At 61.3% G+C, this 46,545-nt stretch carries 37 protein-coding genes and 1 other RNA gene; 25 read left to right on the plus strand and 13 right to left on the minus strand.

What is annotated here, in order from left to right:
• The first annotated feature begins 30 nt into the window (after positions 1–30).
• Both CAG34_RS25425 and CAG34_RS25430 read left to right on the plus strand, forming a co-directional pair.
• Complete coding sequence (locus tag CAG34_RS25425; RefSeq protein ID WP_085593137.1) at positions 31–288, plus strand: hypothetical protein; 258 nt, start codon at positions 31–33, stop codon at positions 286–288.
• 112 nt (positions 289–400) lie between these two features.
• Positions 401–616, plus strand: a complete 216-nt coding sequence (locus CAG34_RS25430) for a hypothetical protein (protein ID WP_085593139.1) — start codon at positions 401–403, stop codon at positions 614–616.
• A gap of 157 nt (positions 617–773) precedes the next feature.
• Here CAG34_RS25430 and CAG34_RS25435 read toward each other — a convergent pair whose 3' ends face one another.
• On the minus strand, positions 774–1,649 hold the full coding sequence (locus CAG34_RS25435; RefSeq protein ID WP_143516540.1) for a hypothetical protein: 876 nt from the start codon (positions 1,647–1,649) through the stop codon (positions 774–776).
• 870 nt (positions 1,650–2,519) lie between these two features.
• On the opposite strand from CAG34_RS25435, the gene CAG34_RS25440 reads away from it, so the two are divergent.
• Both CAG34_RS25440 and CAG34_RS25445 read left to right on the plus strand, forming a co-directional pair.
• Positions 2,520–3,362 (plus strand): viroplasmin family protein, encoded by an 843-nt coding sequence (locus CAG34_RS25440; RefSeq protein WP_085593143.1) that lies wholly within the window; start codon positions 2,520–2,522, stop codon positions 3,360–3,362.
• A gap of 456 nt (positions 3,363–3,818) precedes the next feature.
• Entirely contained in the window at positions 3,819–4,955 is a 1,137-nt protein-coding gene (locus tag CAG34_RS25445; protein ID WP_085593145.1) for a PD-(D/E)XK nuclease family protein, read from the plus strand.
• A gap of 129 nt (positions 4,956–5,084) precedes the next feature.
• Here CAG34_RS25445 and CAG34_RS25450 read toward each other — a convergent pair whose 3' ends face one another.
• The 6 genes from CAG34_RS25450 to CAG34_RS25475 all read right to left on the minus strand — a co-directional run bounded on the left by CAG34_RS25450 (position 5,085) and on the right by CAG34_RS25475 (position 14,685).
• On the minus strand, positions 5,085–6,170 hold the full coding sequence (locus CAG34_RS25450; protein WP_085593146.1) for a type I restriction endonuclease: 1,086 nt from the start codon (positions 6,168–6,170) through the stop codon (positions 5,085–5,087).
• Between the two features lie 273 nt (positions 6,171–6,443).
• Positions 6,444–6,540: signal recognition particle sRNA small type (gene ffs / locus CAG34_RS25455), an RNA gene on the minus strand.
• Between the two features lie 329 nt (positions 6,541–6,869).
• Entirely contained in the window at positions 6,870–9,200 is a 2,331-nt protein-coding gene (gene ligA, locus CAG34_RS25460; protein WP_085593148.1) for an NAD-dependent DNA ligase LigA, read from the minus strand.
• A gap of 237 nt (positions 9,201–9,437) precedes the next feature.
• The gene (zipA, locus tag CAG34_RS25465; RefSeq protein ID WP_015271153.1) at positions 9,438–10,328 is read right to left on the minus strand and encodes a cell division protein ZipA; all 891 of its coding nucleotides are present in this window, start codon (positions 10,326–10,328) and stop codon (positions 9,438–9,440) included.
• Between the two features lie 205 nt (positions 10,329–10,533).
• Entirely contained in the window at positions 10,534–14,022 is a 3,489-nt protein-coding gene (gene smc / locus CAG34_RS25470) for a chromosome segregation protein SMC (RefSeq protein ID WP_085593150.1), read from the minus strand.
• A gap of 3 nt (positions 14,023–14,025) precedes the next feature.
• On the minus strand, positions 14,026–14,685 hold the full coding sequence (locus CAG34_RS25475) for a GntR family transcriptional regulator (protein ID WP_015271155.1): 660 nt from the start codon (positions 14,683–14,685) through the stop codon (positions 14,026–14,028).
• A 268-nt stretch (positions 14,686–14,953) separates the two neighbouring features.
• Here CAG34_RS25475 and xdhA point away from each other — a divergent pair, with 268 nt between their 5' ends.
• From xdhA to guaD, 4 genes are all read left to right on the plus strand, one after another.
• The gene (xdhA, locus tag CAG34_RS25480) at positions 14,954–16,408 is read left to right on the plus strand and encodes a xanthine dehydrogenase small subunit (RefSeq protein ID WP_085593152.1); all 1,455 of its coding nucleotides are present in this window, start codon (positions 14,954–14,956) and stop codon (positions 16,406–16,408) included.
• Positions 16,401–18,800: a xanthine dehydrogenase molybdopterin binding subunit gene (xdhB, locus tag CAG34_RS25485; protein ID WP_085593154.1), complete on the plus strand. Its 2,400-nt coding sequence runs from the start codon at positions 16,401–16,403 to the stop codon at positions 18,798–18,800. The genes xdhA and xdhB overlap by 8 nt, the downstream gene beginning before the upstream one ends.
• 148 nt (positions 18,801–18,948) lie before the next feature.
• Positions 18,949–19,794 carry a xanthine dehydrogenase accessory protein XdhC gene (xdhC, locus tag CAG34_RS25490; protein WP_025340026.1) on the plus strand — a complete coding sequence of 282 codons (846 nt, stop codon included), beginning with the start codon at positions 18,949–18,951 and terminating at the stop codon, positions 19,792–19,794.
• Between the two features lie 10 nt (positions 19,795–19,804).
• On the plus strand, positions 19,805–21,109 hold the full coding sequence (guaD, locus tag CAG34_RS25495) for a guanine deaminase (protein WP_075045889.1): 1,305 nt from the start codon (positions 19,805–19,807) through the stop codon (positions 21,107–21,109).
• Here guaD and aqpZ read toward each other — a convergent pair.
• Entirely contained in the window at positions 21,106–21,804 is a 699-nt protein-coding gene (gene aqpZ, locus CAG34_RS25500; protein WP_046615033.1) for an aquaporin Z, read from the minus strand. The two genes, guaD and aqpZ, sit on opposite strands and share 4 nt — an antisense overlap.
• A gap of 217 nt (positions 21,805–22,021) precedes the next feature.
• Entirely contained in the window at positions 22,022–22,777 is a 756-nt protein-coding gene (locus tag CAG34_RS25505; protein ID WP_003259493.1) for a GntR family transcriptional regulator, read from the minus strand.
• 282 nt (positions 22,778–23,059) lie between these two features.
• Here CAG34_RS25505 and CAG34_RS25510 point away from each other — a divergent pair, with 282 nt between their 5' ends.
• A complete protein-coding gene (locus CAG34_RS25510; protein WP_013973528.1) occupies positions 23,060–24,409 on the plus strand; it encodes an NCS2 family permease in 1,350 nt (449 codons plus the stop codon).
• Between the two features lie 244 nt (positions 24,410–24,653).
• On the opposite strand, the gene uraH is transcribed toward CAG34_RS25510, so the two are convergent.
• Positions 24,654–25,007: a hydroxyisourate hydrolase gene (uraH, locus tag CAG34_RS25520; RefSeq protein WP_003259496.1), complete on the minus strand. Its 354-nt coding sequence runs from the start codon at positions 25,005–25,007 to the stop codon at positions 24,654–24,656.
• 399 nt (positions 25,008–25,406) lie between these two features.
• Here uraH and puuE point away from each other — a divergent pair, with 399 nt between their 5' ends.
• The 7 genes from puuE to CAG34_RS25555 all read left to right on the plus strand — a co-directional run bounded on the left by puuE (position 25,407) and on the right by CAG34_RS25555 (position 32,418).
• On the plus strand, positions 25,407–26,333 hold the full coding sequence (gene puuE, locus CAG34_RS25525; RefSeq protein WP_025340029.1) for an allantoinase PuuE: 927 nt from the start codon (positions 25,407–25,409) through the stop codon (positions 26,331–26,333).
• Positions 26,333–26,848, plus strand: a complete 516-nt coding sequence (uraD, locus tag CAG34_RS25530) for a 2-oxo-4-hydroxy-4-carboxy-5-ureidoimidazoline decarboxylase (protein WP_025340030.1) — start codon at positions 26,333–26,335, stop codon at positions 26,846–26,848. Before puuE ends, uraD begins: the two co-directional genes overlap by 1 nt.
• A gap of 56 nt (positions 26,849–26,904) precedes the next feature.
• A complete protein-coding gene (locus CAG34_RS25535; RefSeq protein ID WP_003259500.1) occupies positions 26,905–27,408 on the plus strand; it encodes an ureidoglycolate lyase in 504 nt (167 codons plus the stop codon).
• Between the two features lie 59 nt (positions 27,409–27,467).
• On the plus strand, positions 27,468–28,796 hold the full coding sequence (locus tag CAG34_RS25540; RefSeq protein WP_085593156.1) for a urate hydroxylase PuuD: 1,329 nt from the start codon (positions 27,468–27,470) through the stop codon (positions 28,794–28,796).
• A 209-nt stretch (positions 28,797–29,005) separates the two neighbouring features.
• Positions 29,006–30,361 (plus strand): nucleobase:cation symporter-2 family protein, encoded by a 1,356-nt coding sequence (locus CAG34_RS25545; RefSeq protein WP_085593158.1) that lies wholly within the window; start codon positions 29,006–29,008, stop codon positions 30,359–30,361.
• A gap of 136 nt (positions 30,362–30,497) precedes the next feature.
• Positions 30,498–31,283: an outer membrane protein OmpK gene (locus CAG34_RS25550; RefSeq protein ID WP_085593160.1), complete on the plus strand. Its 786-nt coding sequence runs from the start codon at positions 30,498–30,500 to the stop codon at positions 31,281–31,283.
• A gap of 352 nt (positions 31,284–31,635) precedes the next feature.
• Positions 31,636–32,418 carry an outer membrane protein OmpK gene (locus tag CAG34_RS25555; protein ID WP_025340033.1) on the plus strand — a complete coding sequence of 261 codons (783 nt, stop codon included), beginning with the start codon at positions 31,636–31,638 and terminating at the stop codon, positions 32,416–32,418.
• Between the two features lie 589 nt (positions 32,419–33,007).
• On the opposite strand, the gene CAG34_RS25560 is transcribed toward CAG34_RS25555, so the two are convergent.
• The gene (locus CAG34_RS25560; RefSeq protein WP_085593162.1) at positions 33,008–33,922 is read right to left on the minus strand and encodes a DUF808 domain-containing protein; all 915 of its coding nucleotides are present in this window, start codon (positions 33,920–33,922) and stop codon (positions 33,008–33,010) included.
• A gap of 132 nt (positions 33,923–34,054) precedes the next feature.
• Here CAG34_RS25560 and CAG34_RS25565 point away from each other — a divergent pair, with 132 nt between their 5' ends.
• On the plus strand, positions 34,055–34,666 hold the full coding sequence (locus tag CAG34_RS25565; RefSeq protein WP_085593164.1) for a TetR/AcrR family transcriptional regulator: 612 nt from the start codon (positions 34,055–34,057) through the stop codon (positions 34,664–34,666).
• A 134-nt stretch (positions 34,667–34,800) separates the two neighbouring features.
• On the opposite strand, the gene CAG34_RS25570 is transcribed toward CAG34_RS25565, so the two are convergent.
• A complete protein-coding gene (locus CAG34_RS25570; RefSeq protein ID WP_013973539.1) occupies positions 34,801–35,241 on the minus strand; it encodes a heme-binding protein in 441 nt (146 codons plus the stop codon).
• Positions 35,242–35,498: 257 nt separating this feature from the next.
• On the opposite strand from CAG34_RS25570, the gene gcl reads away from it, so the two are divergent.
• The 7 genes from gcl (at position 35,499) to CAG34_RS25605 (ending at position 44,051) form a co-directional block, all read left to right on the plus strand.
• Entirely contained in the window at positions 35,499–37,274 is a 1,776-nt protein-coding gene (gene gcl, locus CAG34_RS25575; protein ID WP_085593166.1) for a glyoxylate carboligase, read from the plus strand.
• A 68-nt stretch (positions 37,275–37,342) separates the two neighbouring features.
• The gene (gene hyi, locus CAG34_RS25580) at positions 37,343–38,125 is read left to right on the plus strand and encodes a hydroxypyruvate isomerase (RefSeq protein WP_085593168.1); all 783 of its coding nucleotides are present in this window, start codon (positions 37,343–37,345) and stop codon (positions 38,123–38,125) included.
• A 171-nt stretch (positions 38,126–38,296) separates the two neighbouring features.
• A complete protein-coding gene (locus CAG34_RS25585; protein ID WP_025340037.1) occupies positions 38,297–39,190 on the plus strand; it encodes a 2-hydroxy-3-oxopropionate reductase in 894 nt (297 codons plus the stop codon).
• A gap of 247 nt (positions 39,191–39,437) precedes the next feature.
• Positions 39,438–40,712 (plus strand): glycerate kinase, encoded by a 1,275-nt coding sequence (locus tag CAG34_RS25590; protein ID WP_085593170.1) that lies wholly within the window; start codon positions 39,438–39,440, stop codon positions 40,710–40,712.
• Positions 40,709–42,124: a pyruvate kinase gene (pyk, locus tag CAG34_RS25595; RefSeq protein ID WP_085593172.1), complete on the plus strand. Its 1,416-nt coding sequence runs from the start codon at positions 40,709–40,711 to the stop codon at positions 42,122–42,124. The genes CAG34_RS25590 and pyk overlap by 4 nt, the downstream gene beginning before the upstream one ends.
• A gap of 187 nt (positions 42,125–42,311) precedes the next feature.
• Positions 42,312–43,184 carry an urea transporter gene (locus CAG34_RS25600; RefSeq protein WP_085593174.1) on the plus strand — a complete coding sequence of 291 codons (873 nt, stop codon included), beginning with the start codon at positions 42,312–42,314 and terminating at the stop codon, positions 43,182–43,184.
• 45 nt (positions 43,185–43,229) lie between these two features.
• Positions 43,230–44,051, plus strand: coding sequence for an ion transporter (locus CAG34_RS25605; RefSeq protein WP_061551041.1), 822 nt, complete (start codon positions 43,230–43,232; stop codon positions 44,049–44,051).
• Between the two features lie 48 nt (positions 44,052–44,099).
• On the opposite strand, the gene CAG34_RS25610 is transcribed toward CAG34_RS25605, so the two are convergent.
• Complete coding sequence (locus tag CAG34_RS25610; protein WP_085593176.1) at positions 44,100–45,047, minus strand: RHS repeat-associated core domain-containing protein; 948 nt, start codon at positions 45,045–45,047, stop codon at positions 44,100–44,102.
• Between the two features lie 361 nt (positions 45,048–45,408).
• On the opposite strand from CAG34_RS25610, the gene CAG34_RS25615 reads away from it, so the two are divergent.
• Positions 45,409–46,410, plus strand: a complete 1,002-nt coding sequence (locus tag CAG34_RS25615; RefSeq protein ID WP_015271174.1) for a sulfate ABC transporter substrate-binding protein — start codon at positions 45,409–45,411, stop codon at positions 46,408–46,410.
• Positions 46,411–46,545 lie beyond the last annotated feature (135 nt).

A 46,545-nucleotide genomic window follows, 5' to 3' on the forward strand; every position in this document is an offset into this window, starting at 1 on the left:
TCGCAAACTCAACGTTAGCCAAGAACCACGATGACCATCCTCTTTCGCCCGCAGGGCGCCTTCGGCTGGTTCAGTTACACCACTTCCCGGGACACGATCTCTCTACTAGCCTCACTACCCTTGTACGGGATGCAGATCACCGCCGCACTGCTACGAGATTTGGTAAACGCAGTGGTCTTGTTCTGGCTGGATATGCGGATTGCGTGCACAGAAGCTCTGATTCCGAGCAATCCAGCGATTGTCGAGGAAGTGGCAAGACTGCAAGCCTTAAGGCCTGCCCTGCTCTGACTAAAACAACACCCAGCTGGAACTATCATTCCTCAAACAGGCGTGAAGCTAAACGTACTCAGCTCCAAGCCAATCAATGCTACGCACACACGCACATTCGAGGTATCGCCGCATGGATGACAAGGCCGCTGCAACCGCTGATGCTCTGGAACTGCTGTTTATGAACCAGACAGCCCTTAGGGCCGCTATCGAGGAACTTAGTACCTGGATACGCCAGCGTGGCTCTGTGAATATCCACGACAATGTGATGATAGCTTTGCAGTCCCTCGATATGAGCGCTAAGAGCATTGACCAAGGGATTGCCCGCCTACGCACAGAGCAAAACTGAGAGAAGGCCACAAACGCAATAAAACCACCGAAGGGCGGCTTTATTATGCCCATGATTCAGGGGAGTCTTAGCGGTACATGCTGAATCCGCTGCACCGCAATCCGAAACAAAGCGTGGCAAGCGAGGGATGAAATATAAGCCCCCTCAACTCTATGACTCATTGCCCTTCATTTGCCGGAACATCCTTCTCATTCACCGCCAACCAAAAAGCATTGAACTGCTCATGATCACCAGCCATTGTTTCGGGAATCAGCACTTTCATTGCACTCGTAAAATCATCAGAGAATTTGAGCTTCGCTAAATAAACATCAGTCTCAGGCAGCTCAATATATCCTTGGGTTTCGAGAGCCATCAATACTGCCGACATAGAACCAGCCAAGAAATCCTTATTTAACCCAGTATGCTTAGCAAGCTTGCTAACAAACTTATCCTCACCTTCCCTAAAGGTATATCCTCTTTTGGCGATCTCATATAGGGACAAGACTGAAATTGCCATAACTATACGATGGGGATTCACCAAAGTACTAGTTTCCGAAGACTCCGAAGTTTCTTCTTGACGCCCCGAACCCACTGAATCATTGCCCCCCTTGACTTCAACCCTGCTATTAGATGCAGAATACATATCAAGACTAGAAGTCAACGTCGTAACGCCCCCTAAAATCTCTTTAGCCGCACTAGTATTCTCTACAACCTTAGTCACCAAATCTTCTACTAAGTGGTTGATACCCTGCGAAGCAGCATGAATAGCCTTACCAGAATCAGCGATATCCTGACCTGCAGCCATCAACCTCTCGACTTGATCCCTGATTTCCACCACACTATTATTCTGCGATATAGACTGAACAAACGAATATATAATAGCTATCAAGCCAAGCATAATAGACACAAGCGTACCAGCAAATGACACATACCCCAATGCGCTTTGACTACCACTATACTGAAGTGAAAGCCAGTGAATTATAAACTGAACTAACACCAGCAAGGCTATAACAAACCACCAATCTCGCGTAGTAAATTTCTGCCTTTCACTCACAAGAATCACCCTTTCACGAAAGCTACAAATTAGAGACGGGCACAGACCATAATAAGGGGTTTTACGTCGACACTTTTAAACTTCAGACCAGAAGCTAGCAATTTGATATTTACCAGCTACCGAAATGGCCAGCAAGGTTCAAAAACGAGTGCAAATACAGTATCCGCCAGAATCGACCTCACCCATCAGCCGCTAAATGACGAATTCGTTGGCATCTGTCCAACAGTGCTATCCACCCCCGATCGTCACCATATCGGAAAGCCGCATCATTTCCGTCGTACGCGCATGGATGGTACTGGTCCGAGCGGCCATTTGCCAGCACATCGCAAAGCATCGAGTGAGGCTCGAAATAAGAGATTGGGGAAAACAGGGGCACGGGATAACATGCTGCTCATGGTGCACCACTCAGGTGAACCTAAACGCTGTCACACTTCGAGATTTTTAGCGAAAAAAGTCCTTTAGAATTAAGGACTTACAGAATTGAGGCGGCCCCACCAGCCACGCTTCGATAAACAATACCCCGCCATGGCTGCTTCCTGCCGAGCCCGACCAGATTAACGGGTAATCGTTGCGGGGACCGATGGGGCCACCATAACGAAACCCGTCAGGCTTGATCTAAAGCCTTGGACGAGTCTTCTTCGGTGTCAGACTTCAGATGACCATGTAGAGAATTGATAGCGGGGCCATTGCAGGCGACCTCAAGTACTGCAAGGTGCTCTGTCTCACCTGTTTGACACCCTTTTGTACCACCTAGAGGACAATGTGCCCCCAACGACGTACGCTCAGATAGAACAACATTAACCCCACTAGCTAGTTTGGTATTAACATGCACCATCTCATCCCGTGCATGCCGAGGATATCCAAGCGAACATGGCTAAGACTGCATCCCGAAAATGGTACGTCGTTTGGGCGGGACGCTGCCCTGGCATCTATCAGGACTGGGCGAGCTGCCAGTCACAGACCGATGGTTTCCCTGGTGCCCGCTTCAAGAGTTTCACGTCGCAGGCGGAGGCTGAGGCAGCGTTCGGGGCGAATCCAGCTGCCAGCACGTCCGCCCGTCCTGCTATTACCCGTGCAACTACAAACCCGACCAAGTCAGTCCTGACCACTCAATCGAAGCTCCAAATTAGAAAAGTAGAGGCTGACGTCGAAATCTTCGTCGATGGCGGGTGCAATCCGAACCCAGGCGAGGCCGGCTCTGGCGCAGCAGTCTACAAGCATGGTGTGCTCTCGAGTCTTTGGTACGGCAGGTACCAACCGGAAGGAACCAACAATACCGCTGAACTGGCTGCGCTTCACTACGGGCTGGTACTGGCCGGCGAGGCAACCAAGAAAGGACTCAGCGCCGCTGTATTCGCCGACTCAAGCTATGCCATCAACTGTATTACCCAGTGGGCAGTAGGCTGGGAGAAAAAGGGCTGGATACGCAAGGATGGTGACATCAAGAACCTAGAGCAGATCCAGGAAATCTACGCCGTCTACCTGCAGATCAAAGACAAGGTCGAGGTCCATCACGTCAATGGGCACATCGGTATAGAGGGTAACGAGCTCGCCGACCGTATGTCTTTGTTGGCCGTTGACGAGCTTGAGACAGGCTGGCGCCCATACCCTGAGCCGATCATCATTGATGAAGTCTTAGCCTTGCGTGCGGATTCGACTAAAGGCTTACGTCACAAACCAAGACCCACTTCAAAGCCAGGCAGCTCCAGTTAGTTTGCCTTGCAGTTCCACTATGAGACTACATGCACACAAAGGACGCAATGGAGAAGTCCGAGCAGCTACCCTAAGACTTCTGAAGCCATCTCGTTACAGTCCCGCCATTGGCGGGGCTTTCTCGTGCCCGTGATCTTCTGATGTTCGCCGCTGAGGATCGGACGTAAATCGGCGGGCGGGTTAAGCACCGGCACAGCCTGACGAGGACATCCCAAACTTTGAGGCTCCTATCCGATATTCCCGCCCTGATTCACTGACGATAGTCTCCAGCGGGTAAAGGTAGCGTAAGAGAAGCGCGGCATTCTGCCTGTTAGGCGGCAACATAATTCGCTTCAAACTCTACCTGAACCATATTACATAATTCATTAATACCAAGAAAGGCAAAAAGCCATTACATAAAAATGTGATTTGTCGGATACTGGGTGCAATCCATAACTGAATGAAGGATTCCACTAAATGGAAGGTTTTTTGCAAACTGTGGCGTTACTGCGAGCAAGATATCAGCGCCCAGCAGGCTTCAACCTCTTTTCCGTACTTCGCAGCTCAAGTGACGAAGTCCGGCTTCACTCACGCTTTCTCGCTTTTTTGCTCGACCCCAAGGCATCCCACAATCAAGGAGCATCCCTGCTGGGGCTGCTACTGGAGCAAATGAGTATCAACAACTTTAATCTGGAGAATGTGACTGTCGAGGTCGAGTACCACAACATCGACATCTTGATCCGCAACCAATGCAAGCAGGCCGTGATCATCGAGAACAAAATCTACGCTGGCGACCAGAACGAGCAGCTATGGCGCTACCACCAACGGATGCAGGCGGAAGGCTACAGCGAGATCTGGAGCACATACCTTACACTTGATGGCTCTGAGCCCAGTAAACAAAGTCGCAAGTCTTTGCCTGTAATTTCGCTCAGCTACGAAGCTGAGATAATCGCTTGGCTAAATGAGTGCATCCCACTGATCGCCCGCGAACCTGGAGTACGGGAAAGCGTTTTCCAGTACATCGAACTTATCCAAAAGCTGACATCCAGTGATCAGGACGAGATTTATATGAGCAAGCTGAAAGAACACATCCTGTTGGGTGAGAACCTCTTCGTGATCGCCGACATTAACCATGCTTACCGGTCAGTACTGACAGACCTCCAGCTTGATATTTGGGAGCGCATGACGGCTTACCAAGCTAGCCAGTACCCGCAGCTCGGCAAGCCTATAAATACGGCAACAAAGGACGCAGTTGCCGCGTATTACAAGAAGGCCAAAAACAGCAAATTCATTGGCCTTGAGTACCAATTAAATTTCATGAATGGATGTGTATACATCGAGCTGGACCACCGACTGTATTGTGGGTATGGGTGTGATGGTGATCAGCACCCAGAAGACAGAGGTCGCCTAATGGCTCTAACCCGAGAAATCGCACCTGAATCACGCAGCTCCGGCTTGTTCTGGAAGTCCCCTAAAATCAGTTTGAACCTACACACCCCTTCCAATGAGGATTTAGCGCTACTTCGGCAACCTGAGGTCAGGGAGTCGATTGCCGTGAATCTGGTCGATGACGCCCACGAACTTTGGCAGCGTGCTTACCAGCAGTTCGCTTAAGCACTCGGCACGAACACTGATACCATTACGTTTGCGATAAAGCGACTACAGACGCAGCCCCGCTAATTGCGGGGCTTTAATTAGCCCGTCGATACTTCAGGATTCTGCTTGCCAGCCGCAGTCTGTAGCCTACTCGTATAACGAGATAGCCCCCTTCAACTGCTCCGCAAATCCGTAGATGTCATCCACAGATGCAATAGGATGACGCGTCTCGTTTTTCTCAGCATCGAAGATACCTATGTACTTCTGGCTGCGATTGAAGTGCAACCGGCAAATCGGTTTACGATTGTTATCGTCCAGCAGAATCCCGAAGTAACTTTGGGTATCACGGTGAACGATCCGCTTTGCATCCACAACCGCCCGCACAATTGCCTTGACGATATGGAAGCCCTCAAGCTCCTCAAGAGTAGTTTGGATACGGTCGTCATCGTCGGATTCCTCAGCAGACTCAGGCGCCGTTGCTGCTTGAACGGCCATCATCGCATAAGACGGCTCGACCGCACCGCTCATAGCCGACTTCAGCCTGTCGTTAATCTGATCTCCTAGGAACTGGATTGCCGCCTTCCTTGTCAAGGTGGTGAATTGCTCTCTCACCTTCTGGGTAATGATCCCATCGTAGACCCGAGTAGCGAAGAACTTCACGAACTCGTCACTAGGCTGACTGAACTGCGAAGCCATCTCTTTCTTGATCTGGCCAACGTACTTCAGTTCTCCAGCAGCACTGATGATCGAGTCAACATCGAACGCAGACTTGGTTAGCTTCTGAAGCTCCGGAAGGGCGTGCTCGTCCAGATCGAGAAGGTCCAGCTCCAAGAACGGTTTCTCATCCATCTTGTTAGGGGCATCGAGGTCGGTGAAGAACCGGTAGACCTGGCCATTGGTAAGGATCGAGATACGGGCGGTGGTGACGTGGAAATACCGGAAGAGCTGACTCGCGTGATTGATATGCAGCGGCTCGCCGATCTTCTTGCACTCGATCAGGATCTGAATCTCGCCATTCTTCATGATGGCGTAGTCGATCTTCTCACCCTTCTTCGTCCCCACGTCGCAGACATACTCTGGCGTAACCTCTGAGGGATCGAAGACGTCGTATCCTAGGACGGAGTTGATGAAGGGCATGACAAAGGCAATCTTGGTCGCCTCTTCTGTCTGGATAGCAGGGCCCTGCTGGCGGATCTTGGCTGATAATGCGTTCAGTCGCTCTACGAATTCCATGTCTCGCTCCTCGCTCAGATGCCACATCCTAGTAGCAGTGCTGCCGTACTGGCAATTACAAATCACAGCGAGTGAAGGGGGAAAATCGCCACATGGGCGGATGATAGGGCGGCGCCGAGATTGGCGTAACCAGAGAGGGTATTGGAGAGGCAAGACGACGAAGCTAGAATGCTCAGTACGGTGCACCACTTCGGTGTACTACGGTACTGGTCCACTTCGAGATTTTGAGAGAAAAAAGTCCTTTAGAATTAAGGACTTGCGTAATGGAGGCGGCCCCACCAGCCACACCCCGGCACTCGATGTTCCCGCTATGGCTGCTCCCTTCCGGGCCTGACCAGGTTAACGGGTAATCAATGCGGGGGGACCGATGGGGCCACCACTACAAGGCTCGCTGAACAGCGAGTGGCGCCATTGTACCGGTCTTGGGGGCAGATACAACCTCTGGAGGAGAAAAAGTCATCATTTCTCAATGACTTGTCCGGGCCGGGGTGGACTGGAGCTGCCAATTCGCGGGTGAACCCGCTCCTACAGGGGTAGCGCTGACAGCAAGACCAGCGCAGGACCTGTGGGAGCGGGCGTGTCGAGGCGTCGAACCGCCGCGAAGCAGGCGCCGCGGTGGATGGCACGGGCTTCGCCCGTGTTCGCGGGCATGCCCGCTCCCACAAGGACCGCGCAAGCCACAGGGGATTGCGCAGGGCGTTAGACAGCGATGCCCTGTTCGCCCAGGAAGGTGACGAAGGCATCTTCATCAAGTACCTTCACGCCCAACTCACTGGCCTTGGCCAGCTTGGACCCCGCCCCCGGCCCCGCCACCACACAGTGGGTCTTGCCGGAAACCGAACCCGCCACCTTCGCCCCCAGGCTTTCCAGCTTTTCCTTGGCGACATCACGGCTCATGCGCTCCAGGGTGCCGGTAAGCACCCAGGTCTGGCCGGCCAGCGGCAAGCCTTCGGCGACTTTCTTCTCGCTGCTCCAGTGCATGCCGAACGCCAGCAACTGTGCCTCGATGTCCCGAGCCAGTTTCTGGTTGGCTTCATCCTTGAAGAACTCGCGCACGGCTTCGGCCTGCTTGGCCGCCAGGGCCTGGCGCAGGTCGATGCCGTCGGCGGCGATGATCTTGTCCAGGCTGTCGAGCTTGGCCACCAGCTTCTCGGCACCGGTCGGGCCAACCGAGGCGATGTCGAGCTTGGCGATCATGCCGGCCAGGGTGGTGCTGGCGGCGAATTCGGCAGCCAGCTCGCCTTCGTCCTGCAGTTGCATGCCGCTGTCGAGCAACTGCTTGATGACCTTGCGGTTGTGCTCGTCCTCGAAGAAGTTGTGGATCTCGTACGCCACCTCCAGGCCGATGTCCGGCAGGTAGGTGAGCACTTGCGGCAGCGCTTGCTGCACGCGCGCCAGGCTGCCCAGCGACCGGGCCAGCACCTTGGCGGTCTCCTCGCCTACGTCCGGGATGCCCAGGGCGTAGATGAAGCGCGCCAGGCCCGGGCGCTTGCTGGCTTCGATGGCATCCAGCAGCTTCTTGCTGGACACTTCGGCAAAACCTTCCAGGCCGACGATCTGGTCGAATTCCAGCTTGTACAGGTCGGCCGGCGAGCCGATCAGGCCTTCGTCCACCAGCTGCTCGACGCTCTTCTCACCCAGGCCGTCGATGTCCATGGCACGGCGTGACACGTAGTGGATGATCGCCTGCTTGAGCTGGGCGCCACAGGCCAGGCGACCGACGCAGCGGTACACCGCCCCCTCGCTGGTGGTTTCCTTGCCCTTGCTACGCTTGACCAGCTGGGTACGCTCGACCTGCGAGCCACATACCGGGCATTCGCTCGGCACCTGCACCGGGCGCGCATCTTCCGGGCGGCGCTCCAGCACTACCTGCATCACCTGCGGAATCACGTCACCGGCGCGGCGGATGATCACCGTGTCGCCAATGCGCAGGCCCAGGCGGGCGATTTCGTCCATGTTGTGCAGGGTGGCGTTGGACACGGTCACACCGGCGACCTTGACCGGTTTCAGGCGTGCCACGGGCGTTACCGCGCCGGTGCGGCCGACCTGGAACTCGACATCCAGCACCTCGGTCAGCTCTTCCATGGCCGGGAACTTGTGGGCAATCGCCCAGCGGGGCTCACGGGCACGGAAGCCCAGTTCGCGCTGGGCGGCCAGGCTGTTGACCTTGAACACCACGCCGTCGATTTCGTAGGGCAGGCTGTTGCGTCGCTCGCCGATGTCGCGGTAGTAGGCCAGGCATTCTTCAATGCCAGCGGCATGCTTGAGTTCGCGGCTGATCGGCAGGCCCCAGGCCTTGAGCTGCTCGAGGATGCCGATGTGGCTGTCGCCGATGCTCGCGGACACCTGGCCGACGCCATAGCAGCAGAATTCCAGCGGGCGGCTGGCGGTGATTTTCGAGTCCAGCTGACGCAGGCTGCCGGCGGCGGCGTTGCGCGGGTTGGCGAAGGTCTTGCCACCGGCTTCGGCCTGGGCGGCGTTGAGCCGGTCGAAACCGGCCTTGCTCATATACACCTCGCCGCGCACCTCCAGTACCGCCGGCCACCCCTCGCCTTGCAGCTTGAGCGGGATGTTGCGCACGGTACGCACGTTGGCACTGATGTCTTCGCCAGTGGTGCCGTCGCCACGGGTGGCGCCCTGTACCAACTGGCCGTCGCGGTACAACAAGCTCACGGCCAGGCCGTCGAGCTTGGGCTCGCAGCTGTAGTCGACCGCACCGGGCTGGTCGAGGCCGTCTACCACGCGGCGGCCGAACTCACGCAGGTCGGCTTCTTCGAAGGCGTTGCCCAGGCTGAGCATGGGCACTTCGTGGCGTACCTGGCTGAACGCGGCCAGGGCTTCGCCACCCACGCGCTGGGTGGGCGAGTCGGGGGTTACCAGGTGCGGGTGTTCGGCTTCAAGCGCCTTGAGCTCGTTGAACAGGCGGTCGTATTCGGCATCGGGCACGCTTGGCTCATCGAGCACGTAGTAGCGGTAGTTGTGCTGGTCGAGCTCGGCACGCAGTTCGTGGATACGGGTTTCGGCGGTCATGGGATTTGTCTTCTCTTGCAAAGCAAAAGAGCAGCCTGGGGGTGGTGCATGGGGCCTGGATTTGTGTTGCCTGCCCCGGCCCTATCGCCGGCAAGCCAGCTCCCACAGGTAAACCACAGGCCTGGAGGGCAGTGATATACCTGTGGGAGCTGGCTTGCCGGCGATAGGGCCAGTGCAGGCAACAGCATTACCCGAACCGACCAGCACGCCCTCAGGCTGCTCTTTCGTCTGGATCTGTCAGCGCTTCTGGGTCAGCGCACGGCGCTCGAACTCGACGATGCGCTGGCGGTAGTGCTCGATGGTCTGGGCGGTCAGCACGCTGCGCTGGTCGTCCTTGAGCTCACCGTTCAGTTCGTGCGCCAGCTTGCGCGCCGCAGCCACCATCACGTCGAAGGCCTGCTTCGGATGACGTGGGCCCGGCAGGCCGAGGAAGAAGCTCACCGCGCGGGTGCTGAAGTGGTCGATGTCGTCCAGGTCGAACACGCCGGGCTTGACGGCGTTGGCCATGGAGAACAGCACCTCGCCGTGACCGGCCATGCTCTCGTGACGGTGGAAGATGTCCATTTCGCCGAAGCGCAGACCGCTTTCCAGAATGTTCTGCAGCAGCGCCGGGCCCTTGAAGCCACCCTCGTCGCGGGAGATGACGCTGATCACCAGTACTTCCTCGGCCGGCGGCAGCTCCTTGACGCTGCTGCTGGCAGGCGCCGCACCGTTGCTGCGGGTGTTTTCCGCGGCAAAGTCGTCATCGCTGTCGGCAAACAGGTCGGGCTCGCGTGGCTCGGCGCTCAGGTTCAGGTCGCCCTGCTGTGCATCCGCAGCAGCGGTGGCGCGCTTGCCGCGCTTGGCAGCCTTGGCCGGCTTGGGCTCGCGCTCGCGATCACGCGCAGAAGCACTGAGCGACGGCAGGTCGCTTTCGTCCAGCTCAGGCTCCTTGTGGGTATCCAGCACCCGCGAAGGGCCAAGCACTTCGGCATTGCCCTCTTCGTCCGGCAGGTTGGAATAACTGCGATCCAGACGGAATTTCAACTTGCCTTTCCCGCCGCGCATGCGGCGCCAGCCGTCGAAAAGAATCCCGGCAATGACAATGATGCCGATGACGATCAGCCACTCGCGCAGACCGATTTCCATGTAATCCCGTGCCTCTATAAAAATATGCTTGAAAACAAAGGGTTCAAAGCCCTTTAACACGTGGCGCCAACTCTATGTTCTGACAGGCGTTTTACCCACGCAAAAAACGAGTGACATTAAGCTAGCACGACCAAAGACAACTTTACACCGTCTGTCGCACATGGCGGGGGCATTTCGCTACGGAATACGCCCTTATCGTCGAGCATCAGGCATCGACCATGGCCATGGCCTCCTCCACATCGACGGCAACCAGACGTGAACAGCCCGGTTCATGCATGGTCACCCCCATCAATTGATCCGCCATCTCCATGGCAATCTTGTTATGGGTGATGTAGATGAACTGCACGCTTTCACTCATTTCCTTGACCAGACGGGCGTAGCGCCCGACGTTGGCATCGTCCAGCGGCGCGTCGACTTCGTCGAGCATGCAGAACGGTGCGGGGTTCAACTTGAAGATGGCAAACACCAGCGCCAATGCGGTCAGTGCCTTCTCGCCGCCGGACAGCAGATGGATGGTGCTGTTCTTCTTGCCCGGTGGCCGCGCCATGATCGTTACCCCTGTATCGAGTAGATCTTCGCCCGTCAGTTCCAGATAAGCGCTGCCACCACCGAAAACTTTTGGGAAAAGTGCCTGTAATCCAGCATTTATCTGATCAAAGGTATCCTTGAAGCGGTTGCGGGTTTCCTTGTCGATCTTGCGAATGACGTTTTCCAGGGTCTCCAGGGCTTCGACCAGGTCGGCGTCCTGGGCGTCCAGGTAGCGCTTGCGCTCGGACTGCTGCTCGTACTCTTCGATGGCCGCCAGGTTGATCGCCCCCAGGCGCTGGATACGCGCCTCCAGCTGCTCCAGCTCCTGTTCGGTGCCCTGCTCGCTGGCCTCGGCCTCCAGGGTGGCGAGCACGCCTTGCAGGTCGTAGCCATCGGCCAGCAACTGCTCCTGCAGGGTCTTGCGCCGCACATCCAGGCCCTGGCACTCCAGGCGCAGCTGTTCCAGCTGGCCACGCAGCAACTGGGCCTGCTGCTCGGCCTGGGTACGGCGCTTTTCGGCGTCGCGCAGTTCGCGGTCGGCTTCGTCCATGTGCAGGCGAGCCTGGCGCATTTCCTCGTCGACGCTCATGCGCCGCTCCAGCAGCTCTTCCAGCTTCAGGCGCAGTTCTTCCTGTGGAGCCTCGCCCTCCTCCAGGTTCAGGCTCAGTTGCTCCTGGCGCTCGGTCAGGCGCGCGGCCTGCTGCTCCAGGCGCTCCAGGGCCTGCCGGGTGGAATCATGCTGTGCGCGCAGCGAGCCCAGGCGCACAGCCAGCTGGTGGGCGTGATCCTTGTGCTGGCGGGCCTCCTGGCGCACGCGATCGAGGCTTTCGCGCAGGGTGTCGCGGCGGGCCATCAACTGCTCGCGTTGCTCGGTGTCCTGGGCCATCAGCTCCAGGGCCTCCTGCAGCAGCAGGCGGGCTTCGCCCAGCTGCTCATGCTCCAGGGCGCGCTGTTCTTCCAGCTCGGTCAGCTCTTCCTGCAGGCGCCGGCGGCGCAGCTCGACCTGCTCGGCACGTGCGCGGCCAGCCGACAGGTTGGCCTTCAGCTCGCCATGCAGGCGGTTTTCTTCCTGGGTGCGACGGCGCAGTTGTTCACGCTGTTCTTCAAGGTCCAGCTGCTGCTCGCGCAGGGCCTGCAGTTGCTGTTCCAACTGCTCCAGCGCCGCTTCCTGCTCCAGTTGCTCCTGGCCCAGGCGCTCGATCTCCTGGCCGCGTGCCAGCACGCCGCCCTCGGCTTCGCCGCCACGGCGCACCCGCAGGAAGTGTCGGCCAACCCAGTAGCCATCGCGGCTGACCAGGCTCTGGCCTTCGCCGAGCGACGCGCGCTGCGCCAGCGCCTGGGCAAGGTCCTCCACGGGCTTGACCTGGCCCAGCCAGGGCGCCAGGTCGACACGGCCTTCGACCTTTTCCAGCAGGCTGCCGGGCAGCGACGAGCCGGTACCGCTCGCCAGCAGCAAGCGCAACTCGCCCTGCTCCAGGCCGGCAAAATCCAGGTTACTGAAGCCGTCCACCAGCACAGCCTGCAGGTCGGCGCCGAGCACGGTTTCTACCGCAAGCTCCCAGCCCGGCTCAACCCGCAACCCTTCAGCCAGCCGCGGCTGTTGCTCCAGGCCTTGGCCCTGCAGCCAGTCCGCAGCACCTGCACCCGGCTCCAGGGCGGCCTGCTGCAAGGCTTCGAGCGAGGCCAGGCGGCCGCCCAGGCGTTGCAGGTCGCCCTGCGCCTGCTGTTGGGCCTGGGTGGCCTGCTGCAGTTGCTCACGCGCGCCTTCCAGGCGCTCGACCACCTGCTCTTCCGACAACTGCAACTCTTCCAGCACCATTTCGCTGCTGGCCAGTTGCTCGGCCAGTTCGAGCATGGCCGCATCCTGCGGGTCGCTACCCAGCAGCTCACGCTCCTCGCCCAGCTTGCGCTGGCGCTCGGCCTGGCGTTCCAGGCTGGCCTCCAGCTGTTGCAGGCGCGCCTGCTGCACTTCGGCCTGGCGGCGCGGCTCGGCGGAACGGCTGTTGAAGCTGTCCCACTGTTCCTGCCAGCCGTGCATGCCCAGCTCGGCCTCTTCAAGGGCAGCAGTGGCTTCTTCGGCAGCGGCCAGGGTCATTTCCTGCTCGGGTTCGAGCATGGCCAGCTCTTCGCCCAAGGTAGCCAGCAGGGTACGGTCGTGGCCCAGGTGCGACTCGGTTTCCAGGCGCGTGCGCTCGGCTTCCTTGAAGTCATCCTGCAACTGGCGCAGGCGCTGCTGGCCGTGCTGGATGCTCTGCTCGACCCGGGCGATGTCACCGGCCACCGAGTAGAAACGGCCCTGCACCTGGTTGAAGCGTTCGGACAATTCGTGATGGCCATCGCGCAGGCGCTCGATGCTGGCATCGGCATTGCGCTGCTCGGCCACCAGCGCCTCATGGGACACATCCTGGTCGCCGATCACTGCCTCGCGCTGGCGCACCCGTTCGTCCAGGTCACGCCAGCGCAAGGCCGACAGGCGCGCCTTCAGCTGGCGCTCCTGGGCCTTGTATTCGCGGTACTTCTCGGCCGCCTGGGCCTGACGGTGCAGGCGCTCCAGCTGGCGCTCCAGCTCTTCGCGCAGGTCGGTCAGGCGCGCCAGGTTTTCCTGGGTGCGGCGGATGCGGCTCTCGGTTTCACGGCGGCGTTCCTTGTACTTGGAAATGCCGGCGGCTTCCTCGATGAAGTTGCGCAGCTCCTCGGGCTTGGCCTCGATCAGCTTGGAGATCATGCCCTGTTCGATGATCGAGTAGCTGCGCGGCCCCAGGCCGGTACCGAGGAAGATGTCGGTGATATCGCGCCGGCGGCACTTGGTGCCGTTGAGGTAGTAGCTGTTCTGCCCGTCGCGGGTGACCTTGCGGCGGATCGAGATCTCGGCGTAGGCGGCATATTCGCCGACCAGGGTGGTTTCGCTGTTGTCGAACACCAGCTCGATGCTGGCCTGGCTGACCGGCTTGCGGCCACTGGAGCCGTTGAAGATGACATCGGTCATCGACTCGCCGCGCAGGTTCTTCGCCGAACTCTCGCCCATCACCCAGCGCACGGCATCGATGATGTTGGATTTGCCACAGCCGTTGGGGCCGACCACGGCCGCCATGTTGCTGGGGAAGTTGACCGTGGTCGGGTCGACGAACGACTTGAACCCGGCCAGGCGAATGCACTTCAGGCGCATCGGTCAGCCTCGGGCCAACGCCGCCAGCACCAGTTCGCAACTGCGCTGGCCATAGGCGGTGAGCACCTCGCGAATGCGCGGCAGGTCACGGGCGATCACGGCGTCGAGCAGGCGGGCGAACAGGTCCAGGTAATCGATCATGTTGGCCTGGCGCTGGTCCAGCGACAGGTAGTAGGCACGGCTCATCGCCGGCTGCAGGTTTTCCACGGTTTCCTGCAGGAACGGGTTGTCGGCGAACGGATAGGCCGCCCGCATGACCGCGAAGCTGTCGGCGACGAAGGCCTTGATGTCCAGCTGATCATGGGCCCGCTGCAGGCGCTGCTGGATCTCCAGGAACGGGCGCAGGTCGGCATCGGTGCGCCATTTTTGCGCAACCGCGTTACCCAGCAGGATGTAGAACTCGCCCATCAGTGCGCACAGGCTGCGCACACTGCGCTCGTCGAGCTCGGTCACATGGGCACCCCGGCGCGGCAGGATCGCCACCAGGTGGCGGCGTTCGAGGATCAGCAGCGCCTCGCGCACCGAGCCGCGGCTGACGTTGAGAGCCTGGGTGACCTTCTGCTCCTGGATACGCTCGCCTGGCGCCAGCTCGCCGCGGATGATGCGTTCGGCCAGGTAATCGGCAATCTGCTCGGAGAGGCTGTCCGGGGCCTTGAACGTCATGGTTTTCCTTCAAAATCATTGAACTGGGCACAAGGAGCGGATTGTAGCGTACTTGGCCGGTAATCGCGCAAAGGGGCCTGGCGGTTTATTTGACCTGCAAGGCATCCAGGCGCCCGGCGCGATCTATGCTTGGGATATGGGCAATGTGTGCGGCCGGGCTTGGATATGAGCAATTTCTTGACCTTTGAGTCAGAAAAATATTGACCAGCTGGACAGCTCTTGCTTAGAGTCCGCCCAACAACAATAAAACCATTGCGAGGCCATCCCCGTGATCCAGTTTCTCGTCAACCAGGAGCTGCGTAGTGAGCATGCCCTGGACCCGAACATGACGGTGCTGCAGTACCTGCGCGAGCACCTGGGCAAACCTGGCACCAAGGAGGGCTGCGCCAGTGGTGACTGCGGCGCCTGCACCGTGGTGGTCGGCGAACTGACCCAGGACGACCAGGGCAACGACAGCCTGCGCTACCGCAGCCTCAACTCGTGCCTGACCTTCGTTTCGTCGCTGCACGGCAAGCAACTGATCAGCGTCGAAGGCCTCAAGCACCAGGGCCAGCTGCACAGCGTGCAACAGGCCATGGCCGATTGCCATGGCTCGCAGTGCGGCTTCTGCACCCCCGGCTTCGTCATGTCGCTGTTCGCCCTGCAGAAGAACAGCAGCGGCCCCGACCTGCACCAGGCCCAGGAAGCCCTGGCCGGCAACCTGTGCCGCTGCACCGGCTACCGGCCGATCCTCGACGCCGCCGAGCAGAGCTGCCGCCAGCCCTGCCGCGACCAGTTCGATGCCCAGCAGGCACAGACCATCAGCCGCCTCAAGGCCATTGCGCCGACCCAGACCGGCGAGCTGAACAGCGGCGACAAGCGCTGCCTGGTGCCACTGACCGTGGCCGACCTGGCCGACCTGTACAGCTCGCACCCCGAGGCGCGGCTGCTGGCCGGCGGCACCGACCTGGCCCTGGAAGTCACCCAGTTCCACAAGACCTTGCCGGTGATGATCTACGTCGGCCATGTGACCGAGCTCAAGCGCATCGAGAAAACCGCCAGCCACCTGGAAATCGGCGCCGCCACCCCGCTCACCGACTGCTACGGCGCACTGAACGAGGAATACCCGGACTTCGGCGCCCTGCTGCACCGCTTCGCCTCGCTGCAGATCCGCAACCAGGGCACCCTGGGCGGCAATATCGGCAACGCTTCGCCAATCGGCGACTCGCCACCCCTGCTGATTGCCCTGGATGCGCAGATCGTCCTGCGCCAGGGCGAGCGCCAGCGGGTGATGCCACTGGAAGACTACTTCATCGACTACCGCATCACTGCCCGCCAGGACAGCGAGTTCATCGAGAAGATCATCGTGCCGCGCGCCACCAGCGACTGGGCGTTCCGCGCCTATAAAGTGTCCAAGCGCCTGGACGATGACATTTCCGCCGTGTGCGGCGCCTTCAACCTGAGCATCGAAGACGGCGTGGTCAGTGGTGTGCGCATCGCCTTCGGCGGCATGGCGGCAATCCCCAAACGGGCCCGTGCCTGTGAAGCGGCGTTGCGCGGCAAGCCGTGGAACCAGGCCGCCATCGAGCGTGCCTGCCAGGCCCTGGCGGAAGACTTCACCCCGCTCAGCGACTTCCGCGCCAGCAAGGAATACCGCCTGCTGACCGCGCAGAACCTGCTGCGCAAGTACTTCATCGAACAGCAAACGCCGTACATCGAAACCCGGGTGACCGCTTATGTCTAACCATCACGTAGCCAAGAGCCAGGCCGAGATGGCCGAACTGTTCAGCCAGGACCTGACCACCGGGGTCGGCCGCAGCGTCAAGCACGACAGCGCCGACAAGCATGTGTCCGGCGAGGCGGTGTACATCGACGACCGCCTGGAATTCCCCAACCAGCTGCACGTCTATGCGCGCACCGCCGACCGCGCCCACGCGCGCATCCTGCGCATCGACACCACGCCGTGCTATGCCTTCGAGGGTGTGCGTATCGCCATCACCCACGAAGACATCCCCGGCCTCAAGGACATCGGCCCGGTGGTGGCCGGCGACCCGCTGCTGGCCATCGACAAGGTCGAGTTCTTCGGCCAGCCGGTGCTGGCCGTGGCCGCCCGCGACCTCGACACCGCACGCCGTGCGGCCATGGCCGCCATCGTCGAGTATGAAGACCTGGAGCCGGTGCTGGATGTGGTCGAAGCATTGCGCAAGAAGCACTTCGTGCTCGACAGCCACACCCACCAGCGTGGCGATTCCGCTGCTGCCCTGGCCAGTGCCCCGCACCGCATCCAGGGCACCCTGCACATCGGTGGCCAGGAGCACTTCTACCTGGAAACGCAGGTTTCCTCGGTGATGCCCACCGAAGACGGCGGCATGATCGTCTACTGCTCCACGCAAAACCCCACCGAAGTGCAGAAACTGGTCGCCGAAGTACTCGACGTGCCAATGAACAAGGTGGTGCTGGACATGCGCCGCATGGGTGGCGGTTTTGGTGGCAAGGAAACCCAGGCCGCCAGCCCGGCGTGCCTGTGCGCCGTGGTGGCGCGCCTGACCGGCCAGCCCACCAAGATGCGCCTGCCACGGGTCGAAGACATGACCATGACCGGCAAGCGCCACCCGTTCTACGTCGAGTACGACGTGGGCTTCGACGACGACGGGCGCCTGCACGGCATCAACTTCGACCTGGCCGGCAACTGCGGCTACTCGCCCGACCTGTCCGGTTCGATCGTCGACCGCGCCATGTTCCACTCCGACAACGCCTACTACCTGGGCGATGCCACCGTGCACGGCCACCGCTGCAAGACCAACACCGCTTCCAACACCGCCTACCGCGGCTTCGGCGGCCCGCAGGGGATGGTCGCCATCGAGCAGGTGATGGACCACATCGCCCGCCACCTGGGCCGCGACCCGCTGGCGGTGCGCAAGGCCAACTACTACGGCAAGACCGAACGCAACGTCACCCACTACTACCAGACGGTCGAGCACAACATGCTCGAAGAGATGACCGCCGAACTGGAAACCAGCAGTGACTATGCCGAGCGCCGCGAGTCGATCCGCCGCTTCAACGCCAACAGCCCGATCCTGAAGAAGGGCCTGGCGCTGACCCCGGTCAAGTTCGGTATTTCGTTCACTGCCACCTTCCTCAACCAGGCCGGTGCGCTGATCCATATCTACACCGACGGCAGCATCCACCTGAACCACGGTGGCACCGAGATGGGCCAGGGCCTGAACACCAAGGTGGCGCAGGTGGTGGCGCAGATCTTCCAGGTCGATTTCAGCCGTATCCAGATCACCGCCACCAACACCGACAAGGTGCCCAACACCTCGCCGACCGCGGCCTCCAGTGGTGCCGACCTGAACGGCAAGGCGGCGCAGAACGCTGCCGAAATCCTCAAGAAGCGCCTGACCGAGTTCGCCGCGCGGCACTACCAGGTGACCGAGGAAGACGTCGAGTTCCGCAACGGCCATGTGCGCGTGCGCGACCAGATCGTCAGCTTCGAGCAGCTGGTGCAGCAGGCCTACTTCGCCCAGGTGTCACTGTCCAGCACCGGCTTCTACCGCACGCCGAAGATCTACTACGACCGCAGCCAGGCACGTGGCCGGCCGTTCTACTACTTCGCCTTCGGCGCCGCCTGTGTGGAAGTGGTGGTCGACACCCTGACCGGCGAATACAAGATGCTGCGCGCCGACATCCTGCACGATGTGGGTGATTCGCTGAACCCGGCCATCGACATCGGCCAGGTGGAAGGCGGCTTCATCCAAGGCATGGGCTGGCTGACCACTGAAGAACTGGTGTGGAACGCCAAGGGCAAGCTGATGACCAACGGCCCGGCCAGCTACAAGATCCCGGCAGTGGCCGACATGCCGCTGGATTTGCGGGTAAAGCTGGTGGAGAACCGCAAGAACCCGGAAGACACCGTGTTCCACTCCAAGGCCGTGGGCGAGCCGCCGTTCATGCTCGGCATCGCTGCCTGGTGCGCGATCAAGGACGCCGTGGCCAGCATCGCCGACTACCGCGTGCAGCCACAGGTGGATGCGCCGGCGACGCCGGAGCGGGTGTTGTGGGGTTGCGAGCAGATGCGCAAGGCAGTGGCAGCAGCGCAACCTGCCGAGCCGGAGCTGGAAACCGTCACTCACTGAGGTTGGGTGGGCGCCTGTTCGGGCCCTATCGCCGGCAAGCCGGCTCCCACAGGTACTGCACCGCTGGCAAGCCCTGTGTTGTACCTGTGGGAGCCCGGCTTGCCGGCGATAGGGCCAGTACAGGCCACCTGAAATGAGGATCTGCATCATGCACCAATGGATCAACGCCCTCGCCGACCACCAGTCCCGTGGCGAAGCCTGCGTGCTGGTTACCATCATCGAGGAACGCGGCTCGACCCCGCGCAATGCCGGCTCGAAAATGGTCGTCAGCGCCAGCGGCCTGTTCGACACCATCGGCGGCGGCCACCTGGAATACAAGGCCCTGCACATCGCCAGGCAGATGCTCGAAGAGCACCGCACTACCCCGCACCTGGAGCGCTTCAGCCTCGGTGCCAGCCTTGGCCAGTGCTGCGGCGGCGTCACTGTGCTGCTGTTCGAACCCATGGCAGCGGTGCAGGCGCAGATCGCGGTGTTCGGCGCGGGCCATGTCGGCCGGGCTCTGGTACCCTTGCTCGCCGCGCTGCCCTGCCGGGTGCGCTGGATCGATTCGCGCGAGCAGGAATTCCCTGCCCTGATCCCCGACGGGGTGACCAAGGTGGTCAGCGAGGAGCCGGTCGACGAAGTGGCAGACCTGCCGCCAGGCTGCTACTGCATCGTCATGACCCACAACCACCAGCTCGACCTGGAACTGACCGCCGCCATTCTCAAGCGCAACGACTTCACCTGGTTCGGCCTGATCGGCTCGAAGACCAAACGGGTCAAGTTCGAGCACCGCCTGCGCGAGCGCGGCTACGACGATGCCGTGATGGCGCGCATGCGCTGCCCGATGGGCCTGGCCGAGGTCAAGGGCAAGCTGCCCATCGAGATTGCCGTGTCCATCGCCGGTGAAATCATCGCCACCTACAACGCCTGCTTCGGCCAGCACGACGCTGCCGCCAATGCCGGCCCCATTGCCCAGTTGCTGCCGCCTTCCCGGCGCAGCCAAGCCATTTGACGAGTGTGTTATGACCGTTACCCGCAAAGCCTACCGTGCCGCCATCCTGCACAGCATCGCCGACCCGGCCGAGGTGGGCCTGGAGGCTTCCCATGAATACTTCGAGGACGGCCTGCTGGTAGTCGACGACGGCCGCATCCGCGCCGTTGGCCACGCCGCCGAACTGTTGCCGACCCTGGACGCCGATATCCCGGTCGAGCATTACCAGGACGCGCTGATCACCCCGGGCTTCATCGACACCCACATCCACTTCCCGCAGACCGGCATGATCGGCTCCTACGGCGAACAGCTGCTGGACTGGCTGAACACCTACACCTTCCCCTGCGAAAAGCAGTTCGCCGACAAGGGCCACGCCGACCAGGTGGCGAAGATCTTCCTCAAGGAACTGCTGCGCAACGGCACCACCACCGCGCTGGTGTTCGGCAGCGTGCACCCGGAATCGGTCAATGCCCTGTTCGAGGAAGCCGAACGCCTGGACCTGCGCCTGATCGCCGGCAAGGTGATGATGGACCGCAACGCCCCGGATTACCTGACCGACACCGCCGAGTCCGGCTATGCCGAAAGCAAGGCACTGATCGAGCGCTGGCATGGCAAGGGCCGCCTGCATTATGCAGTCACCCCGCGCTTCGCCCCGACCAGTACGCCTGAGCAGCTGACGCTGGCAGGCCAACTGCTGAAGGAGCACCCGGGCGTGTACATGCACACGCACCTGTCGGAAAACCTCAAGGAAATCGATTGGGTCAAGTCGCTGTTCCCCGAGCAGAAGGGTTACCTGGACGTATACGACCACTTCGAGCTGCTGGGCGAACGCTCGGTATTCGCCCATGGCGTGCACCTGTGCGATGACGAATGCCAGCGCCTGGCCGAAACCGGCTCGGCCGTGGCCTTCTGCCCCACCTCCAACCTGTTCCTCGGCAGCGGCCTGTTCAACCTGCCCCAGGCCGAGCGCTTCAAGGTCAATGTGGGCCTGGGCACCGACGTTGGCGCCGGCACCAGCTTCTCGCTGCTCAACACCCTCAATGAAGCGTACAAGGTGATGCAGCTGCAGGGCGCGCGCCTGCACCCGTACAAGTCACTGTACCTGGCCACCCTCGGCGGCGCCCGCGCGCTGCGCCTGGACGACCGCATCGGCAGCCTGCGCCCGGGCAACGATGCCGACTTCGTGGTACTGGACTACAAGGCCACGCCACTGCTGGACTACCGCATCCAGCAGTCCAACAGCATCGAGGAGACCCTGTTCGTGCTCACCACCCTCGGCGACGACCGCACCGTGCGTGAAACCTACGCCGCAGGGCGTTGCGTGCACCAGCGCTAAGGTTCTTTTGCCAGGCCCCGGTACAGTGCGCCGCCGATCGCAGCACCAATCAGCGGCGCCACCCAGAACAGCCACAGCTGTTGCAGGGCCCAGCCACCGACGAACAAGGCCGGCCCCGTGCTACGCGCGGGGTTGACCGAGGTATTGGTCACCGGGATCGAGATCAGGTGGATCAGGGTCAGGGCCAGGCCGATGGCGATCGGTGCAAAACCCGCTGGCGCCCGAGCGTCGGTGGCGCCCATGATCACCACCAGGAACATCGCCGTCATCACCACTTCACTGACAAAGCCCGCCCCGAGCGTGTAGCCGCCGGGCGAGTGGTCGGCGTAGCCGTTCGAAGCCAATCCCGCAGACAGCTCGAAACCTGCCTTGCCGCTGGCAATGAGGTAGATCACACCTGCCGCCAGGATGGCGCCGATCACCTGGGCGATCACGTAGGGCAACAGCTCTTTGGCCGGGAAGCGCCCGCCCACCACCAGCCCGAACGACACGGCGGGGTTGAGGTGGCAGCCGGAGATATGGCCGATGGCGAAGGCCATGGTCAGCACGGTGAGGCCGAAGGCGAAGGCGACGCCGAGTACACCGATGCCGATGGGGGAACTGGCGGCGAGTACCGCACTGCCACAGCCGCCAAGCACCAGCCAGAAGGTGCCGACAAGCTCGGCGCCCATGCGTTTACCGAGGGACATGCTCATGAGTCCATTCCTCAAGAAGTTGAACGCAACGAATGCGCAAGCCCAACTGCTTGATGAAGGTTTGCTCACAAGAATTTAGCAGACCTTTGATCAATGACCAGAAATGGCTGGGGCCGCTTCGCGCCCCATCGCCGGCAAGCCAGCTCCCACAGGTGTGGGAGCTGGCTTGCCGGCGATGGGCTGCAAAGCAGCCCCCTTCAGTCAACCAGGCAAACGATCAACCCTTGACCGATACCTTGGGCTTTTTCAGCAAGTGCGAGAACACCGCATGCAGATCGTCCGAGGCACTCTCCTCGTCCAGGTTCAGCTTGCTGTCGATGTGGTCCATGTGGTGCATCATCAGGCTCACCGCCTGCTCGGCATCGCGCGCCTCGATGGCATCGATCAGCTGCATGTGTTCGTCATACGAGCAATGCGAACGGTTGCCGCTTTCGTACTGGGCAATGATCAGCGAGGTCTGCGACACCAGGCTGCGCTGGAAGCTGACCAGCGGCGCATTACCTGCGGCCTCGGCCAGCTTGAGGTGGAATTCGCCGGAAAGACGAATGCCGGCACCGCGGTCACCACGGGAGAAGCTGTCGCGCTCCTCACGCACCATCTGCCGCAGCTCGTTGAGCTGCTCGAGGGTAGCGTGCTGCACGGCCAGTTCGGTGATGGCCCGTTCGACCATGCGCCGGGAGAAGAACACCTGGCGGGCCTCTTCCACCGTCGGGCTGGCCACCACCGCGCCGCGGTTCGGCCGCAACAGCACCACGCTTTCGTGGGCCAGGCGCGACAAGGCGCGGCGGATGATGGTGCGGCTGACGCCGAAGATCTCGCCCAGCGCTTCCTCGCTCAACTTGGTGCCCGGTGCCAGACGCTGCTCGAGGATCGCCTCGAAAATATGCGCGTAGACGATGTCGTCCTGGGTACCACTGCGGCCAGCCTTGCCGGTACGCGCAGGTTTCTTCAGAGGTTGCAGCTGTTCGTTCATGGGCTCTCGAGGCACGAAGGAAAGTATGGCGCCATTGTACACAGGCTGAGCCGTTTCTGCAGGTGGCCTTTTACCTATATAGCCGTTGTACGACGCATTGCGCACACAAAAGATAAAACATTATTTGCATTCTTTGTACACAAAAGCATAATCCACCGAGCAACTTCTTGACCCATAAGTCAACAAACCGGTCAGACGTCTGCCTTCCCTCGCGGAGCCGCCAAGTGCATTGCGCAGGCCCCTGGCTCCATAACAACAAGAAAGACTTGAGGAGTACTCGCTGTGGAAAGCCGCAAATCCGAAGCCCCTACGCTGGATCTTGCCCCACCGCTCGAAACGAGCTGGCTGGAGCGGATTTTCAAACTCAAGCAACACGGCAGCACCGTCAGAACCGAAATGATCGCCGGGGTGACCACCTTCATCACCATGGCCTACATCATCTTCGTCAACCCCAACATCATGGCCGACGCCGGCATCGACCACGGTGCCGCCTTTGTCGCCACCTGCATCGCCGCCGCGCTGGGTTGCCTGCTGATGGGCCTGTACGCCAACTGGCCGGTGGGCCTGGCGCCGGGCATGGGGCTTAACGCCTTCTTCACCTACACCGTGGTCGGCACCATGGGCTACAACTGGGAAACGGCACTGGGCGCAGTATTCGTCTCGGGTGTGCTGTTCATGTTCCTGACCTTGTCGAAAGTGCGCGAATGGTTGCTCAACAGCATCCCGGTCAGCCTGCGCCATGCCATGGGGGCCGGCGTCGGATTGTTTCTCGGGCTGATCGGCCTGAAGACGGCAGGCATCATCGTCGACAGCCCGGCCACGCTGATCAAGCTGGGCTCGCTGCATGAACCGGGGCCGCTGCTGGCTGCGGTGTGCTTCCTGCTGATCGCCATCCTCAGCTACAAGCGGGTGTTCGGTGCGATCCTGATCAGCATCATCGGTGTCACCCTGGCCGGCTGGGGCCTGGGCCTGGTGAAATTCGGCGGGGTGATGTCGATGCCGCCAAGCCTGGCACCGACCTGGATGGCCATGGATGTGGCTGGCGTGTTCAACGTCAGCATGATCAGCGTGGTGCTGGCGTTCCTGTTCGTGCACATGTTCGACACCGCCGGCACCCTGATGGGCGTGGCGCAGCGGGCCAACCTGGTGGCGCCGGACGGGCGTATCGAGAACCTGTCGAAGGCGCTGAAGGCTGACAGTGCTTCAAGTGTGTTCGGCGCCGTGGTCGGCGTGCCGCCGGTGACCAGTTATGTGGAAAGTGCTGCGGGTGTAGCGGCGGGCGGTCGTACTGGCCTGACTGCAGTGGTGGTCGGCCTGCTGTTCATCGCCGCGATGTTCTTCGCCCCGCTGGCCGGGATGATTCCAGCCTACGCGACGGCCGGCGCGCTTATTTACGTGGCGATGCTGATGATGGGCAGCATGGCGCACATCCACTGGGACGAAGCCACCGACAGCATTCCGGCGATCGTCACAGTGATCATGATGCCGCTGACCTTCTCGGTCGCCGATGGTATTGCCTTGGGCTTCATAAGCTATGTGGCGTTGAAGGCAGGTACCGGCAAGTACAAGGAAATCTCCGCCAGCCTGTGGGTGCTGTGCGCGATCTTCATTGCCAAGTTCGTGTTCCTCTGACCCCTGCTGCACCAACCAAGGGCGCCTCGGCGCCCTTTCTTTATTGCTACAGCCTGTACCGGCCTCTTCGCGGGCTTGCCCGCTCCCACAGGATCACCACAGCCTTCAAACCCGGCGCCGTACCTGTGGGAGCGGGCAAGCCCGCGAAGAGGCCGGTGCAGGCGATACAAAAACAGCAGACGAAAAAAAGCCCGCCAGTGTGAGAGCGGGCCAAAGGACCTACGAAGATTCTTCTAGCGACCAACTAGCTTCCACGATAGGTCGAATAGCTGTACGGCGAGATCAGCAGCGGCACGTGGTAGTGCTCCTGCTGCTCGTCGATGCCAAAGCGCAGCACGACAACATCCAGGAACGCCTGGGCCGGCAGCTGTACACCGCGAGCGCGGTAGTAGTCGCCAGCGCTGAACTGCAGCTGGTAGACGCCGGTACGGTAGTCGTCACCCTGCAGCAGCGGCGCGTCGACACGGCCATCGCTGTTGGTCAGGGCAGTGTTCACCAGCTCCAGCTGCTGGCCTTCGACACGGTACAGCTCGACCTTGATCGAGCTGCCCGGGCAGCCATGCGCGGCATCCAGTACGTGTGTGGTCAAACGTCCCATTGCTTGTCGCCTCTTGTTCAATCTGTGGGCAAAAAATACACGGCCATCATCACGCCAAAGGGCCTGCGATGTGCGGGAATGACGCCATTAAGACATTCCACCGCAAAATTGTACACAATTTTTTGAGCCCTTCTGTCGCACCCTACGTTTCTTGCCCATAAACGACCCATCGGTCGCAAATACAGGCGCCGTAAAGACGCAAACGTCATTAGCTGACCAATCAGGCAGGTTTCTTGCACTGCTTTTCCAGGTCGCTGCGAGGCGACAAAAGGGAAGAAATGCGGAAAAACAGGCTTACAAAAGATTTCAGAAGTTGTATACAATCAGCCCATCCGGTGGTGCGACATACCGACGCGGCCCGCCCACCCCCCGCACTAACGCACAAGAAGGAAGACTGCAGTGAGCGCTGACTACCCTCGCGACCTGATCGGTTACGGCAACAACCCTCCTCACCCGCAATGGCCGGGCAACGCTCGCATCGCGCTGTCTTTCGTCCTCAACTACGAGGAAGGTGGCGAACGCAACATCCTGCACGGTGACAAGGAGTCCGAAGCATTCCTCTCGGAAATGGTCGCCGCCCAGCCACTGCAGGGCGTGCGCAACATGAGCATGGAATCGCTGTACGAATACGGCAGCCGCGCCGGCGTATGGCGCTTGCTGAAGCTGTTCAAGGACAGCGGCGTGCCACTGACCATCTTCGCCGTGGCCATGGCCGCCCAGCGCCACCCCGACGTGATCCGCGCCATGGCCGAGGCCGGCCATGAAATCTGCAGCCACGGCTACCGCTGGATCGACTACCAGTACATGGACGAGGCCCAGGAGCGCGAGCACATGCTCGAAGCCATCCGCATCCTCACCGAAATCACCGGCGAGCGCCCGCTGGGCTGGTACACCGGCCGCACCGGCCCGAACACCCGTCGCCTGGTGATGGAGGAAGGTGGCTTCCTGTACGACAGCGACACCTATGACGACGACCTACCCTACTGGGAGCCGAACAACTCTACCGGCAAGCCGCACCTGGTGATCCCCTACACCCTCGACACCAACGACATGCGCTTCACCCAGGTACAGGGCTTCAACTGCGGCGAGCAGTTCTTCCAGTACCTGAAGGACGCCTTCGATGTGCTGTACGCCGAAGGCGCCGAAGCACCGAAAATGCTGTCCATCGGCCTGCACTGCCGCCTGGTCGGCCGTCCGGCACGCCTGGCCGCACTGAAGCGCTTCGTCGACTACGCAAAAAGCCATGACCAGGTCTGGTTCGCCCGTCGCGTGGACATCGCCCGCCACTGGCACGCCACCCACCCGTACAAGAAAGAGAACGCCTGATGACCGCCTTCAACACCCTCAAGCCATCCGCCCTGGGCCGTGACGCCTTCGTCAAGGCATTCGCCGACATCTACGAGCACTCGCCGTGGGTAGCCGAAAAAGCCTATGACCTGGGCCAACTGGGCGAGCTGGACGAGATCGAGGCGCTGCACCAGCGCATGAGCGACATCCTGCTCAGCGCCAACCACGCCGACCAGCTGGCGCTGATCAACGCTCACCCGGACCTGGCCGGCAAGGCCGCCATCCAGGGCGAGCTGACCGAATCGAGCACCAACGAGCAGGCCGGCGCCGGTATTCACCAGTGCACCGCCGAAGAGTTCGCCCGTTTCACCGAGCTGAACGACGCCTACAAGGCCAAGTTCCAGTTCCCGTTCATCATGGCGGTTAAAGGCAGCAACCGGCACCAGATCCTCGCCTCCTTCGAAAAACGCATCCACAACGATGCCGATGCCGAATTCAAGGAAGCCCTGGCGCAGATCAACCTGATCGCCCTGTTCCGCCTGCTGCAGCTGTAAAGCCGCCGCAACGCTTGAGCCTTATCCAGAACAACGAACATAGAAGAGATATCCGCATGCGCACCCTGATGATCGAGCCCCTGACCAAAGAAGCCTTCGCCCCTTTCGGAGACGTGATCGAAACCGACGGCAGCGACCACTTCATGATCAACAACGGCTCGACCATGCGCTTCCACAAGCTCGCCACGGTCGAAACCGCCGAGCCTGAAGACAAGGCGATCATCAGCATCTTCCGCGCCGACGCGCTGGACATGCCGCTGACCGTGCGCATGCTGGAACGCCATCCGCTGGGCAGCCAGGCTTTCATCCCGCTGCTCGGCAACCCCTTTCTGATCGTGGTCGCGCCAGTTGGCGATGCACCTGTATCAGGTTTGGTCCGAGCCTTCCGCAGTAATGGCAGGCAGGGCGTCAATTACCATCGCGGCGTCTGGCACCACCCGGTGCTGACGATCGAAAAGCGGGATGACTTCCTGGTGGTTGATCGCAGTGGTTCCGGCAACAACTGCGACGAGCATTACTTCACCGAGGAACAGATGCTGGTCCTCAATCCCCACCAATAAGAAAAGGTCGGTCATTCAAGGGCAGTGCCCGAGCGGGTGACCGGCAAGAGGTACATACTGTGGAAGCACACCTTCACGAATGGCTGAACCTGAGCATTCGCTGGGTTCACATGATCACCGGTGTCGCCTGGATCGGTGCATCGTTCTACTTCGTCTGGCTGGAGAACCACCTGAACCGAAGCAACCCGCGCGATGGGTTGTCGGGTGATCTCTGGGCAATTCACGGCGGTGGTATCTACCACCTGGAGAAATACAAGCTCGCACCCCCGAAAATGCCCGAGAACCTGCACTGGTTCAAATGGGAAGCCTACTTCACCTGGATGTCCGGTATCGCCCTGCTGTGCGTGGTGTTCTACTGGAACCCGACCCTGTACCTGCTGGCCCCTGGCAGCACCCTTAGCGGTGCCGAAGGCGTGGCCATCGGTATCGGCTCGCTGATCGCCGGCTGGTTCATCTACGACTTCCTGTGCGACTCGCCCCTGGGCAAGAAGCCAGCGCTGCTCGGTGCTGTACTGTTCGTGCTGATCATCGCCGCGTGCTGGGGCTTCAGCCTGGTGTTCAGCGGCCGTGGTGCGTACCTGCACACCGGCGCGATCATCGGCACCATCATGGTCGGCAACGTGTTCCGCATCATCATGCCGGCCCAGCGCCAGCTGGTGGCTGCGATCGAGAACAACCAGACCCCCGACCCGGTACTGCCGGCCAAGGGCCTGCTGCGCTCGCGCCACAACAACTACTTCACCCTGCCGGTGCTGTTCATCATGATCAGCAACCACTTCCCGAGCACCTACGGTAGCCAGTACAACTGGCTGATCCTGGCCGGTATCGCAGTAGCCGCGGTCCTGATCCGCCACTACTTCAACACCCGCCACGACAGCAACAAGTACGCCTGGACCCTGCCGGTCGGCGCCCTGGCGATGATCTGCCTGGCCTACGTCACCGGTCCGAAACCGATGGCCGTCAGCCCTGAGCAAGCCGCGGCGAAGGTCGAGTACCAGCCACTGCCTGCGACCGCTGTAGGTGGCAAGACCGCTGCCGAGCAACGCGCCGAGGACGCCGCCAAGGCTGCCGCAGCGCCTGCCACGCCGGCCGAAGCCCCTGCCCAGGCCACCGCCCAGGCTGGCGGCGAGAGCTTCGACAAGATCCACAATGTCATCCAGGAACGCTGCACCGTGTGCCACTCGTCCAAGCCGACCAGCCCACTGTTCAGCGCCGCCCCTGCCGGCGTGATGTTCGACACCCCGCAGCAGATCCAGGCCCAGGCCGCGCGCATCCAGGCGCAAGCGGTCGCCAGCCAGATCATGCCGCTGGGCAACATCACCCAGATGACCACCGAAGAGCGCAAGCTGGTCGGTGACTGGATCGCCAAAGGCGCCCCGGTCAACTGAAACACAATTGTCGGGATAACACCGCCCCCTGTGGGAGCGGGTTCACCCGCGAAGAGGCCGGCACTCCCGGCCTCTGTTTCAAGACATACGCAACAAGCAAGCATCGAGCGCTCAGCCTCAAGCGGGAACCTCAGGCTCTCTTAACCGGAAGCCTGCCGCCTGAGGCCGGCGCTTGGATCCGAGAATAAAAACAAAACTCGAGGTGCTGCATGTCCGAGTCACGCAAGGCGTACATCCCTGTTGCGCCGCCGCGCGAGCCCTTGCCCCTGTTCCAACTGATCCTGGTTGGCCTGCAACACGTTCTGCTGATGTACGGTGGCGCCATCGCCGTGCCATTGATCATCGGCCAGGCCGCCGGGTTGTCCCGTGAAGAAGTCGCTTTCCTGATCAACGCCGACCTGCTGGTCGCTGGCGTCGCTACCATCATCCAGTCCTTCGGTATCGGCCCGGTGGGCATCCGCATGCCGGTGATGATGGGTGCCAGTTTCGCTGCCGTCGGCAGCATGGTGGCCATGGCCGGCATGCCTGGCGTGGGCCTGCAGGGGATCTTCGGCGCGACCATCGCCGCCGGGTTCTTCGGCATGCTGATCGCGCCGTTCATGTCCAAGGTCGTACGCTTCTTCCCGCCACTGGTCACCGGCACGGTGATCACCTCGATTGGCCTGTCGCTGTTCCCGGTGGCAGTCAACTGGGCCGGTGGCGGCCACCAGGCAGATACCTTCGGCTCGCCGATCTACCTGCTGGTGGCCGGCCTGGTGCTGGCGGTAATCCTGCTGATCAACCGTTTCATGCGCGGTTTCTGGGTCAACGTGTCGGTGCTGGTGGGCATGGGCCTGGGCTACATCCTGGCCGGCTCCATCGGCATGGTCGACCTGTCGGGCCTGAACGACGCGCCGTGGCTGCAAGTGGTCACCCCACTGCACTTCGGCATGCCGACCTTCAGCCTGGCACCGATCCTGTCCATGTGCCTGGTGGTGGTGATCATCTTCGTCGAGTCCACCGGCATGTTCCTGGCCCTGGGCAAGGTGACCGATCGTGAAGTTACCCCAGGGATGCTGCGCCGCGGCCTGCTGTGCGATGCCGGCGCGTCGTTCATCGCCGGCTTCTTCAACACCTTCACCCACTCCTCGTTCGCCCAGAACATCGGCCTGGTGCAGATGACCGGGGTGCGCTGCCGCTATGTCACCATCGTGGCCGGTGCACTGCTGATCCTGCTCAGCCTGCTGCCCAAGGCGGCCTTCCTGATTGCCTCGATCCCGCCTGCGGTACTGGGCGGCGCGTCCATCGCCATGTTCGGCATGGTCACCGCCACCGGGATCAAGATTCTCCAGGAGGCGGACATCGGCGACCGTCGCAACCAGCTGCTGGTTGCGGTGAGCGTCGGCTTCGGGTTGATCCCCGTGGTGCGTCCGGAGTTCTTCGCCCAGATGCCCCAGTGGATGGAACCCATCACCCACAGTGGCATCGCCATGGCCACGGTCAGTGCCCTGGTGTTGAACGTGCTGTTCAACATCCTTGGTGGTGCCGACCGCGCGGTGCACAACGAAGCCTGTCACCAGCATTGAGCAAGGGGGGCGGCGCACTGCCGCCCCGCCTCGAATTCGCCGTAAACGCTACACCGTCGGCCCGCCGGAATGGGCCGTCCGGGGCGCCTGCGCGCCAAAAAAACCCAACAAAAACAATAAGTCCGGGAACCACAACATGAAACGCATCACCTCGTCCCTCTTGCTGGGCAGCAGCCTGCTGGCCACCCTCCCCGCCCACGCTGGCGAATGGCTGCAGTGGCATGGCGAAAGCCTGACCTACCTGTACGGCAAGGATTTCAAGGTCAACCCACGCATCCAGCAGACAGTGACCTTCGAGCACGCCAACAAATGGAAGTACGGCGATACCTTCATGTTCGTCGACAAGGTCTTCTACAACGGCAAGCCCGACCCGGGCAAAGGCGTCACCTCCTACTACGGTGAGTTCAGCCCGCGCCTGTCGTTCGGCAAGATCTTCGACCAGAAGCTGGCGTTCGGCCCGATCAAGGATGTGCTGCTGGCCATGACCTACGAGCGTGGCGAGGGCGACAGCGAGGCCTACCTGATCGGCCCCGGCTTCGACCTGGACATCCCCGGCTTCAACTACTTCACCCTCAACTTCTACCTGCGCAACACCGAAGGCAGCCGCCCCGGTGACAACGTCTGGCAGATCACCCCGGCCTTCTCGTACACCGTTCCGGTGGGCAAGTCCGACATTCTGATCGACGGTTACATGGACTGGGTGGTCGACAACGATCAGACCCGCCGTGGTACCTACCATGCCAACCTGCAGTTCAACCCTCAGGTCAAGTACGACCTGGGCAAAGCCCTGAACCTGGGCGCCAAGCAGCTGTACGTGGGCATCGAGTACAGCTACTGGAAGGACAAGTACGGCATCGACAGCCAAGGCAATATCGACAGTAACCAGAGCGTCACCAGTGCCCTGATCAAGGTGCACTTCTAGAAAACTGACCAAACGCACAAGTTTGATACACCCCGCTCCAGGACGGAGCACTTGAGGCAAGGCGCGCAAGCCAGTAATCTGCGCGCCCCCTCGATCAGGGCAGAAGGGATTCTGCCTGCGTTTACTGACCGCTCAGTCAATGAATACGGGCGGTTGGCCAACGTGTTGCCAGCCTGAAAGACCCTTTTCATCCGTTCAGAACGAAGTCGAGCAGGAAGGTTTTGCCAGCCCAGGAAAGTTGGCTCAACCCTTGCCAAACAGCTGTGGCCTATCGAAAAAAGCTGACTCGAAAGACAAAAAAGCGCCAACAACGAGCGCTGACAATAGATCAATCAAGGGAGCGACACTCGCAATGCGTACCATCAACAGCCTGATCCTCGCCGGCGGCCTGCTGGCCTGTGGCACCACCTTCGGCGGCGACCTGCTGCAATGGCAGAACAACAGCCTGACCTACCTGTGGGGCAAGAACTTCAAGGTCAACCCGTCGATCCAGCAAACCGTGACCTTCGAGCACGCTGATGGCTGGAAGTACGGCGATAACTTCATCTTTGTCGACAAGATCTTCTACCAAGGCCAGAAAGATGAGGGCAATGGCCCGAATACCTACTACGGCGAAATCAGCCCGCGCCTGTCGTTCGGCAAGATCTTCGACCAGAAGCTGGCCTTCGGCCCGGTCAAGGACGTGCTGCTGGCGATGACCTACGAGTTCGGCGAAGGTGATACCGAGTCGTACCTGATCGGCCCTGGCTTCGACCTGGACATCCCTGGCTTCGACTACTTCCAGCTGAACTTCTACAACCGCACCACCGACGGCAGCCGCGCCGGCGACAACGTGTGGCAGATCACCCCGGTGTGGTCGTACACCATTCCGGTCGGTTCGTCCGATGTGCTGATCGACGGTTTCATGGACTGGGTGGTGGACAACGACGAGAACCGCCGCGGCACCTACCAGGCCAACCTGCACTTCAACCCGCAGATCAAGTATGACCTGGGCAAGGCCTTGCACCTGGGCGAGAAGCAGCTGTATGTGGGTGTGGAATACGACTACTGGAAGAACAAGTACGGCATCAAGGATTCCGATGCCTTCACCACCGACCAGAACACCATGAGCTTCCTGCTCAAGGTTCACTTCTGACTTGAAGCGTTGGGGCCGCGCTGCGGCCCATCGCCGGCAAGCCGGCTCCCACCTCGACCGCGCTGCCTTCAGGCCTGTGCAGTACCTTTGGTCCATCGTCGGCAAGCCGGCCCCAACCTCGACCGCGCTGCCTTCAGGCCTGTGCAGTACCTTTGGTCCATCGCCGGCAAGCTGGCCCCAACCTCGACCGCGCTGCCTTCAGGCCTGTGCAGTACCTGTGGTCCATCGCCGGCAAGCCGGCCCCAACCTCGACCGCGCTGCCTTCAGGCCTGTGCAGTACCTGTGGTCCATCGCCGGCAAGCCGGCCCCAACCTCGACCGCGCTGCCTTCAGGCCTGTGCAGTACCTGTGGTCCATCGCCGGCAAGCCGGCCCCAACCTCGACCGCGCTGCCTTCAGGCCTGTGCAGTACCTGTGGTCCATCGCCGGCAAGCCGGCCCCAACCTCGACCGCGCTGCCTTCAGGCCTGTGCAGTTCCTGTGGGAGCTGGCTTGCCGGCGATGAGGCCCTGACAGGCAACTCAAGACAGTTGCTCCCACACTGTGGGAGCGGGCGTGCCCGCGAACCGGGGCAACGCCCCGGCCATGCAACTCAGGTGGCCGGCCGAACCGCCCGCCACAGTTTCCCCGCAATGCCCACCACGGCCAGCACCACGGCACCGGCCACAACCCCGACACCGCCGTTCAGCAGCGCCACGGTCAACGCCCCGCCACGCCCTTCACTGAACGCCTCGATGGCATGATGCAGCGGCCCGATGCCATGCACCAGGATCCCGCCACCGACCAGGAACATGGCCGCCGTGCCGATTACCGACAGGCTCTTCATCATGTATGGCGCGGCACGCAGAATGCCGTTACCCACCGCCCTGGCCAGGCGTGATGCCTTGCGGGTCATCCACAGCCCCAGGTCATCGAGCTTGACGATACCGCCCACCAGCCCGTACACGCCGATGGTCATGACCACCGCGATACCCGACAGCACGACGATCTGCTGGGTCAACGGCGAGTCGGCAACGATGCCCAGGGTGATGGCGATGATTTCCGCCGAAAGGATGAAGTCGGTACGTACCGCGCCCTTGATCTTGGCTTTCTCGAACGCCACCAGGTCGACATTGGCATCGGCCACCGCCTCCTTGAGCGCTTCATGCTCGGCGTCAGTCTCGGCCTTGCTGTGCAGGAACTTGTGCGCCAGCTTCTCGAAACCCTCGAAGCACAGGTAGGCGCCGCCCAGCATCAGCAACGGCGTCACCGCCCAGGGGATGAACGCACTGATCAGCAGCGCCGCCGGCACCAGGATGGCCTTGTTCACCATCGAGCCCTTGGCCACAGCCCACACCACCGGGATCTCGCGCTCGGCACGCACCCCGGTGACCTGCTGGGCATTCAGCGCCAGGTCATCGCCCAGCACGCCTGCGGTCTTTTTCGCCGCCACCTTGGTCATCACCGAGACGTCATCAAGCACCGTGGCGATGTCGTCGATCAGTACCAGTAGACTGCTTCCTGCCATGTTTGCCTGTATCCAGAAGAGTGAGTGCCCAGGATTCTAGCCCAAAGCCGCTGCCTTGAGCGCCCGTCGAGCCCGGTGCTACCATGCCCGATCCCTCTTAGAGGTGGCCAGACACGAGGAAGATCCCTGACCATGAGCACCATTCGCGAGCGCAACAAGGAACTGATCCTGCGCGCGGCCAGCGAGGAATTCGCCGACAAGGGCTTCGCCGCCACCAAGACCAGCGATATCGCGGCCAAGGCCGGCCTGCCCAAGCCGAACGTGTATTACTACTTCAAATCCAAGGACAACCTCTACCGCGAGGTCCTGGAAAGCATCATCGCGCCGATCATGCAGGCGTCGACCCCGTTCAATGCCGACGGTGACCCGAAGGAAGTGCTGAGTGCGTACATCCGCTCGAAGATCCGCATTTCCCGCGACCTGCCGCATGCGTCCAAGGTGTTCGCCAGCGAGATCATGCACGGTGCCCCGCACCTGTCGCCGAACCAGGTAGCGCAGCTGAACGAGCAGGCGCGGCATAACATCGAGTGTATCCAGCGCTGGATCGACCGCGGGCAGATCGCCCATGTGGATGCGCATCACCTGATGTTCAGCATCTGGGCAGCGACCCAGACCTATGCCGATTTCGACTGGCAGATCTCTGCGGTGACCGGCAAGGCCAAGCTGACCGACAGCGATTATGACGCGGCGGCGGAGACCATCATCCGCATGGTGCTCAAGGGGTGTGAGCCCGAGGTGGCCTGACAGGGCCAGTGGGGCTGCCTTGCAGCCCATCGCCGGCAAGCCAGCTCCCACAGGGCCGCCACAGACCTTGAAAACTGTGATGTACCTGTGGGAGCTGGCTTGCCGGCGATGGGGCCGGAACAGACAATAGAGAATTAGGCTGCTACACCCGCATCCGCCTTCAACCCCACCTCCTCGATCGCACTGATCGCGCACTGCTCGTCGATATCCGACGTATCCCCGCTGATCCCTACCGCACCCAGCACCTTGCCGTCCTGATCACGCACCAGCACGCCACCCGGCGCCGGCACCACCGGCCGCTCGCCCAACCCGTTCAGCGCGGCAAAAAATGCCGGCCGCTGCTGCGCGTCCAGCGCCAGCAGGCGCGAGCCCTTGCCTAGGGCAATCGCGCCCCAGGCCTTGCCGGTGGCCACCTCCGGCCGGATCAGGCTGGCGCCATCCTCGCGTTGCAGCGCCAGCAAGTGGCCGCCGGCATCCAGCACCGCCACGGTCAGTGGCGCGGCATTGATCTTGCGGCCCGCCGCCAGCGCGGCATTCACCAGGCTGACCGCGACTTTCAGGTTCAAAGCGTTCATGGAAAGGTCCTCTTCTTGTTGTGAGAAGCCCTGAGGGCAGTTGAAAACCGATAGAACAAATAGAACACAACGAAAGATATTTTTGTATACAATATTTTGAAACGATCGTATGCGATGGCGCAAACCTCCGTTTTCACGGGCGCTCGAACGAAAGCGACGTCCGCCGACGAAAACCCGTTGACCTAAGCGGCCAGCCGTGAATACACTCTGGCACAAAGCAAGTTGTATACAATTACAAAATCGATGAGGCACAAACCATGAGCAAAATGAGAGCAATCGATGCAGCCGTTCTGGTCATGCGCCGTGAAGGTGTAGATACCGCGTTCGGCATCCCGGGGGCTGCCATCAACCCGTTGTACTCGGCCCTGAAGAAAGTCGGTGGCATCGATCACGTCCTCGCTCGTCACGTCGAAGGCGCCTCGCACATGGCCGAGGGTTACACCCGTGCCAACCCGGGCAACATCGGCGTGTGCATCGGCACCTCCGGCCCAGCCGGCACCGACATGGTCACCGGCCTGTACAGTGCCTCCGCCGACTCCATCCCGATCCTCTGCATCACCGGCCAGGCCCCACGTGCCCGCCTGCACAAGGAAGACTTCCAGGCGGTCGACATCACCAACATCGTCAAGCCGGTAACCAAGTGGGCCACCACCGTTCTGGAGCCAGGCCAGGTGCCTTACGCCTTCCAGAAGGCCTTCTATGAAATGCGCACCGGCCGCCCAGGCCCGGTACTGATCGACCTGCCGTTCGACGTGCAGATGGCCGAAATCGAATTCGACATCGACGCCTACGAACCGCTGCCAGTGCACAAGCCGTCCGCCACCCGCGTACAGGCCGAAAAAGCCCTGGCCCTGCTCAATGACGCCGAGCGCCCGCTGCTGGTAGCCGGTGGCGGCATCATCAACGCCGACGCCAGCGACAAGCTGGTCGAGTTTGCCGAACTGACCGGCGTACCGGTAATCCCGACCCTGATGGGCTGGGGCACCATCCCGGACGACCACGCACAGATGGTCGGCATGGTCGGCCTGCAGACTTCGCACCGCTATGGCAACGCCACCCTGCTGAAATCCGATCTGGTGTTCGGTATCGGTAACCGCTGGGCCAACCGCCACACCGGTTCCGTCGACGTCTACACCGAAGGCCGCAAGTTCTTGCACGTGGACATCGAGCCGACCCAGATCGGCCGCGTGTTCACCCCGGACCTGGGTATCGTTTCCGACGCCGGCAAGGCACTGGACGTGTTCCTCGAAGTGGCCCGCGAGTGGAAAGCCGCTGGCAAGCTGAAGTGCCGCAAGGCCTGGCTGGAAGACTGCCAGGAGCGCAAGGCAACCCTGCAGCGCAAGACCCACTTCGACAACGTGCCGGTCAAGCCGCAGCGCGTCTACGAAGAAATGAACCAGGTATTTGGCAAGGACACCTGCTACGTCAGCACCATCGGTCTGTCGCAGATCGCCGGCGCGCAGTTCCTGCACGTGTACAAGCCACGCCACTGGATCAACTGCGGCCAGGCCGGCCCGCTGGGCTGGACCATCCCTGCCGCCCTCGGTGTGGTCAAGGCCGATCCGAAGCGCAAGGTGGTCGCGCTGTCGGGTGACTACGACTTCCAGTTCATGATCGAAGAGCTGGCGGTGGGCGCACAGTTCAACCTGCCGTACGTGCACGTACTGGTGAACAACGCCTACCTGGGCCTGATCCGTCAGGCGCAACGTGGCTTCGACATGGATTACTGTGTACAACTGGCGTTCGAGAACATCAACTCGACCGACGCCGCCACCTACGGTGTCGACCATGTCGCCGTGGTCGAAGGCCTGGGCTGCAAGGCCATCCGTGTATTCGAGCCGGCCGAGATCGCCCCTGCCCTGCTCAAGGCACAGAAGATGGCCGAAGAGTTCCGCGTACCGGTGGTGGTCGAAGTGATTCTCGAACGTGTGACCAACATTTCCATGGGCACCGAGATCAACGCGGTCAACGAGTTCGAAGACCTGGCCCTGGTCGGCAACGACGCGCCAACCGCCATCTCGCTGCTGGACTGATCGCCTGACGCCCCCGTGCCGGCCCCTACCTGAGGGCGCCGGGGGCCTTCATCGCAAGGAGACACAACATGCCTCGCTTCGCTGCCAACCTGTCCATGCTGTTCACCGAACAGGACTTCCTGGCCCGCTTCAAGGCTGCCGCCGATGCTGGGTTCAGCGGCGTCGAATACCTCTTCCCGTACGACTTCAGCGCTGCCGAGATCAAGCAACAGCTGGAGGCCAACGGCCTGACCCAGGTGCTGTTCAACCTGCCGGCGGGCGATTGGGCCAAGGGTGAGCGCGGTATCACCTGCCACCCTGACCGCGTCGAGGAATTCCGCGCCGGTGTCGACAAGGCCATCGAATACGCCAAGGTGCTGGGCAACACCCAGGTCAACGCCCTGGCCGGCATTCGCCCACAAGGCCCGGACTGCGCCACCGTGCGCAAGACCTTCGTGGAAAACCTGCGCTACGCCGCCGACAAGCTGAAAGCCGCCGGGATCCGCCTGGTCATGGAAATGATCAACACCCGCGACATCCCCGGCTTCTACCTGAACACCACCAAGCAGGCCCTGGAAATCCAGGCCGAGGTTGGCAGCGACAACCTGTTCCTGCAGTACGACATCTACCACATGCAGATCATGGAAGGTGACCTGGCTCGTACCATGGAAGCCAACCTGAAACTGATCAACCACATCCAGCTGGCCGACAACCCCGGCCGCAACGAGCCAGGCACCGGCGAGATCAACTACCGCTTCCTGTTCGAGCACCTGGACCGCATCGGCTACCAGGGCTGGGTGGGCGCGGAGTACAAGCCGCTGACCACCACCGAAGCGGGCCTGGGCTGGCTGAAGACCCATAACGCAATCTGAACGGCTGAACGCTAGCCCCCTGTGAAACACGAAACCCTGTGGGAGCGGGCATGCCCGCGAACACCGGCATAGCCGGTGCCATCCACCGAGTCGCCTGTTTCGCGGGCATGCCCGCTCCCACAGGGATTGCGGTCTGCTTGAGACATCACAAATACAAAGAGGCACATTCTCATGGCTAAAATCGGTTTCATCGGCACCGGCATCATGGGCAAGCCCATGGCTCAGAACCTGCAGAAAGCAGGTCACAGCATCTTCGTTTCCACTCACCACGACGCTGCCCCGGCCGACCTGATCGCCGCCGGTGCCGTGGCCCTGGCCAACCCGAAGGAAGTTGCCCAGGAAGCCGAGTTCATCATCGTCATGGTCCCCGACACCCCGCAGGTCGAGAGCGTCCTGTTCGGTGACAACGGCGTGGCTGAAGGCGTGGGCCCGAACAAGGTCGTGATCGACATGAGCTCGATCTCCCCTACCGCTACCAAAGCCTTCGCCGAGAAAATCAAGGCCACCGGCGCTGCCTACCTGGACGCCCCTGTGTCCGGCGGCGAAGTCGGTGCCAAGGCCGCGACCCTGAGCATCATGGTCGGTGGCTGCCCGAAAGCCTTCGAGCGCACCCTGCCGCTGTTCGAAGCCATGGGCAAGAACATCACCCGCGTCGGTGGCAATGGCGACGGCCAGACCGCCAAGGTGGCCAACCAGATCATCGTTGCCCTGAACATCCAGGCCGTTGCCGAAGCCCTGCTGTTCGCCGCCAAGAACGGCGCGGACCCGGCCAAGGTACGTGAAGCACTGATGGGCGGCTTCGCCTCGTCGAAGATCCTCGAAGTGCACGCCGAGCGCATGATCAAGGGCACCTTCGACCCAGGCTTCCGCATCAACCTGCACCAGAAGGACCTGAACCTGGCCCTGCAGGGAGCCAAGGAGCTGGGCATCAACCTGCCCAACACCTCCAATGCCCAGCAAGTGTTCAACACCTGCCAGGCCCTGGGCGGCGGCAACTGGGACCACTCGGCGCTGATCAAAGGCCTGGAGCACATGGCCAACTTCTCGATCCGCGACGACAAGTAATTCGAATTCGGGGGCTGCTGCGCAGCCCAATCGCCGGCAAGCCAGCTCCCACAGGGACCGCACAATCCCTCAATCCTGTGCTGTACCTGTGGGAGCTGGCTTGCCGGCGATGAATTCAACACCTTTGAACCTGCGACCACAGGTTCAAAAGTGGCACCGAGCAACACCCGCCCCTGGTTCGGCCTGCACGGAGGCAGTTCCAGGGGCGTTTTTGATTCTGCAGAACAACAATAATTGGGAGCCTGCCATGTCGGTCGATCCGCAAAAACTTCTCCGCGAGCTGTTCGACACAGCCATCGCCGCCGCCCACCCCCGTCAAGTCCTCGAACCCTACCTGCCCGCCGACCGCAGCGGCCGGGTCATCGTCATCGGTGCCGGCAAGGCCGCAGCCGCCATGGCCGAAGTGGTCGAGAAAAGCTGGCAGGGCGAAGTCTCCGGGCTTGTTGTCACACGGTACGGTCACGGCGCCAACTGCCAGAAGATCGAGGTGGTCGAAGCTGCTCACCCGGTCCCCGATGCCGCCGGCCTGGCCGTGGCAAAACGCGTGCTGGAACTGGTCGGCAACCTCAGTGAAGACGACCGCGTCATCTTCCTGCTGTCCGGCGGTGGCTCGGCGCTGCTGGCCCTGCCCGCCGAAGGCCTGACCCTGGCCGACAAGCAGCAGATCAACAAGGCGCTGCTGAAATCCGGCGCCACCATCGGCGAGATGAACTGCGTGCGCAAGCACCTCTCGGCGATCAAGGGCGGCCGCCTGGCCAAGGCCTGCTGGCCGGCCACGGTGTACACCTATGCCATTTCCGATGTCCCGGGCGACCTCGCCACGGTGATCGCCTCCGGCCCTACCGTGGCCGACCCGAGCACCTCGGCCGATGCCCTGGCCATCCTCAAGCGCTACAACATCGAAGCGCCCAAGGCCGTTATCGACTGGCTCAACAACCCAGCCTCGGAAACCGTCAAGGCCGACGACCCGGCCCTGGCCCGCAGCCACTTCCAGCTGATCGCCAAGCCCCAGCAGTCGCTCGAAGCCGCCGCGGTCAAAGCCCGCCAGGCCGGGTTCAGCCCGCTGATCCTCGGCGACCTGGAAGGCGAATCACGCGAAGTGGCCAAGGTGCACGCCGGTATCGCCCGGCAGATCGTCCAGCACGGCCAGCCGCTGAAGGCACCCTGCGTGATCCTGTCCGGCGGCGAAACCACCGTGACCGTGCGCGGCAATGGCCGTGGCGGGCGCAACGCCGAATTCCTGCTCAGCCTCACCGAAAGCCTGAAAGGCCTGCCGGGCGTGTATGCCCTGGCCGGTGACACCGACGGTATCGATGGCTCGGAAGAAAACGCCGGCGCCTTCATGACCCCGGCCAGCTACGCCCGTGCCGAAGCCCTGGGCCTGTCGGCCAGCGACGAGCTGGACAACAACAACGGCTACGGCTATTTCGCCTCCCTGGATGCGCTGATCGTCACCGAGCCGACCCGCACCAACGTCAACGACTTCCGCGCCATCCTGATCCTCGAGACTGCCCAATCATGACGCCTGATAAAAAAGTCAAAATCCTCGCCACCCTTGGCCCTGCGATCAAAGGCATCGACGACATCCGCCAACTGGTAGAAGCCGGGGTGAACATCTTCCGCCTCAACTTCAGCCACGGCGAGCACTCCGACCACGCCCTGCGCTACCAGTGGATCCGCGAAGTCGAGCAGCAACTGAACTACCCGCTGGGTATCCTCATGGACCTGCAGGGGCCGAAGCTGCGCGTCGGCCGCTTTGCCGACGGCAAGGTGCAGCTGCAACGCGGCCAGGCCCTGCGCCTGGACCTGGACAACACCCCGGGCGACAGCCGCCGGGTCAACCTGCCGCACCCCGAGATCATCGCCGCCCTCGAGCCGGGCATGGACCTGCTGCTGGACGACGGCAAGCTGCGCCTGCGCGTCACCGCCAAGCACAGCGACGCCATCGACACCGAAGTGCTGGCCGGTGGCGAGCTGTCCGATCGCAAGGGTGTCAACGTGCCGCAAGCGGTGCTCGACCTCTCCCCGCTCACCGAAAAAGACCGCCGCGACCTGGCCTTCGGCCTTGAGCTGGGCGTGGACTGGGTGGCCCTGTCGTTCGTACAGCGCCCCGAAGACATCACCGAAGCACGCCAGCTGATCGGTGACCGTGCCTACCTGATGGCGAAGATCGAGAAGCCATCGGCAGTCGAACAGCTGCAAGCCATCGCGGAGCTTGCGGATGCGATCATGGTGGCCCGTGGCGACCTGGGCGTGGAGGTGCCGGCCGAAAGCGTGCCGCAGATCCAGAAACGCATCATCGGCACCTGCCGCCAACTGGGCAAACCAGTGGTGGTGGCCACGCAGATGCTCGAATCCATGCGCTTCTCGCCAGCGCCGACCCGCGCCGAAGTCACCGACGTGGCCAACGCCGTGGCCGAAGGTGCCGATGCGGTGATGCTGTCGGCCGAGACTGCCTCGGGTGAGTACCCGCTGGAAGCCGTGCAGATGATGAGCAAGATCATTCGCCAGGTGGAGAACGGCCCGGACTACCAGGCCCAGCTCGACGTTGGCCGGCCGAAGGCCGAGGCCACCGTGTCGGACGCCATCAGCTGCGCTATCCGCCGTATCAGCGGCATCCTGCCGGTGGCGGTGCTGGTCAACTACAGCGAGTCGGGCGCCTCGACCCTGCGCGCGGCCCGCGAGCGGCCACGGGCCCCGATCCTCAACCTGACGCCAAACCTGACCACCGCGCGCCGCCTGAGCGTAGCGTGGGGCGTGCACTCGGTGGTCAACGACCGCCTGCGCCAGGTGGACGAGGTTGTTTCCACTGCACTGGAGATTGCCCAGGCACAAGGCATGGCCAGCCGTGGCGACACGCTGCTGATCACTGCCGGTGTGCCTTTTGGCAAGCCAGGGTCGACTAACACGCTGCGGATCGAGACCTTGATCTGACCGCATCGCCGGCAAGCCGGCTCCCACAGGGATCGCACCACTTCAAAGGCCTGTGCAATCCCTGTGGGAGCTGGCTTGCCGGCGATTGGAGGGCAAAGCCCTCCTTGTACACAGAAACACCAGACCTGCGGAAAACCCGAGGCCCAAAGAGGCCCACCGCTCCCCATCAACCTCACTGACTGCCCCGATGTACACCAAAAATTTCGTCAACCCGTGCCCCGACTGGGCCACGGCGTTACTCAACGGCTTCAGCCAGGTGCTGCTGCTGCGCAACCCCCTGTGCGGCCTGTGCTGCCTGCTGGCCATCCTGCTGACCGCCCCCGGCCTGGTCGGTGGCGCCCTGCTCGGCGCCCTGGCCGGCCTGCTCACCGCCCAGGCACGCGGCTACGACCGTGCCGACCGCCAGGCCGGGCTGTACTGCTACAACGGCGTGCTGATCGGCATCCTGATCAGTGCCGTGCTGCCCTGGTCGGTCATCCTGCCGCCACTGATCATCGCCGCTGGCGGCCTGTCCAGCATCATCACCCACCAGTGGCGCAAGCGCGGCGGCAAACTGCTGATCGCCTACACCGCACCCTTCGTGCTGCTGGGCTGGGCCGTATTGCTGATAGCCACCCCCTCGCCCAGCGGCTTCGTCGAAGCCGACCCGCTGTATGCGTTGGCGCGCGGCGTGGGCCAGATCTTCCTGCTCGACCAGCCCCTGGCCGGCCTGCTGATCATCATCGGCATGTTCATCGCCAACCCCTATGCCGCAATGTGGGCGGTGATCGGCTCGGCCATCGGCGGCGGCGTGGCACTGTTCGCCGACCAGGCACAGGCAGCGTGGATGGGCCTTTACGGTTTCAACGCCGCGCTGGCAGCACTGGCGTTCAGCAGGCAAGGTGAAAAGCCGTGGGTGACACTGCTGGCCATTGCCCTGGCCCTGCTGCTGCAACCGCTGTTCAAGCTGCTACCGGTGCCCGGCCTGACCGCGCCCTTCGTCGCCGCCTGCTGGCTGACGCACCTGGGCAACCACCTGGCCCAGCCCAGGCAGCGTGACGCTAGCCGCTTGCACAGCTGAAATGCAGCCCCTAGGCTCAGCCCATCGCTTTTGTGGAACGAGCCAATGAACAACCCTGCGAGCCTGCGCGAGCAGCTTTACATCATCGTCTTCCAGACCGATACCGTGGCTGGAAGACGCTTCGACAAGATCCTCCTGCTGATCATCCTGGCCAGCCTGGTTACCGTCATCCTCGACAGCATCGACGAAGTGCACCAGGGCTACGCCGGCCTGCTGGCCGGCATCGAGTGGGGCTTTACCGCGATCTTCCTGGCCGAGTACCTCACCCGCCTGTACTGCTCGCCCAAGCCGCTGCGCTATGCCTTCAGCTTTTATGGCCTGGTCGATCTGCTGGCGATCGTGCCGGGGATCATCGCGCTGTACTACAGCGACGCCCAGTACCTGCTGATCATCCGCGTGATACGGATGCTGCGGATCTTCCGTGTGCTCAAGCTCAGCCCGTACCTCAAGCAGGCCCATTACCTGATGGAGGCGCTGCGCGGCAGCAAGCAGAAGATCATTGTGTTCCTGGTGACCGTATCGACCCTGGTGACGGTGTTCGGCACCTTGATGTATGTGATCGAAGGGCCTGAGCATGGCTTTACCAGCATTCCCAAGGGCATCTACTGGGCCATCGTTACCCTGACCACGGTAGGCTTTGGCGACATCGTGCCGAAGACCCCGCTGGGGCAGGTGCTGTCGTCGCTGGTGATGATTACCGGTTACTCGATCATCGCCGTACCGACCGGGATCTTTACAGCCGAGCTGGCCAATGCCATGCGCGGGGAGCAGTTGCAGCACTCCTGCCCGAACTGCAGCAAGAAGACTCACGAGCACGGCGCGGCGTTCTGTTCCCGGTGCGGAAGCGGACTGTTTCCAAAGCTGTGATGTTGACGGCTGTGGCTGTGAGCCGCAGCCGACCATCGCACGCTTTGACTATCGACGAATTTGTCTAATTTCTGCATTCAGTCCGTCCTGATTGCTATTGAAGCCCGGAGCGCCGCTCCCATTCCACTCTTCAGCTGTAAACCAACTTTGCATCTCTTTTTCCAGCGCAGCAGCCCCAGCCTCATTGGGTTCGAAAGTAGTTATTGCAATCGGCTTTGAGCGCACTCTGACAAAACCATAATTCCCAGCAACACGATCAGTGGCAGAAAAATTGTAATCCTTCATTGAATCGCCTTTCAGATCAACTATCAAGCCACCCTTAACATAAACCTCGCGCCCGGCAAAGTTCTCATGAGTGGCTGTCCTCGGCAACAGATCCGGAGCCTCTCCCCGAGCCAACCTGTAGTGTTTGTAACCATCACCCTGAGCCTCATATACATAAATACTTCTACGTTCAGCAGCAGATCTCTTTTTGAGCAACTGTTTCAAAAGCCCCGTCGGCAAACCTTTTTCTTTCATGAAGCCGGTTGTACCAGTTCGACGCCACGGCATGAAAAGCTTTGTAATATTTACGCGACCTGAAGGATCCAAGCCATTGACCGGATCAGAGGTACAGTAGACATAACTATTGATACCGCCTTTATTGAAAGGGCTTAAATGATCAGGCGAAAGAAAGCGCATAAGTCTTGGCAAGAACTGACGATGCCCGTTCCCTAAAAGATAACCACTTGTTACAAAATCCAGTCTTTCACCATTGAAAGCTTGCCTACCCTCCATACCATTATGCGTACCAAATCCGTAGGGCGTATATGAGAGCTCATTAATTTCATTGGCAAGCTCCCCATACACTGTCCCTGTATCACTACTCATTAGTAGCTTGGTGCTGGCCCCGAACAACGCAAGCGGCCATGTTGATACAGAGAAAAAATTCAGATTTTTCTCACCCACTTCGCCTACCAACCTATTTTTACAATAAAAAATTCGAACGCTTCTCATGAATCACCCTTAAAGACTTTAATTCTACACAACAATTCTGCCTTGACTGTCGCAATGACATCAAACCGCCCCATCAAATCCAATTGCAGTTTCAGGCCTATTCTGGGCACTTTTTATTTGAACTGGCTACTGGTAAATTTATCAGGTCTAATGCCAAAGCCCTCAGCCCAGCGCCTGTCGCCAGCACGCCATCCTTACAAAGTCGCGTATGGTTTAAGTTCGACGCGATCAACGTGACTGACCTCAGCAGCTGGGCTGCTGTTGGCATAAACAAAGTATTTTTTGTTCTTTAACTACCACTACCCCACCCGCTATAGTCGCAGGCAAACTGCCAACACCTTCTCGATAACAAGGAAGCAACGTGAAAAAACTCTTCACCGCCTCGCTGCTCGCCGCAGGCCTTGCCCTGGGCAATTTCGCCCAGGCCGCCCCCACCCTGCTCAACGTTTCCTACGACGTAATGCGCGACTTCTACAAGGACTACAACCCGGCCTTCCAGAAACACTGGGAAGCCGAGCACAACGAGAAGGTCAACGTGCAGATGTCCTTCGGCGGCTCGAGCAAGCAGGCGCGAGCGGTGATCGATGGCCTGCCGGCCGACGTCATCACCATGAACATGGCCACCGACATCAACGCCCTGGCCGACAACGGCAAGCTGGTGCCGGACAACTGGGTAACCCGCCTGCCGAACAACAGCGCGCCGTTCACCTCGGCCACTGTGTTCATCGTGCGCAAGGGCAACCCCAAGGCGCTGAAAGACTGGCCCGACCTGCTCAAGGATGGCGTGCAGGTGATCGTGCCCAACCCCAAGACCTCGGGTAACGGCCGCTACACCTACCTGTCGGCCTGGGGCTATGTGCTCAAGCAAGGCGGTGATGAAAACAAGGCCAAGGACTTTGTCGGCAAGCTGTTCAAGCAGGCGCCGGTATTGGACACCGGTGGCCGCGCCGCCACCACCACCTTCATGACCAACCAGATCGGCGACGTGCTGGTGACCTTCGAGAACGAAGCCGAAATGATCGCCCGCGAGTTCGGCCGCGACCAGTTCGAAGTGGTCTACCCGAGCGTGTCGGCCGAAGCCGAGCCGCCGGTCAGCGTGGTCGACAAGGTGGTGGCAAAGAAAGGCACCCAGGCCGCGGCCGAGGAATACTTGAAGTACCTGTGGTCGCCAGCCGCTCAGGAAATCGCCGCACAGAACTACCTGCGCCCACGTGATGCGACGGTACTGGCCAAGTACACCGACCGCTTCCCGAAAGTGGACTTCCTGTCGGTGGAGAAGACCTTTGGTGACTGGCGCACCGTGCAGAAGACCCACTTCAATGATGGTGGGGTGTTTGACCAGATCTACACCAACAATCAGTAATTGATGCAGGCAGGTCCGGCCCTATCGCCGGCAAGCTGATCTGGTCAAGTAATTTTGGACACCGGTTAAGGTTTATGCCGCTGCCCTCAGTTTTTCCTCCATGGCTACCGGGGTCTCGTATCCGTTGTAGCTGTG

Origin of the sequence: Pseudomonas sp. B14(2017) (assembly GCF_002113255.1) — a bacterium.
Classification (GTDB): Bacteria; Pseudomonadota; Gammaproteobacteria; order Pseudomonadales; family Pseudomonadaceae; genus Aquipseudomonas; species Aquipseudomonas putida_Z.

What these genes read in the sequence shown, in the direction of transcription:
- CAG34_RS25425 (WP_085593137.1), top strand. Translation starts at nt 31, where the DNA reads ATGACCATCCTCTTTCGCCCGCAGGGCGCCTTCGGCTGGTTCAGTTAC.
- CAG34_RS25430 (WP_085593139.1), top strand. Translation starts at nt 401, where the DNA reads ATGGATGACAAGGCCGCTGCAACCGCTGATGCTCTGGAACTGCTGTTT.
- CAG34_RS25440 (WP_085593143.1), top strand. Translation starts at nt 2,520, where the DNA reads ATGGCTAAGACTGCATCCCGAAAATGGTACGTCGTTTGGGCGGGACGC.
- CAG34_RS25445 (WP_085593145.1), top strand. Translation starts at nt 3,819, where the DNA reads ATGGAAGGTTTTTTGCAAACTGTGGCGTTACTGCGAGCAAGATATCAG.
- CAG34_RS25450 (WP_085593146.1), bottom strand. Translation starts at nt 6,170, where the DNA reads ATGGAATTCGTAGAGCGACTGAACGCATTATCAGCCAAGATCCGCCAG.
- ligA (WP_085593148.1), bottom strand. Translation starts at nt 9,200, where the DNA reads ATGACCGCCGAAACCCGTATCCACGAACTGCGTGCCGAGCTCGACCAG.
- zipA (WP_015271153.1), bottom strand. Translation starts at nt 10,328, where the DNA reads ATGGAAATCGGTCTGCGCGAGTGGCTGATCGTCATCGGCATCATTGTC.
- smc (WP_085593150.1), bottom strand. Translation starts at nt 14,022, where the DNA reads ATGCGCCTGAAGTGCATTCGCCTGGCCGGGTTCAAGTCGTTCGTCGAC.
- CAG34_RS25475 (WP_015271155.1), bottom strand. Translation starts at nt 14,685, where the DNA reads ATGACGTTCAAGGCCCCGGACAGCCTCTCCGAGCAGATTGCCGATTAC.
- xdhB (WP_085593154.1), top strand. Translation starts at nt 16,401, where the DNA reads ATGTCTAACCATCACGTAGCCAAGAGCCAGGCCGAGATGGCCGAACTG.
- xdhC (WP_025340026.1), top strand. Translation starts at nt 18,949, where the DNA reads ATGCACCAATGGATCAACGCCCTCGCCGACCACCAGTCCCGTGGCGAA.
- guaD (WP_075045889.1), top strand. Translation starts at nt 19,805, where the DNA reads ATGACCGTTACCCGCAAAGCCTACCGTGCCGCCATCCTGCACAGCATC.
- aqpZ (WP_046615033.1), bottom strand. Translation starts at nt 21,804, where the DNA reads ATGAGCATGTCCCTCGGTAAACGCATGGGCGCCGAGCTTGTCGGCACC.
- CAG34_RS25505 (WP_003259493.1), bottom strand. Translation starts at nt 22,777, where the DNA reads ATGAACGAACAGCTGCAACCTCTGAAGAAACCTGCGCGTACCGGCAAG.
- uraH (WP_003259496.1), bottom strand. Translation starts at nt 25,007, where the DNA reads ATGGGACGTTTGACCACACACGTACTGGATGCCGCGCATGGCTGCCCG.
- uraD (WP_025340030.1), top strand. Translation starts at nt 26,333, where the DNA reads ATGACCGCCTTCAACACCCTCAAGCCATCCGCCCTGGGCCGTGACGCC.
- CAG34_RS25535 (WP_003259500.1), top strand. Translation starts at nt 26,905, where the DNA reads ATGCGCACCCTGATGATCGAGCCCCTGACCAAAGAAGCCTTCGCCCCT.
- CAG34_RS25545 (WP_085593158.1), top strand. Translation starts at nt 29,006, where the DNA reads ATGTCCGAGTCACGCAAGGCGTACATCCCTGTTGCGCCGCCGCGCGAG.
- CAG34_RS25550 (WP_085593160.1), top strand. Translation starts at nt 30,498, where the DNA reads ATGAAACGCATCACCTCGTCCCTCTTGCTGGGCAGCAGCCTGCTGGCC.
- CAG34_RS25555 (WP_025340033.1), top strand. Translation starts at nt 31,636, where the DNA reads ATGCGTACCATCAACAGCCTGATCCTCGCCGGCGGCCTGCTGGCCTGT.
- CAG34_RS25560 (WP_085593162.1), bottom strand. Translation starts at nt 33,922, where the DNA reads ATGGCAGGAAGCAGTCTACTGGTACTGATCGACGACATCGCCACGGTG.
- CAG34_RS25565 (WP_085593164.1), top strand. Translation starts at nt 34,055, where the DNA reads ATGAGCACCATTCGCGAGCGCAACAAGGAACTGATCCTGCGCGCGGCC.
- CAG34_RS25570 (WP_013973539.1), bottom strand. Translation starts at nt 35,241, where the DNA reads ATGAACGCTTTGAACCTGAAAGTCGCGGTCAGCCTGGTGAATGCCGCG.
- gcl (WP_085593166.1), top strand. Translation starts at nt 35,499, where the DNA reads ATGAGCAAAATGAGAGCAATCGATGCAGCCGTTCTGGTCATGCGCCGT.
- hyi (WP_085593168.1), top strand. Translation starts at nt 37,343, where the DNA reads ATGCCTCGCTTCGCTGCCAACCTGTCCATGCTGTTCACCGAACAGGAC.
- CAG34_RS25585 (WP_025340037.1), top strand. Translation starts at nt 38,297, where the DNA reads ATGGCTAAAATCGGTTTCATCGGCACCGGCATCATGGGCAAGCCCATG.
- CAG34_RS25590 (WP_085593170.1), top strand. Translation starts at nt 39,438, where the DNA reads ATGTCGGTCGATCCGCAAAAACTTCTCCGCGAGCTGTTCGACACAGCC.
- pyk (WP_085593172.1), top strand. Translation starts at nt 40,709, where the DNA reads ATGACGCCTGATAAAAAAGTCAAAATCCTCGCCACCCTTGGCCCTGCG.
- CAG34_RS25600 (WP_085593174.1), top strand. Translation starts at nt 42,312, where the DNA reads ATGTACACCAAAAATTTCGTCAACCCGTGCCCCGACTGGGCCACGGCG.
- CAG34_RS25605 (WP_061551041.1), top strand. Translation starts at nt 43,230, where the DNA reads ATGAACAACCCTGCGAGCCTGCGCGAGCAGCTTTACATCATCGTCTTC.
- CAG34_RS25610 (WP_085593176.1), bottom strand. Translation starts at nt 45,047, where the DNA reads ATGAGAAGCGTTCGAATTTTTTATTGTAAAAATAGGTTGGTAGGCGAA.